The sequence below is a fragment of the Ruegeria sp. YTSA135 genome (assembly GCF_059610165.1).
In genome coordinates this window covers 1-56157 of record NZ_JBXWNC010000002.1, presented here as the reverse complement: position 1 = coordinate 56157, position 56157 = coordinate 1, and the positions used below count along the sequence as shown (strand labels likewise).

Annotated in this window: 52 protein-coding genes, 1 other RNA gene and 1 riboswitch (1 of these 54 only partly in view); of the genes, 35 read left to right on the top strand and 18 right to left on the bottom strand. The window is 57.4% G+C overall.

The window, feature by feature from the left end; genetic code table 11:
* Positions 1-263: the 5' portion of a hypothetical protein gene (locus AC2FIT_RS03260; protein ID WP_496826600.1), read on the bottom strand. The gene continues 130 nt to the left of window position 1, outside the view; the window shows 263 of its 393 coding nt (coding positions 1-263); its start codon is at positions 261-263; its stop codon lies beyond the left edge, outside the window.
* Between the two features lie 51 nt (positions 264-314).
* Positions 315-1076 carry a DUF1013 domain-containing protein gene (locus tag AC2FIT_RS03255; protein WP_068337200.1) on the bottom strand — a complete coding sequence of 254 codons (762 nt, stop codon included), beginning with the start codon at positions 1074-1076 and terminating at the stop codon, positions 315-317.
* Positions 1077-1206: 130 nt separating this feature from the next.
* On the opposite strand from AC2FIT_RS03255, the gene AC2FIT_RS03250 reads away from it, so the two are divergent.
* Entirely contained in the window at positions 1207-1848 is a 642-nt protein-coding gene (locus AC2FIT_RS03250; protein WP_496826598.1) for a ribonuclease T2 family protein, read from the top strand.
* Here AC2FIT_RS03250 and AC2FIT_RS03245 read toward each other — a convergent pair.
* Positions 1845-2333: a hypothetical protein gene (locus AC2FIT_RS03245; protein ID WP_496826596.1), complete on the bottom strand. Its 489-nt coding sequence runs from the start codon at positions 2331-2333 to the stop codon at positions 1845-1847. The two genes, AC2FIT_RS03250 and AC2FIT_RS03245, sit on opposite strands and share 4 nt — an antisense overlap.
* A gap of 104 nt (positions 2334-2437) precedes the next feature.
* Between AC2FIT_RS03245 and AC2FIT_RS03240 the strand changes: the two genes are divergently transcribed.
* Entirely contained in the window at positions 2438-2926 is a 489-nt protein-coding gene (locus tag AC2FIT_RS03240; RefSeq protein ID WP_496826594.1) for a hypothetical protein, read from the top strand.
* Between the two features lie 100 nt (positions 2927-3026).
* On the opposite strand, the gene recR is transcribed toward AC2FIT_RS03240, so the two are convergent.
* The 3 genes from recR to AC2FIT_RS03225 form a co-directional block, all read right to left on the bottom strand.
* Positions 3027-3620, bottom strand: a complete 594-nt coding sequence (gene recR / locus AC2FIT_RS03235; protein WP_496826592.1) for a recombination mediator RecR — start codon at positions 3618-3620, stop codon at positions 3027-3029.
* A gap of 63 nt (positions 3621-3683) precedes the next feature.
* A complete protein-coding gene (locus tag AC2FIT_RS03230; protein ID WP_496826590.1) occupies positions 3684-4028 on the bottom strand; it encodes a YbaB/EbfC family nucleoid-associated protein in 345 nt (114 codons plus the stop codon).
* A gap of 129 nt (positions 4029-4157) precedes the next feature.
* On the bottom strand, positions 4158-5918 hold the full coding sequence (locus AC2FIT_RS03225; RefSeq protein ID WP_496826588.1) for a DNA polymerase III subunit gamma/tau: 1761 nt from the start codon (positions 5916-5918) through the stop codon (positions 4158-4160).
* Positions 5919-6010: 92 nt separating this feature from the next.
* On the opposite strand from AC2FIT_RS03225, the gene AC2FIT_RS03220 reads away from it, so the two are divergent.
* Positions 6011-6547, top strand: coding sequence for a protein-tyrosine phosphatase family protein (locus tag AC2FIT_RS03220; RefSeq protein ID WP_496826586.1), 537 nt, complete (start codon positions 6011-6013; stop codon positions 6545-6547).
* Position 6548: 1 nt separating this feature from the next.
* On the opposite strand, the gene AC2FIT_RS03215 is transcribed toward AC2FIT_RS03220, so the two are convergent.
* On the bottom strand, positions 6549-6875 hold the full coding sequence (locus tag AC2FIT_RS03215) for a hypothetical protein (protein WP_496826584.1): 327 nt from the start codon (positions 6873-6875) through the stop codon (positions 6549-6551).
* Positions 6847-7080, bottom strand: a complete 234-nt coding sequence (locus tag AC2FIT_RS03210) for a hypothetical protein (RefSeq protein ID WP_496826582.1) — start codon at positions 7078-7080, stop codon at positions 6847-6849. Before AC2FIT_RS03210 ends, AC2FIT_RS03215 begins: the two co-directional genes overlap by 29 nt.
* Positions 7038-7257: riboswitch (cobalamin riboswitch) on the bottom strand. Its footprint overlaps the gene before it by 43 nt.
* Before the next feature lie 289 nt (positions 7258-7546).
* Between AC2FIT_RS03210 and AC2FIT_RS03205 the strand changes: the two genes are divergently transcribed.
* A complete protein-coding gene (locus tag AC2FIT_RS03205) occupies positions 7547-8119 on the top strand; it encodes an alpha/beta hydrolase family protein (protein WP_496826580.1) in 573 nt (190 codons plus the stop codon).
* Positions 8120-8150: 31 nt separating this feature from the next.
* On the opposite strand, the gene ffs is transcribed toward AC2FIT_RS03205, so the two are convergent.
* Positions 8151-8249: signal recognition particle sRNA small type (gene ffs, locus AC2FIT_RS03200), an RNA gene on the bottom strand.
* 39 nt (positions 8250-8288) lie between these two features.
* Positions 8289-10169 carry a 5'-nucleotidase C-terminal domain-containing protein gene (locus tag AC2FIT_RS03195; protein ID WP_496826578.1) on the bottom strand — a complete coding sequence of 627 codons (1881 nt, stop codon included), beginning with the start codon at positions 10167-10169 and terminating at the stop codon, positions 8289-8291.
* Between the two features lie 174 nt (positions 10170-10343).
* On the opposite strand from AC2FIT_RS03195, the gene nudC reads away from it, so the two are divergent.
* Positions 10344-11324, top strand: coding sequence for an NAD(+) diphosphatase (gene nudC / locus AC2FIT_RS03190; protein WP_496826576.1), 981 nt, complete (start codon positions 10344-10346; stop codon positions 11322-11324).
* 39 nt (positions 11325-11363) lie between these two features.
* Positions 11364-11831: an SRPBCC family protein gene (locus tag AC2FIT_RS03185; protein WP_496826574.1), complete on the top strand. Its 468-nt coding sequence runs from the start codon at positions 11364-11366 to the stop codon at positions 11829-11831.
* A 113-nt stretch (positions 11832-11944) separates the two neighbouring features.
* Here the strand turns inward: AC2FIT_RS03185 and AC2FIT_RS03180 are convergent, their stop codons facing one another.
* Positions 11945-12778 carry a prephenate dehydratase gene (locus AC2FIT_RS03180; protein WP_496826573.1) on the bottom strand — a complete coding sequence of 278 codons (834 nt, stop codon included), beginning with the start codon at positions 12776-12778 and terminating at the stop codon, positions 11945-11947.
* 119 nt (positions 12779-12897) lie between these two features.
* Between AC2FIT_RS03180 and AC2FIT_RS03175 the strand changes: the two genes are divergently transcribed.
* The 5 genes from AC2FIT_RS03175 (at position 12898) to AC2FIT_RS03155 (ending at position 19260) form a co-directional block, all read left to right on the top strand.
* Positions 12898-13407 carry a c-type cytochrome gene (locus tag AC2FIT_RS03175; RefSeq protein WP_496827153.1) on the top strand — a complete coding sequence of 170 codons (510 nt, stop codon included), beginning with the start codon at positions 12898-12900 and terminating at the stop codon, positions 13405-13407.
* A 172-nt stretch (positions 13408-13579) separates the two neighbouring features.
* Positions 13580-15484, top strand: coding sequence for an extracellular solute-binding protein (locus AC2FIT_RS03170; protein ID WP_496826571.1), 1905 nt, complete (start codon positions 13580-13582; stop codon positions 15482-15484).
* Between the two features lie 9 nt (positions 15485-15493).
* The gene (locus tag AC2FIT_RS03165) at positions 15494-16579 is read left to right on the top strand and encodes a microcin C ABC transporter permease YejB (protein ID WP_496826569.1); all 1086 of its coding nucleotides are present in this window, start codon (positions 15494-15496) and stop codon (positions 16577-16579) included.
* The gene (locus AC2FIT_RS03160) at positions 16580-17686 is read left to right on the top strand and encodes an ABC transporter permease (RefSeq protein WP_496826567.1); all 1107 of its coding nucleotides are present in this window, start codon (positions 16580-16582) and stop codon (positions 17684-17686) included. It begins immediately after the preceding gene.
* Positions 17683-19260 carry an ABC transporter ATP-binding protein gene (locus AC2FIT_RS03155; protein ID WP_224890922.1) on the top strand — a complete coding sequence of 526 codons (1578 nt, stop codon included), beginning with the start codon at positions 17683-17685 and terminating at the stop codon, positions 19258-19260. Before AC2FIT_RS03160 ends, AC2FIT_RS03155 begins: the two co-directional genes overlap by 4 nt.
* 20 nt (positions 19261-19280) lie before the next feature.
* On the opposite strand, the gene AC2FIT_RS03150 is transcribed toward AC2FIT_RS03155, so the two are convergent.
* Together AC2FIT_RS03150 and hemN are read right to left on the bottom strand one after the other, a co-directional pair.
* On the bottom strand, positions 19281-21209 hold the full coding sequence (locus AC2FIT_RS03150; protein WP_496826565.1) for an elongation factor G: 1929 nt from the start codon (positions 21207-21209) through the stop codon (positions 19281-19283).
* A 173-nt stretch (positions 21210-21382) separates the two neighbouring features.
* Complete coding sequence (gene hemN / locus AC2FIT_RS03145; protein WP_496826563.1) at positions 21383-22738, bottom strand: oxygen-independent coproporphyrinogen III oxidase; 1356 nt, start codon at positions 22736-22738, stop codon at positions 21383-21385.
* Positions 22739-22799: 61 nt separating this feature from the next.
* Here hemN and fnrL point away from each other — a divergent pair, with 61 nt between their 5' ends.
* Complete coding sequence (gene fnrL / locus AC2FIT_RS03140; protein ID WP_496826561.1) at positions 22800-23543, top strand: transcriptional regulator FnrL; 744 nt, start codon at positions 22800-22802, stop codon at positions 23541-23543.
* 74 nt (positions 23544-23617) lie between these two features.
* Positions 23618-23869 carry a GlsB/YeaQ/YmgE family stress response membrane protein gene (locus AC2FIT_RS03135; RefSeq protein WP_496826559.1) on the top strand — a complete coding sequence of 84 codons (252 nt, stop codon included), beginning with the start codon at positions 23618-23620 and terminating at the stop codon, positions 23867-23869.
* Positions 23870-23905: 36 nt separating this feature from the next.
* Here the strand turns inward: AC2FIT_RS03135 and AC2FIT_RS03130 are convergent, their stop codons facing one another.
* Positions 23906-24745, bottom strand: a complete 840-nt coding sequence (locus AC2FIT_RS03130) for a universal stress protein (protein WP_068337250.1) — start codon at positions 24743-24745, stop codon at positions 23906-23908.
* A gap of 196 nt (positions 24746-24941) precedes the next feature.
* Here AC2FIT_RS03130 and ccoN point away from each other — a divergent pair, with 196 nt between their 5' ends.
* From ccoN to nusG, 11 genes are all read left to right on the top strand, one after another.
* Positions 24942-26549 (top strand): cytochrome-c oxidase, cbb3-type subunit I, encoded by a 1608-nt coding sequence (gene ccoN / locus AC2FIT_RS03125; RefSeq protein WP_496826557.1) that lies wholly within the window; start codon positions 24942-24944, stop codon positions 26547-26549.
* Positions 26550-26563: 14 nt separating this feature from the next.
* Positions 26564-27292: a cytochrome-c oxidase, cbb3-type subunit II gene (ccoO, locus tag AC2FIT_RS03120; RefSeq protein WP_496826555.1), complete on the top strand. Its 729-nt coding sequence runs from the start codon at positions 26564-26566 to the stop codon at positions 27290-27292.
* A gap of 12 nt (positions 27293-27304) precedes the next feature.
* The gene (locus AC2FIT_RS03115) at positions 27305-27541 is read left to right on the top strand and encodes a CcoQ/FixQ family Cbb3-type cytochrome c oxidase assembly chaperone (protein WP_068337253.1); all 237 of its coding nucleotides are present in this window, start codon (positions 27305-27307) and stop codon (positions 27539-27541) included.
* On the top strand, positions 27538-28401 hold the full coding sequence (gene ccoP / locus AC2FIT_RS03110) for a cytochrome-c oxidase, cbb3-type subunit III (protein ID WP_224890917.1): 864 nt from the start codon (positions 27538-27540) through the stop codon (positions 28399-28401). Before AC2FIT_RS03115 ends, ccoP begins: the two co-directional genes overlap by 4 nt.
* 371 nt (positions 28402-28772) lie before the next feature.
* On the top strand, positions 28773-29648 hold the full coding sequence (locus AC2FIT_RS03105; protein ID WP_496826552.1) for a LysR family transcriptional regulator: 876 nt from the start codon (positions 28773-28775) through the stop codon (positions 29646-29648).
* Positions 29649-29748: 100 nt separating this feature from the next.
* On the top strand, positions 29749-31176 hold the full coding sequence (ccoG, locus tag AC2FIT_RS03100; protein ID WP_496826551.1) for a cytochrome c oxidase accessory protein CcoG: 1428 nt from the start codon (positions 29749-29751) through the stop codon (positions 31174-31176).
* 1 nt (position 31177) lies between these two features.
* On the top strand, positions 31178-31636 hold the full coding sequence (locus AC2FIT_RS03095; protein WP_496826549.1) for a FixH family protein: 459 nt from the start codon (positions 31178-31180) through the stop codon (positions 31634-31636).
* 4 nt (positions 31637-31640) lie between these two features.
* Positions 31641-33818 (top strand): heavy metal translocating P-type ATPase, encoded by a 2178-nt coding sequence (locus AC2FIT_RS03090; protein ID WP_496826547.1) that lies wholly within the window; start codon positions 31641-31643, stop codon positions 33816-33818.
* Positions 33819-33823: 5 nt separating this feature from the next.
* A complete protein-coding gene (ccoS, locus tag AC2FIT_RS03085) occupies positions 33824-33982 on the top strand; it encodes a cbb3-type cytochrome oxidase assembly protein CcoS (RefSeq protein WP_068337263.1) in 159 nt (52 codons plus the stop codon).
* Positions 33983-34050: 68 nt separating this feature from the next.
* The gene (gene secE, locus AC2FIT_RS03080) at positions 34051-34248 is read left to right on the top strand and encodes a preprotein translocase subunit SecE (protein ID WP_068337265.1); all 198 of its coding nucleotides are present in this window, start codon (positions 34051-34053) and stop codon (positions 34246-34248) included.
* A 198-nt stretch (positions 34249-34446) separates the two neighbouring features.
* Positions 34447-34980 carry a transcription termination/antitermination protein NusG gene (gene nusG, locus AC2FIT_RS03075; protein ID WP_496826544.1) on the top strand — a complete coding sequence of 178 codons (534 nt, stop codon included), beginning with the start codon at positions 34447-34449 and terminating at the stop codon, positions 34978-34980.
* 58 nt (positions 34981-35038) lie between these two features.
* On the opposite strand, the gene AC2FIT_RS03070 is transcribed toward nusG, so the two are convergent.
* On the bottom strand, positions 35039-36250 hold the full coding sequence (locus AC2FIT_RS03070; protein WP_496826542.1) for a peptidoglycan-binding domain-containing protein: 1212 nt from the start codon (positions 36248-36250) through the stop codon (positions 35039-35041).
* Positions 36251-36576: 326 nt separating this feature from the next.
* On the opposite strand from AC2FIT_RS03070, the gene rplK reads away from it, so the two are divergent.
* Together rplK and rplA are read left to right on the top strand one after the other, a co-directional pair.
* Positions 36577-37026, top strand: a complete 450-nt coding sequence (gene rplK, locus AC2FIT_RS03065; protein ID WP_037314971.1) for a 50S ribosomal protein L11 — start codon at positions 36577-36579, stop codon at positions 37024-37026.
* 1 nt (position 37027) lies between these two features.
* Positions 37028-37726, top strand: coding sequence for a 50S ribosomal protein L1 (gene rplA, locus AC2FIT_RS03060; protein ID WP_068337271.1), 699 nt, complete (start codon positions 37028-37030; stop codon positions 37724-37726).
* Positions 37727-37799: 73 nt separating this feature from the next.
* Here rplA and AC2FIT_RS03055 read toward each other — a convergent pair whose 3' ends face one another.
* Positions 37800-38825 carry a Hint domain-containing protein gene (locus tag AC2FIT_RS03055; RefSeq protein WP_496826540.1) on the bottom strand — a complete coding sequence of 342 codons (1026 nt, stop codon included), beginning with the start codon at positions 38823-38825 and terminating at the stop codon, positions 37800-37802.
* Positions 38826-38977: 152 nt separating this feature from the next.
* Entirely contained in the window at positions 38978-39943 is a 966-nt protein-coding gene (locus AC2FIT_RS03050) for an aminoglycoside phosphotransferase family protein (protein WP_496826538.1), read from the bottom strand.
* A 410-nt stretch (positions 39944-40353) separates the two neighbouring features.
* Here AC2FIT_RS03050 and rplJ point away from each other — a divergent pair, with 410 nt between their 5' ends.
* The 6 genes from rplJ (at position 40354) to AC2FIT_RS03020 (ending at position 51830) form a co-directional block, all read left to right on the top strand.
* Positions 40354-40872, top strand: coding sequence for a 50S ribosomal protein L10 (rplJ, locus tag AC2FIT_RS03045; RefSeq protein WP_068337277.1), 519 nt, complete (start codon positions 40354-40356; stop codon positions 40870-40872).
* Between the two features lie 79 nt (positions 40873-40951).
* The gene (gene rplL, locus AC2FIT_RS03040) at positions 40952-41329 is read left to right on the top strand and encodes a 50S ribosomal protein L7/L12 (RefSeq protein ID WP_224890909.1); all 378 of its coding nucleotides are present in this window, start codon (positions 40952-40954) and stop codon (positions 41327-41329) included.
* Positions 41330-41578: 249 nt separating this feature from the next.
* A complete protein-coding gene (rpoB, locus tag AC2FIT_RS03035) occupies positions 41579-45712 on the top strand; it encodes a DNA-directed RNA polymerase subunit beta (protein WP_496826535.1) in 4134 nt (1377 codons plus the stop codon).
* Between the two features lie 49 nt (positions 45713-45761).
* Entirely contained in the window at positions 45762-50003 is a 4242-nt protein-coding gene (rpoC, locus tag AC2FIT_RS03030; protein WP_496826533.1) for a DNA-directed RNA polymerase subunit beta', read from the top strand.
* Between the two features lie 273 nt (positions 50004-50276).
* The gene (locus AC2FIT_RS03025; protein ID WP_496826531.1) at positions 50277-50903 is read left to right on the top strand and encodes an NAD(P)H-dependent oxidoreductase; all 627 of its coding nucleotides are present in this window, start codon (positions 50277-50279) and stop codon (positions 50901-50903) included.
* Positions 50904-50960: 57 nt separating this feature from the next.
* Positions 50961-51830 (top strand): DMT family transporter, encoded by an 870-nt coding sequence (locus AC2FIT_RS03020; protein ID WP_496826529.1) that lies wholly within the window; start codon positions 50961-50963, stop codon positions 51828-51830.
* On the opposite strand, the gene AC2FIT_RS03015 is transcribed toward AC2FIT_RS03020, so the two are convergent.
* Positions 51815-52630, bottom strand: coding sequence for a putative rhamnosyl transferase (locus AC2FIT_RS03015; protein WP_496826527.1), 816 nt, complete (start codon positions 52628-52630; stop codon positions 51815-51817). The genes AC2FIT_RS03020 and AC2FIT_RS03015 overlap by 16 nt on opposite strands.
* Before the next feature lie 396 nt (positions 52631-53026).
* On the opposite strand from AC2FIT_RS03015, the gene rpsL reads away from it, so the two are divergent.
* From rpsL to fusA, 3 genes are read left to right on the top strand one after another with little or no spacing between them, the layout of a single operon-like run.
* A complete protein-coding gene (gene rpsL, locus AC2FIT_RS03010; protein ID WP_005980675.1) occupies positions 53027-53398 on the top strand; it encodes a 30S ribosomal protein S12 in 372 nt (123 codons plus the stop codon).
* 15 nt (positions 53399-53413) lie between these two features.
* Positions 53414-53884, top strand: a complete 471-nt coding sequence (gene rpsG, locus AC2FIT_RS03005) for a 30S ribosomal protein S7 (protein WP_039529242.1) — start codon at positions 53414-53416, stop codon at positions 53882-53884.
* Between the two features lie 18 nt (positions 53885-53902).
* Positions 53903-56020: an elongation factor G gene (fusA, locus tag AC2FIT_RS03000; RefSeq protein WP_496826524.1), complete on the top strand. Its 2118-nt coding sequence runs from the start codon at positions 53903-53905 to the stop codon at positions 56018-56020.
* The last annotated feature ends 137 nt before the right edge of the window (positions 56021-56157 follow it).

The window sequence follows — 56157 nt, the reverse complement described above, 5'->3', positions numbered from 1 at the left end:
ATCGAGATGGCCGAGCCATCTGGCAGCTGAACGGAAGCAATGACCCCGAATTTCAGATCCCCATTCACAGGCGTCGCTGAAAGAACCGGAACGGTCAGGTACGCCTCATGTTCATGCGTACCATCGTCATTCAGCACCAAAAGCGCCGTTGCGATCAAGATCGTACCGATGACCGCCACCACCAGTAAACCCCAGGTTTTCAGAAACGCATAGATTGATACAGCGCGGTGCGGGCCAAAGATCTTGGACAGGATGGTCAGCATGGGTTCCCCACGAAAACACCCCAGCCTTTACGGGCCGGGGCTATCTGAGCATCAGGCGCGCTGATCGTCTTCGTCTTCTTCCTCGGCTCCGCCTTTGGGCAGATTGAAGAAGCTGTCGGCGTCGAGGATCGGCTCGTCCTCTTTTTCTTCCGCAGGTTCGTCGGACAGCGAGAACGTTTCTAGCCCTTCGATGGCTGTCGGAATCTTCGGCGCGGCGTCCATTTCCAACGACTGCTCGGTCGAAACCAGCTTGCGGCGCTCGTCATCGCTCATGACGCCACCTTCGGCGGCCTTCTTGGCGGCGGCTTTTTGAACGATCGCATCCAGCTCGGACTGTTTGCACAGGCCCAATGCAACCGGGTCGATGGGTTGCATGTTGGCAATGTTCCAGTGCGTACGCTCACGGATCGACTGGATGGTCGGTTTGGTGGTGCCAACCAGTTTGGCGATCTGGCCGTCGCTGAGTTCGGGGTGAAACTTGACCAGCCACAGGATCGAGTTCGGGCGATCCTGACGCTTGGACAGCGGAGTATAGCGAGGACCGCGGCGCTTTTCCTCACCCGAGGCGGCCGGGTTGAACTTCAGCTTCAGCTTGTGCAGCGGATTGTTCTGCGCGGCGTCGATCTCATCCTGGGTCAGCTGGTTGTTGGCAATCGGGTCGAACCCTTTCACGCCAGCGGCCACATCGCCATCGGCGATGCCCTGCACTTCAAGCTCGTGCATTCCTACAAAATCCGCGATCTGCTTGAAGCTGATCGTTGTATTGTCCACCAGCCATACGGCTGTTGCCTTGGCCATAAGCGGTTTTGCCATCAGCCCGTCTCCTATAAATACATCTGTCCCGTCGCCGGAATTCGGCGGCCCCGTGATCTTGGGGCAGGTTTCCGTTGTCGGGGAACTTGGGGTCTATATAGTCGCGGCAGGGCAAGAAGGAAAGAGGCGAATGCGGAGGCGATTTCTAGGGTTGGTTCTGTGGGTCTTTGGCGCGACGGCTACGCTTGCCGAAGGCGAAGAGGCGGGAGAATTCGACTACTACGTTCTGTCGCTCAGCTGGTCGCCCAACTGGTGCGCGCGCGAAGGCGATGCACGCGGATCGGACCAATGCGATGCGCGCCACGACCACGGCTGGATTCTGCATGGTCTTTGGCCGCAATATCATCAGGGTTGGCCTGCCTTCTGCCGCACGCCCGAGGCGCCTCCGTCGCGTGCGATGACGCGCGAAATGGCGGATATTCAGGGCTCGCCGGGTCTTTCATGGCACCAGTGGAAGAAACATGGTACTTGTTCGGGCCTGTCCGCAGCGGATTATTTTGCGTTGTCGCGGCAGGCTTATGCGCAGGTCGAACGCCCTGAGGTATTCCGTCAGCTGGACTCGTCGGTCAAATTGCCTGCTTCGGTGGTGGAAGAGGCGTTTCTGAACGCCAATCCCACGTTGGAGCGCGACATGATCACCGTCACCTGCAAACAGGGTTACATCGAAGAGGTACGGCTGTGCTTGTCACTTGACCTTGAACCTGCGCCCTGTGGACGTGACGTGATCCGTGATTGTTCTGCCACAGACGCGCTGTTCGATCCGATTCGTTAAAGCGTCCGGTTCTGGCATTCGCGAGCGTAATTCAACGCCTTGGCGGTGCCCTTGAGGTCAATCGCCATCACCACGTCACCTGTGGAGTTGTAGACGGTCATCGTCCTGTTCTGCGCAATAACGTCGACGAAACGTCGGTCGGTGAAAAACACGGTCGCGCCGGGTACGCGGCCCTGATTGAACCCAATGGCAGTGGCGCCATAGCTCTTGCTGTCCAGTTCGAACCGGATCGGATAGCTTTCGCCGTGCTCGATATCGCCCCAAGCCTTGTTGTAAACGGCAAAATACCCGCGATTGTCCAGCGCGTCATAGCCGATACGCACCACCGAGAGGTCCTGATACACCGTCTGGATCAAACACCCATTGCCAAGCGCAGGATCCATCATGATGTTCCAGCCTTCGACAAAGCCCTTGTCGATGAGTTCTTGCGAAAGGGCGGCGGTTGCAGCGAAGGCGGCGAAGATGAGGGCGAGTAGGCGGGTCATGAGGTTGTCCCTTGGTTAAGTTTGGCTTTATATTTTTTTTGTGTTGAGCAGTCATCTGACTCATACTGTAGCGACTGTTTTCTTTATTTAGAACTGGTCGATACATGAGCATGAGAGTACTTTTCGTTTTTCTGGCTTGCGCATTAGTCTCAGGATCTGCCGTTGCACTTGTTTCTGAAAAATCAGCAACAATTGGAAAGTGGCAAGTGATTGCTGCGCAGACACCGAGGGATGGTTTGTCTTGCCAAGCGCTTTTGAAAAATTCCAAGGGATCGTTTCTTTTGTTCGGTTCTCAAGAACGAAATGACATAACGCCGCTAGTCGGGCTCGGAAATGACTATCCGAAAGGTTTGCGCGCAGTCGTCAGAATCGGCGAACAAGACTTTGAGTTTGAACAACCTAACCCACCGGGAGCGAACCGATTTCGCCCGAGTTCTGAACAAGACGACGCAGAAATCGTTCAGATTCTGAACACCAATCGGACAACAAAAATTACCGCCAAGGGAAAGTATGGGCAATTCACACTTAGAGCCAAAGACGTCGGAAAAGTGCTGAGTTTTTTCCATGAAAACTGTGGGATTTCCGTCAATTGAAAAAGTTTTTTGGTCGACGCCAAATTTCTAACCGGAGAGGCAGATAGCCCAACTTAATCAAAGGAAAGTTCGGTATCGTTCTTCAGGAAATGTGCATAATTCAAAGCTCTTTCCGCGCCCGCAGCGCGGCCGTAATCGTCCCGTCATCCAGATAATCCAACTCTCCCCCAATCGGCACACCCTGCGCCAGTGAGGTCAGGCGGACCTGCCCCTCTAACTGGTCGGCGATGTAGTGGGCGGTGGTTTGGCCATCGACGGTGGCGTTCAGGGCCAGGATGACTTCGGTGATACCCTCAGCCGTGACCCGATCCTTCAGGCGGGGGATGCGCAGATCGTCCGGGCCGACGCCGTCCAAGGCGGATAGTGTTCCGCCCAGAACGTGATAGCGGCCTTTGAACACGCCGGCGCGTTCCATCGCCCATAGGTCCGCTACGTCTTCGACCACACACAACTCTCCGGTCGCACGGGCCTCGTTGTCGCAGATGTCACAGATGTCTGTGGTGCCGATATTGCCGCAGTTCAGGCACTCACGCGCGGTGGCGGCGACCTGCTGCATCGCGTCGGACAGCGGGGTCAGCAGCAGGGCACGTTTGCGGATCAGGTGCAGCACCGCGCGACGGGCCGAGCGGGGGCCGAGGCCCGGCAGCTTGGCCATCAGGTCGATCAGGTTGTCGATGTCGCTGTTCGAACTCACTGCGCGTGCTCCTGCAAGTGGGCCGGGCAGGGTGCCCGGCCGATAATCCGTCAGGAGTGACTATCAGAACGGCAGCTTGATGTCTGCGGGCAGGCCCATGCTTTCGGTCAGCTTGGCCATTTCAGCCTGCGCGCGCTCAGCAGCTTTGGTCTGCGCGTCCTTGATGGCAGCAAGGATCAAGTCTTCGACAACCTCCTTTTCGTCGCCGTTAAAGATTGACGGATCAATGTCCAGACCTTTCAATTCACCTTTCGCGGTGGCTGTGGCCTTGACCAGCCCAGCACCGGATTCGCCGACAACCATGATGGTGTTCAGCTCTTCCTGCATGTCTGCCATCTTTGTCTGCAAATCCTGGGCGGATTTCATCATCTTGGCCATGTCGCCAAGACCGCCGAGTCCTTTGAGCATCGCTTTTCTCCTATAAATCGGTTTGTCGCTTAAATACGGGCGGTATTCGCGCCGCACAAGGGCACAGAGGCTCCCGCCCGTTGTCGCGGTCTTTTGCAAGACCTTTCTTCCCGTTGGCTCCGGTTTTGCCTAGTCTTCTTCAAACGGGTCCCACTCGTCTTCGACCTCGGGCAGCGCTTCGGTTTCGATCTTGGCTTCGCGCTGTTCCGGTGTTTCGATGCTTCTGATCCGCGCCTTGGGGAATTGGGCCAAAACAGCCTGCACCAAAGGATGCGCACGCGCTTCGGCTTTCAACGCCTCCTCTGCCGCGTTTTCCTTTTCGTAGATCGTTTCCCCACCGCCTTCGTTTACGACCGTGATCGCCCAGCGATTGCCTGTCCACCGTTGCAGGGCTGTCCCCAAACGCTGCGCCAATTGCGGAGAGGCACGTTCGGTCGGCTGGAATTCGATGCGTCCGGGCTGATAGGCGACCAGCCGCAGCGCGCGCTTTACCTCGTCCAGCAGTACACCATCGCGGTTGGCGCGGATCAGATCGACCACGTGATCAAAGGTCGGGTAACGTGCCAGTGCGGTTTGTGCGTCCTGCGCCAAAGCGGCGCTTGGTGCGCCGGCCCCTCCGCGCATGGGGCTTGTGTAGGACGATGCCACCGGCGTCCGAGCATGCGCGGCAGGTTGCGACGGCGCAGCCACTCCACCGCCGGGTCCGTTATTGGGCGGCGGAGGTGGCGCATCCTGCAAGCGCTTGATCAGTTCTTCGGGGCTGGGCAGGTCAGCCACATGGGTTAGACGGATCACGGCCATCTCAGCCGCCATCATGGCGTTTGGCGCAGCCGAGACCTCTTCGAGCGCCTTCAGCAGCATCTGCCACATCCGGGTCAGGACGCGCATTGGCAGTGCCTCGGCCATTTGTTGACCGCGCGCGCGTTCATCCGGTGAGACTGTCGGGTCTTCCGCCGCGTCCGGCGTGATCTTGACCACGGACACCCAGTGGGTGATTTCCGCAAGATCGCGCAGCACAGCCAGTGGGTCTGCGCCTTCGGCATATTGCGCCCCCAATTCGGTCAGCGCCCCTGCCGCATCACCACGCAGGATCATGTCCATCAGGTCCAGCACGCGTCCGCGATCGGCCAGGCCCAGCATAGCGCGCACCTGGTCAGCACTGGTTTCACCTGCCCCGTGTGAAATCGCCTGATCCAGCAACGAGGTCGCATCCCGAGCAGATCCTTCTGCAGCGCGCGTAATAAGGGCCAGGGCGTCATCCGCAATCTGAGCTTTTTCCGCCGCCGCGATCTTGCTGAGAAGGCCGATCATGTCTTCGGGCTCAATCCGGCGCAGATCAAATCGCTGGCAACGGGACAGAACCGTCACCGGCACCTTGCGAATTTCGGTCGTGGCGAAGATGAACTTCACATGTTCGGGCGGTTCCTCAAGCGTCTTGAGTAGCGCGTTGAATGCGCTGGTCGAAAGCATGTGAACTTCGTCGATGATATAGATCTTGTAGCGTGCGCTGGCGGCGCGATAGCGGACGCTGTCGATGATTTCGCGAATATCGTTCACGCCAGTTCGGCTGGCGGCGTCCATTTCCATCACGTCGACATGGCGGCCTTCCATGATGGCAACGCAATGCTCGCACTGACCACATGGTTCGGTTGTCGGCTTGCCTTGACCATCCGGACCGATGCAGTTCATGCCTTTCGCAATGATCCGCGCCGTGGTGGTTTTTCCGGTGCCGCGAATACCGGTCATGATAAAGGCTTGCGCGATCCGATCAGCCTCGAACGCGTTTTTCAGCGTGCGCACCATCGCGTCCTGACCCACAAGGTCAGCAAAAGTTTCCGGGCGGTATTTGCGGGCAAGAACCTGATAGGCGGGGCTGGGCGTGTCGTTCATATCTGCTCTGTCGGATTCGGTTCAGAACCGCAGCGTAGAGACCCCCGCGCCCCACGTCCACAGCCACCTAGGATGAAAATTCGTTTGCAAGAATGTTTGTTCACCTTAGAAGCACGCATGAAAGAGGGGACACGGTGGACAGGTTTGGCATTCACCCAGTTCACGTTGGAAACGGCATTGTTGCCTTGTCGCCGCTGCCCGGCTGCGGCGATGAATACGCACGGGATTTCGTTGCTATCCGCGATTGGCGGCCTGGTCTTGTGATCTCGGTAACTACGACGGATGAAATGCTGCAAGAAGGCGCGATCAGGTTGGGGGACGATCTGCGTGCAAATGGTGTCAGGTGGGTGCACTTGCCAATTGAGGATTTTGGCACTCCGACGCCGCCGGTTGATACTGCTTGGGCAGATATAGGCGCAACAGTGTCGCGTATCCTATCCTGTGGGGGGCGGGTGCTGGTGCATTGCCGCGGAGGCTGCGGCCGCTCTGGTATGATCGTTCTGCGCCTCATGGTCGAACACGGAGAGAGCCCGGACACCGCGTTAAAACGGTTGCGTGCTGTGCGCAAATGCGCCGTCGAAACCGATAGCCAGATGCAATGGGCGGCCCGGCCCGTGATAGGCCACTAGGTCAGAGCGCCATTTGCCGGTCCATCGTAACGACAGGGTCTGTCGCAAGGGTCGTGACTTCCAGCATCGCGCAGGGCGGAGTGGTCAGCATTCCGGCCGGACGCGTGGCCGTGTCCGGGCCAAACATCATGTCCGCAAATGTCTCCAGCACTTCGAGAGGCGCATCTTCGGTGGCCCCGCAGTAAATACGGATAAGGTTTTTTTGCGCTCTGAACCGTGCGACGCAGCCTTGCGGGCAATGGGAAAGCTCACTGTTGCCGGCAAATTCAAAATCAGGGGTCGTCGCCGGGACCGCGGTCTCAACCGCCCGCACGACCGAGCGCGCCATCTGCGCCAGTGCCGGACAGGTTTTGCCGGTTTTCTGACACACGGTGGCAGAGAATTGGTGTGTCTTTGTCTTCCAGATCATACCGCGCCCTCCGCGCATGGACCGGGGCATGGATCAGGTGTGTCATCGTACTGACGACCAGTCCGGGCACCCCGCCCGAGTTTCGATTTTGTTTCGATGGCAGGTCTCCTGACTTGCGGGTCATCGCGTTGCCGACCTTCCCAACCTTGCGGCCAGTGGCGTTTCGGCATTGCTCACCGCTTACAGTTGCGGGGGCAGTCTCGGCCTTGGTCCATTCCGATTTCACGGGCAGGACCGCACCGTGTTCCCTTTTCATCCCGCCCCGAGTGCCGGGGCAAGAACCATCTGCCCATCGCTAGCGGGTCAGTGTGGCTTGAGTCAAGCGACCTCTTGGTTTGGTGGGGGTACGTGGGGTCATGTTGAAACCCGATTGACTTGGCCCGGCAATCCATGCGGATACATCAGGTGAACTGATTGGTTCAGATAGAGGGTAGGATGCTGGATACCGAACAAGCCGTGCTGACCGAAGATATTCTGATTCCGTCAGGTACGACCCAATTGTCGGCTCGGCTATATTTCCCGATAGACACGCCCCGAACGGCCCGCTAAAGGCGGCGCGGGCCACGATGGCGGATTGGGCTTTGACAGATATGCCCGCAGCACGCGCCGAAATGCGAAAGCGGTTTCCCAATGCGCAGCAATGGAGCATTGGCCATTCCATCGGTGGAATGTTGGGGCCGATTCAATCCGATCTGGATCAGATTGATCGTATGATTTGTGTTTGTTCCGGGTTGGTCACAGTGTCGGATCACCCGTGGCCATACCGCGGCCTTGCCTTGCTGTTCTGGTACGGTCATGCCCCATTGGCCGTAAAAACACTGGGCTATTTGCCGGGCAAGGCGCTGGGTTTCGGGGCAGATTTGCCCGCGTCAGTGTACTGGCAGTGGCGCGGATGGAGTACCGCACCGCGCAACTATCTGCCTGAAATCGGGGTGACCTTGCCCGACGCTCGCGAAGCGCCGCCAGACACACCCGTGGACCTTTTTACATTCGACGATGACGATGTAGTGCCGCCAAAGGCGGTTTGGCGGCTGGCCGGTCTTTTCGGACCCAACGCGCGCCGGCATGTATTGTCGCCGGCTGAGCTTGGATTGCCCAAGGTAGGACATATCGGAGCCTTTGCCCGTCGTAACGCCGCAGTCTGGCCGCGATTGATTGCCTAGGCTAGGCGCATGCAGAAATTTGGTGAGGGTGAAGTGAGAGGTTGGACATCGACCCAAGCGGGGCTCGTTGTGGCTGCTTCCTTCCGGACCTGACCAGGTTGGCGAGGCGCTCGCCCGCGCCAACCTCTCACGCAGGGATATAGGCAAACTTCTTGCGAAACACAACCCGTCAGAGCGTCAATCGGATAAGCAAAAAGCCTTCATCATCTATTCCGATGACTTGAGGGTTAAAACTATCCAGTTCCGCGATATGAGCTTGCGCTTTTGGGCTTGTCCGAAGCAGGCTTGTCGCACCCTGCACGGGCACAAAGGTAAAGGGGTAGGGGGCTCCCTCAAGTGGGTCGCGCGGCAAAGATTCGGACAGATAATCCTGCAGAGCGCGTTGAACAAGCAATGGCGGCAGGGTTATGCGCTCTGCTGCTTCCATAAACCGGAAATGGCCGCCGCCATTGGCGCGATGATTGTTCGACGCAACCACAAACCGCTGTTCAGCGGTCAATGGTTGCCCCTTAAAACAAGTGTTTCGAATACGTCGGTGAGAGGGGGAAATCAGATGGCCTGCCAAGTCAAAACGTGCGGGCTGAGACAGGTCGATCTGATAGGTCAGACCCTGCAGAATGTCAAAATTGTACCCGGCCCGGTTTGTGTTGATCATATCGGCGTGCTGGCCGGGTTGAATGCGATTAAAAACACTCGCGGACATTTCCAACCAATCCGTGACCTGTCTTCCGTCAACCAATACGGCCCGCAATTCATTGGGAAAGATACATAGATCGTTCACGTGGCGCACACAGATCTGACCAGCCGGGATATCAGTGAAATATCGCGGACCGGCGCGTCCTCCGACCTTGGACGGCGCGGCTGCAGACAGAACCGGCAAACCTGCAAACGGTGTCGTCTGCAAATAGGGCCTGACCGCTGCCGCTTGTGCAGCTGCCGTCAGAACTAGACCTCTGTCCGGGGCGCAAAAGCTGAAATAGCTGTGCAGGTGATGATCGGTCTTACCGATATGTTGTGCTGTGCGCCGCCGGGTTTCCAAGTGACCGGGGGCGAAGAGTTGCCTCAATACCGGATCATTTGCGACGGGCGCGGGCGACGCGCCAGGTTTTGAAGGGCATACCGACCGCAATTCGACATGACTGTGCCGCAAGCGCCATTCTCTGCCCTCAAGCCTTTTCAATTCCAGATCAACCAACCCAAGATTTGCGCCGGCCGCTCCGGGCATCACGACCGGCTTTCCATGTACCTTCCCCCGTTTCGCATCGACATGCGTAAAGCCCTCATGTGTTTTGCCGGGCAGCGTCAGGTGCGAATGTCCTGCGATCAAGGCATCAATCCCATTGAGGGCGGCCAGCGGTATGATGGCATTTTCAAGATCGAAGTCCCCTTTCGTGGGGCCAATACCTGTATGCGCAAGGGCGATGATCAGATCACAGCCCAGACTTTTAAGATCCGCGACCTTTTCTGCGGCGCATGCCAAAATGCCGTCCATGACAACCATTTTCTCCAGCTTATGCGCTTCCCATTTCGCAGTCTGTGGCGGAAGAACTGAAAAAACACCGACTCTCAGCGAAACTGGCTGACCCTTGTACAGACCCGTTCTGGTGACGATGGTATGTTCCTGCCACGACGGGCTGGCATCTTGCCGGTGCGCATTGCTGCAAATCACCGGGCAGCTTGAGGCCGCGATCACTTGGTCAAGCGTATTCAAGCCGAAACTGAAGTCGTGGTTGCCCAGCCCAATGGCGTCATAACCAAGATCGCCAAACGCACGCATCAGGATATGAGGCGCGTTTTCCGGTTGCACTGCCCATTCCCCAAGCGGCGTACCCTGCAGCGAATCCCCGTTGTCAAACAGCAGCACCATGGCACCTTGCGCCTCGGCTTCTTGCCGGGCAGCACGGATCAGGTGTGCCGTGCGGGTGAAACCGATCGACGGGTCGGGTGTGTCTGAGTAATAGTCAAAGCCACACAGGTTCATGTGAAGATCGGAGGTTGCAAGAATCCGTATCTTCAGCGGCGCGTGCGACGGTCGGGGGGAGTAAGTCAAGCTTCTACTTCTGGATGTTGTATGTGCGCCATATTCTCCAAAAAGTATAATATGTGCAACTTGTAAGGCATGTCTGCAATCATGCGGCAGCCTGGGGTATTCCGGCGCAAGAATTGCCATTGCAACATGGGGTCAGCCGTGGCACCCCCGTGCCGACTACCCAAAGGACTTATTATGAAACACGCGGAACTTGTGACGTTTGGCAGTTCAGGCCTTGATCGCGCGGCGCAAATAAGGGTCGATGTTGACAAACTGGCGCAGGCCCAAGCCCATCCACAGGCGCGCTGCCTGCTGCTCTGGCGTGGCAAGCCGCTGGTTCAGGGTGAGGCGCTGGACCGTCTGGGCCTCGTGCCAATGCATCACGATTTGGTCAAGAATGGACCGGGTGGCAGTATTGAAAAGCCGGTGTTTCTAGGTCTTTCCGACGGTGATCCGGTCTTTGCACAGGATATATCGGCCTGGTCGCCCGAAGGGCTGGACATGTCGCAGGTTGGCGGCTTTGTCGATCCGTCAGAACAGCAACACCCGGATTTGCCCCAAGGCTATGTCTTTGCTGAACTGCGCCGGATTATGACCCGGCTGTCTGCCCGAGAGGCAGAATTGGCGGCAGCGGCCAAAGCGGTTATCGGCTGGCACGAGACGCATAGGTTCTGCGCGCGGTGTGGTGCGCCGAGCGAGGTAGCGCAGGCCGGATGGCAGCGCAGTTGCCCGGTCTGTGGCGCGCAGCATTTCCCGCGCACCGATCCGGTGGTCATCATGTTGATCACCCATGGGGATTCGGTTCTGATCGGGCGATCGCCGGGATGGCCCGAAGGGATGTATTCGCTGCTGGCGGGATTTGTCGAGCCCGGCGAAACGCTTGAGGCGGCAGTCCGGCGTGAGGTGATGGAAGAGGCAGGTGTGCCGGTCGGTGCGGTCAGCTACCTCTCCAGCCAGCCGTGGCCATTTCCCGCGTCTTTGATGTTTGGTTGTGCCGGCGAAGCACTATCGCGCGAGATCACCATTGATCCGGTGGAAATCGAAGACGCGATATGGGTAAGTAAGCCCGAGATGATGCAGGTCTTTGCTGGCGAACATCCGACGCTGCTGCCTGCGCGAAAAGGGGCCATTGCGCATTTCCTGTTGCAAAACTGGCTTGCGGATACGCTGGACTGACAAAATACTTAGTAAAGAGCGATATAAACACGAGCCGCCATGCAGTTTACAGCACGCGAAGACATCGAAGCCCCGATCAATGCCGTGTTCGAAATGGTCGCCGATTTCGAGCGGTTCGAACGCATGGCAATGCGCCGCGGGATCGAAGTGCGGCGTCTGACAGGGCATATGGGTGTCGTCCCGGGAACCCGGTGGGAGACGCAGTTTAAACTGCGTGGAAAGCCCCGTCATATTGCGATTGAAATGGACGAGTGCGACCCGCCGTCGCTGATGCGGTTCCAAGCGACAAGCAAGGGCATGAAGGGTATGACACTCGTCGAATTTCTGGCCCTGTCGCAGCGGCGCACCCGTCTGAGCGTTGAAATGTCGCTGGCTGCCAAGTCTTTGCCAGCGCGGCTGTTCCTTCAATCGCTGAAACTGGGGCAAGCCCGCTTTCGTCGCCGGTTCCAGATGCGGCTCAGCGAATTTGCACGTGAAATGGAAGAGCGTCATCTTCACGGGTCGTAAGCGCCGCAAAGTTGGAAGGGCGCAGGAAAGCGTAGGCATTTTTTTGCGACGGGAAGCCGAGATCACCGATGCTGTGTCGAAGAAATATTCACTGAAGTGACCCGTCGCGCGGGTCAGCCGCGCGGTTGCGCTGCGGGATATACACCCAGTACTTCGACATTGGTGGTGAAATGCTCCAGTTCTTCCATCGCCAATTGCACGTTTTGGTCATCGGGGTGGCCTACGATATCTGCGTAAAACTGTGTCGCGGTGAATGAGCCATCGACCATGTAGCTTTCCAGCTTGGTCATGTTGATGCCGTTGGTGGCAAACCCACCCAGCGCTTTATACAATGCGGCGGGGATGTTGCGCACCTGAAAGACAAAGCTGGTGATCATGCCATGTGGCCCACGCCGGGATAGGTCCGTTTCCCGTGACATGATCAGAAAACGGGTGGTGTTGTTGTCTTCGTCTTCGATGTGACGGGCCAATACGTTCAACCCATAGATTTCGCCCGCCAGTTCGCTGGCCAGCGCCGCCGAATGCAGGTCTCCCTGTTCCGAGACCTCACGCGCGGCACGGGCGTTATCGGGGCTGACGCGGCCGTGTATGTTGTGTTCTTTAAGAAAACCCGCGCATTGCGGTAGCAATACCAGATGCGAGTGTGCCTCGGTGATGTCAGCCAAGGTCGCTCCGGGCACTGCCAGCAGATTGATATGCACGCGGACGAACGCCTCATCGATAATGTGAAGCCCGCTATGCGGCAGCAAACGGTGAATGTCGGCCACCCGCCCGTAGGTGGTGTTTTCGACCGGCAGCATGGCAAGGTCCGCCTTGCCCGTCCGCACTGATTCGATCACATCTTCGAACGTGCGACAGGGCAGGGCCTCCATATCGGGGCGCGCGTTGCGGCAGGCCTCGTGGCTGTAGGCGCCGGGTTCTCCCTGAAATGCAATGCGTTTGGTCATGTGGTCGATTCCGTGCAAAAAGTTTTAGGGTTGGGCGTTTAGTCGCGGTGTCTATACCTTGCCTCTTGCAAGGGGAAGCCTTAGACACCCCAAAGACAGCTGAAATGGACAAGCGATCAATGTTCGACACGATGACAGTTACCAAGGCCGCAGCAGGCCTTTTTGGCACCTTCCTGGTCCTGCTTCTTTCAAAATGGGCAGCCGAAGTGCTTTACCATGCGGACGGCCATGGTGAGACGGCCTCTTACATCATCGAAACCGAAAGCGCAGGCGAAAGCGCCGATGCCGAAGAAGTCGTTTTCGAAGACCTGCTGGCCGCCGCTGATCCGGAAAAAGGCGCAAAGGTATTCCGTAAATGTACTGCCTGCCACAAGCTGGAAGATGGCGCGAATGGCACAGGCCCATATCTGTACGCGGTTGTGGACCGTCCTGTGGCATCTGCGAAAGGGTTCACCGGCTATTCGGCTGCGATGCAGGCACACGGTGGCAACTGGACGCCTGAAGCACTGGATGCTTTCCTGGAGCGTCCAAGCTCTTACATCTCGGGCACATCCATGAGCTTTGCTGGCCTGAAAAAACCTCAGGACCGCGCCGATCTGATTGCCTATTTGCAGACGATCGGCAACTGATCCGGTGATCAGGATGAACAAATTCAAAGCCGTTGCCCTGTGCAGCGGCTTTATTTTTGCCTCATAACATCTTCACAAAGTGTTCACGCAATCTAAACTTGAACCTGACAGCGCTGGTCATTTAGCTGGCGAGCATAAGTTATTGAAACAGGTGAAGCAGGGGATGAGCAACATGAAATCCAACAGAATTTCTGTTCAGGCACGTGCATTGGATTTCAGTCGCTGGACATATGCGTTGGTGGTCGGGTTCTGGATTCTTCTTCTAATGACCGTTCCGCTGCTTGCGGAAGAGAAGATCATAAAAAGCCACGGATTTTCGGAATTCGGTGATCTGAAATACCCCGAAGGCTTTGCGCATTTCGATTATGTGAACCCTGACGCTCCGAAGGGAGGCGAGCTGTCCTATGCCGCGCAGGGCACATTCGACAGTTTCAACCCGTTCACGCGGCAAGGCCGTGCTGGTGCGCGGTCGGCTGATCAGTACGAATCCCTGCTGGTCCCGTCATATGACGAGCCGGCGTCTTACTACGGGCTGTTGGCCGAAAGCCTGGAATATCCCGAAAGCCAGGAATGGGTCATTTTCAACATGCGCCCTGAGGCGCGGTTTTCTGACGGTACGCCGGTCACCGCCGACGACGTGGTTTTTTCTCATAACCTGCTGCTGGATCAGGGGCTTAAGTCATATGCAGATGCGGTTCGCAAGCGTATCCCCCGCGCCGAGGCGTTGGACGATCACCGGGTCAAATTCTATTTTGCCCCGGATATTCCACGCCGGGCACTGATCTCGCAGGTGGGTGGCACGCCGGTGTTTTCAAAAGCGTGGTTCGAAGCGGATCCGGAAAATCGGCGCTTGGACAAGTCGCGGCTCGAGCCGGGGATCGGATCGGCCCCATATCTGCTGGACAGCTACGACATCAACCGCCGCATCGTTTACAAGCGGAACCCGGACTATTGGGGTGACGACATCAACGTGAATGTCGGCCGCAACAATTATGACACGATCCGTATCGAGTATTTCAGCGACTCGATTGCCGCGATGGAGGGGTTCAAGGCGGGCACTTTCACCCTGCGGCAGGAAAATAACTCGAAAAGCTGGGCAACCGCGTATGATTTTCCTGCAATTACGAACGGGTCCGTCATTCGTGTCGAGCTTGAGGACGGCAACGTCCCCACGGCCTCCGGGTTCATCATGAACTTGGACCGTCCTCAATTTCAGAATCCACGTGTGCGTGAAGCGGTTCAGCTTGCCTATAACTTCGAATGGACCAATGAAAGCCTGCAATACGGGCTGTTTCAGCAACGCCATTCATTCTGGGAAGGCACGCATCTTGAGGCAAACGGACTACCTGAAGGACGCGAGCTTGAAGTACTGCAAAGCCTTGGCGATGCGGTGGACCCGGATGTTTTGACTGAAGAACCGGTGATGGCTCATGCCTCCAGACCCGCGCGCCAGAACGACCGCCGTAACCTGCGCACGGCCATGGCTCTGCTGGATGAGGCCGGTTGGGTTGTCGGCGGCGACGGCATTCGTCGGAATTCCGAGGGCAAGGTTCTGTCCATTGAGTTTCTGTCGGATCAGCCCACGTTGGACCGGATTATCCAGCCATTTGTCGACAATCTGCGCGCCATGGGGATTGATGCGGTCTATAACCGTGTGGACAACGCCCAGTTCACGCTGCGTCGTCGTGACCGGGACTTTGACATGATCGTTGGCGGATATCCAACATCGCTGCAACCTTCGACTGGACTTTATCAGCAATTCGGGACCGAGGCGGCCTCGTATTCCGTTTTCAACCCGTCAGGTGCGCATGGCCCGGATATTGAACCGTTGATCGACAATATCGTGGCTGCAACCGAAAGCGAAGAGTTGTACGCCAATGTCCGCGCCCTGGACCGTGTGTTGCGGGCCAAGCGCATCATGGTGCCAACCTGGTATCTGGGTAAATATTGGGTCGCTTATTGGGACATGTATGAATACCCCGAAAACCTGCCGCCTTATGCTTTGGGGGTCGAAGACCTGTGGTGGATCAACGCCGACAAAGAAGCCGAGTTGAAATCCTCGGGCGCGTTGAGGTAATCCGCCCCCATGGGAGCATATATTCTAAGACGTCTGTTGCTGGTCATTCCAACCCTGCTGGGGATCATGATCGTCAACTTCACGCTGGTTCAATTCGTCCCCGGCGGTCCGATTGAACAGATCATCGCCCAGATGGAAGGGGGCGGTGACGTGTTTGAAGGTATCGCGGGCGGCGGCAGTGATATCGAACAACAAACCGGTGGTGCGAACGATCGTTATGTCGGTGCGCGTGGACTGCCGCCAGAGTTCATCGAAGAACTTGAAAGGGAATTCGGGTTCGACAAGCCTCCGGTCGAGCGGTTCCTGGATATGATGGGCAATTACCTGACGCTGGATTTTGGTGAGAGCTATTTCCGCTCGATCAGCGTGATTGATCTGGTGCTCGAAAAGATGCCGGTGTCAATTTCGCTTGGTCTGTGGTCGACGCTGATCGCCTATCTGGTGTCGATCCCGCTGGGTATCCGCAAGGCGGTCAGGGACGGGTCGAGGTTCGACACATGGACCAGCGGAACAATCATCGTGGCTTACGCGATCCCGGGTTTCTTGTTTGCGATCCTGTTGCTGGTGCTGTTTGCCGGTGGGTCGTACTATCAAATCTTCCCTCTGCGCGGACTGACCTCGGACGATTGGGACAGCCTCAGCCTGTTTGGCAAGATCGTCGATTACTTCTGGCACATCACCCTGCCGGTGATTGCCTTGACGATTTCGGCCTTTGCAACGCTGACGCTGCTGACCAAGAACTCGTTTTTGGATGAAGTCAAAAAACAATATGTCATGACGGCCCGCGCTAAAGGCTTAAGCGAAAGCAAGGTTCTGTATGGCCATGTCTTTCGCAACGCCATGCTGATCGTGATTGCCGGGTTCCCGGCCGTGTTCATCGGGGTGTTCTTTAGCGGGTCGATCATAATCGAGACCATCTTTTCGCTCGACGGCCTGGGTCGTTTGGGCTTTGAGGCCGCGGTCGCGCGGGACTATCCGGTGATCTTTGGCACTCTGTTCATCTTTGGCCTGATGAGCCTTGTCGTCGGCATCATTAGCGACCTGATGTACGTGCTGGTCGATCCTCGCATCGATTTCGAAAAACGGGAGGGGTAGATGACACTTTCCCCGCTCAACCAGCGCCGTTGGCGCAACTTCCGCCGCAATGGCAGGGCGTTTTGGTCGCTGATCATCTTTTCAGTTCTGTTTGGCCTGTCGCTCTTTGCCGAGTTCATCGCAAACGACAAACCAATCCTGGTTAAATACCGGGGTGAGTTTTACACGCCTATATTCAATTTCTACGCGGAAACTGAATTCGGTGGCGATTTCCAGACCGAAGCGATCTATCGCGACCCCGAAGTGCAGTGCCTGATCGACAGCGGTGGTCTTGAGGAATGTTTCGACGACCCCGAAGGCATTATTGATGAGATCAAGGCCGGTACGTTCCAAGCCGAAGGGTTTGAACGCGGCTGGGCCATATGGCCACTGATCCCGTATTCCTTCAACACCAGTGTGGACCGTCCGGGCGCGGCACCATTGCCGCCCAACGGACAAAACCTGCTTGGGACGGATGATACAAAGCGTGATGTTCTGGCGCGGGTGATCTATGGCTTCCGCCTGTCGATCCTGTTCACGCTGATGGTCACAGGTGTCGCCAGCCTGATTGGTATATTCGCCGGGGCCATTCAGGGCTTTTTCGGCGGTTGGCTTGATCTGGTGTTCCAACGCATCATTGAAATCTGGTCGGCCACGCCTTCGCTCTACGTCATCATCATTATGTTTGCCATTTTGGGGCGAAGTTTCTGGCTGTTGGTGGCCTTGTTGATCCTGTTCAGTTGGACCGGGCTGGTGAGTGTTGTCAGGGCCGAGTTCCTACGCGCCCGCAATCTTGAATATGTCCGTGCTGCGCGGGCGCTGGGCGTTGGGAATATGACCATCATGTTCCGCCACATGCTGCCCAACGCGATGGTTGCAACGCTGACTTTCATGCCCTTCATCGTGACGGGCACCATCGGGGGTCTCGCCTCGCTGGACTTTCTGGGTTTTGGTCTACCGTCCTCGGCCCCGTCGTTGGGCGAACTGACTTTGCAGGCAAAACAGAACCTGCAAGCGCCCTGGCTGGCCTTCACGGCATTTTTCACCTTTGCCATCATGCTGTCGCTACTGGTCTTCATCTTCGAAGGTGTCCGCGATGCGTTTGATCCGAGAAAGACCTTTTCATGAGCCTGTTGGATGTCAAAAACCTCAACGTCTCGTTTCGGCAGGATGGGCAGGTAAGCGCGGCGGTGAAAGGTGTTTCGTTTACTGTCGACCGGGGTGAGACGGTTGCCCTTGTGGGGGAATCCGGGTCGGGTAAATCGGTTACAGCCCTGTCGACGGTTTCCCTTTTGGGTGACAGCGCCATCGTCGAAGGCTCGGCCACATATGACGGCCACGAGATGATCGGCGCGTCCGAAGACAAGCTGATGGAAGTGCGCGGCAACGATATCAGCTTTATCTTCCAAGAACCAATGACCTCGCTCAACCCGCTGCACACGATCCAAAAGCAGATGGCCGAGTCGCTGGCCCTGCACCAGGGTCTTACCGGTGACGCGGCACGCGAAAGAATCGTCGAGCTGCTGACCAAGGTCGGCATCCGTGACCCTCGGGAGCGTTTGGACAGCTATCCGCATCAGCTTTCGGGCGGGCAACGGCAGCGTGTGATGATTGCCATGGCGCTGGCCAATAAGCCTGATATTCTGATCGCTGATGAACCCACCACCGCGCTGGACGTGACGATTCAGGCGCAAATCCTGAACCTGCTGGCCGAGCTTCAAAAATCCGAAAACATGGGGATGCTGTTCATCACGCACGACCTGGGTATCGTGCGGCGTATCGCGGACCGGGTTTGCGTGATGAAAGATGGCGAGATTGTCGAAACCGGCGCGACGGCTGAGATTTTCAACAACCCGCAGCACCCTTACACTCGCAAACTGCTGGGTGCCGAACCCTCAGGTCATCCCGATCCCGTGGCATCGAACGCGGAAGAGATCGCCCGAACAGAAAACCTCAAGGTCTGGTTTCCGATCCAGCGTGGGTTTTTGAAACGGACTGTCGGTTACGTCAAAGCGGTAAATGATGCCACGCTAAGCGTGCGGGCGGGCGAGACGCTGGGTATTGTTGGGGAAAGCGGCTCTGGCAAGACAACTCTGGCGCTGGCGATCATGCGGCTGATCGCGTCTGAGGGCGGTATCACCTTCCGCGATCAAAACGTGCGTCGCTGGTCCACACGGGAACTGCGCCGATTGCGCAAGGATATGCAGATCGTGTTTCAGGACCCGTTCGGCAGCCTCAGCCCGCGTATGACGTGCCAGCAGATCATTGCCGAGGGGCTGGCAATCCACAATGTCGATCCTCATCGCGCCCCGCGTGAATTGGTGGCCGAGGTGATGACCGAGGTTGGCCTGGACCCGGCGGCGATGGACCGCTATCCGCATGAGTTCTCGGGCGGGCAGCGTCAGCGTATCGCTATCGCACGCGCCATGGTATTGCGGCCCAAGCTGTTGGTTCTGGATGAACCGACCAGCGCACTGGATATGACGGTACAAGTTCAGATTGTTGATCTGCTGCGCGATCTGCAACGGAAGTACGGTCTAGCCTATCTATTCATCAGCCACGATCTGAAGGTTGTGCGGGCCATGTCGCACAAGGTGATCGTCATGCGTAATGGCGACGTCATCGAAATGGGCGCGGCGGAGGATCTGTTTGAAAACGCCCAGACAGATTACACCCGCGAACTGATCGCGGCGGCGGGCTGAACCCAGCCCGCGCCATCCGGTCAGGCATTGGCGCTTTCACGCGTTGCGGCTTTTGGCACTGGCCCGCGCAGCTCTTCATAGTGATCAAAGCTCAGCTTGACCCAGCCGGTGCCGCGTGTGGCGCTGGCGAGGGTCCGGTGAAGCTCATCCTCGGCCACAGCAGGCAGTTGGGCATTAAATATCTCCCAGCCTGAAGCGTTGGGGTTGCCCTCAAATCCCAGCACCTGTCCTTGCAGCGAACTGATCGTTGGAACGAGATCCCCGACAAAATCCGAAGGCAGGTGGATTTCGGCGCTCAGAATCGGTTGCAAAACCACGGGTTTGGCTTGCGGTAAGGCTTCGCGTACGGCGTTCTTGCCAGCAGTACGGAAGGCATAGTCTGAGCTGTCCACATTGTGATGTTTACCGTCGCTGAGTGTCACCTTCACGTCGACCACGGGAAAGCCTTCTGGACCTTGCGCCAGCGCGTCTTTGGCGCCGTGTTCGACCGACGGGATGTAATTCTTAGGCACAGCGCCGCCCTTGACGATTTCTTCGAACTGAAACCCCGATCCGCGTGGCATCGGCGCGACCGAAATCACCACGTCGGCAAACTGCCCCGCGCCGCCGGATTGCTTGCGGTGGCGGTGGCGGTGTTCAACAGGCGCACGGATGGTTTCGCGATAGGCGGTTTCGACCGGATCGGCCAGTATCTCAATTCCGAAATCCTCGGCCAGCTTCGCGGTGACGCGGCGCATATGCTGCGGTCCTTGGGATCCCAATATGGCGTGTCCGCTCAGTTCATCCTGCGCCAAATGAAGTCCTGGGTCGATCTCGGCCAGACGTGTCAGCGCGTTGGACAGGCGCACGTCATCGCGTTCATGCGCTGGTGACACGATTTGCCGATGCGCGACAGGGTGCGAGGCAGCCCACTCCGGCAGCGGGGTCGAAGATGCGCTGTCATACAGGTTACCAGGGTTCAGGTGATCAGACTTGACCGCCAGACCGATTTGCCCGGCGGGCAGTTCGGCGATCTGCGTTTTGGCATCCAGAGTGGTCAGGTTGCCGACGGTCTCGCCCCCAAGGCTTTCATGCGCTTTCACACCCTCACCCAGTCCGCGCAGGACGACGATCTTGCCGATATGCTTTTTTACGTCTGCGAACCCGGCGATTGCACGGGCGTTTTCGGCGGCCTCGTCGCGCCCGGCCGCTATGTCGAATTCCGGGGCTTCGTGCCGCAGCGCTTTCATGAGCCGGGTCAAGCCATTTCCGTGGCTGGCCGCGCCCAAACAGGCAGGGATCAGTTGCTGGTTTTGCAAGACCTGCGCGGCCAGGTCATAGACTTCGGCGCTGGGGGGCCGCTTGTCTTCGATCAATTGCTCTAACAGGTGGTCGTCGAAATCCGACAGGGTCTCCAGCAACTCGGTGCGGGCCTCCTGTTCGCGGTCTTCAACCGATTGCGGAAGCTCAATCAGGGCCGAGGGTTGCCCTTCCTGATATTTCCATGCCCGTTCAGATATAAGATCGACCGCACCGATGATCGCGTCACCTTCGCGGATCGGAACTTGCCGCAGGGCAATGTGATGCGAACAGTAGGTTTGCAAGGCCGCGATGATGTCACGGATTCGCCCATTGGGGTTGTCCATTCGGTTGATGAACAGAAAGCAGGGGATGCCTGCCTCTTCAACCAGACGCAGGTATGGAGCGCACAGGACTGCGGCGTTTGGATCGGGCGGAACAACAACCACGGCCGCGTCTGAAATCGCCATGGCCGGTCCGACATAAGCCAGATTGTCGCCGCCGCCATCCACGTCAACGGCACACCAGGGCTCTCCCAAGTAAGAAAAACCGTGCAAATGCACGGTTCCGGATACGTCGAATGTGGTGGGTCGGTCATCTAGGCGGCTGATGGCCTCGACCAGGGTTGTTTTGCCCGATTGGCTGGGGCCGAGGACGGTGAAAACGCGCATGAGTGCTGTCCCTCTTTCAAATTGCAGTTCGACTGCACGAAAGGGATAGCCATGCACGGATGCACTGGCGCTTTGTCTGTTACTCGGCCTGCCTCAGCCGCGGGCGGGGTCCGCCCACACTGCAAGTGTGCGGATAACGGACCCACCGCGTCAAGCCCTGACATACTGTCGGGTCAAATGGCTGAGCTGTGACCAGCTTTGCTGAGATCGTAAGAGTCAAAGCTGCGGGCGATCATACGGGTCAGCGGGCGCGCCTCGGGCGGGATGAACAACCCGTCCTCGGTGATCCGCAGCAGCCCGTCAAAGGCTGCGTTGGCCTTCTGGTACATGTCCTGCAACTCGGTCTCGGTAATGTCGTGGTCGCGAAGAATCTCGCCGCTGTTGATCTGGAAGTCGCACATCAATGCCTCGATCAACCGGGCGCGCAGGATGTCTTGCCCTTTGAATACGTGCCCGCGCGAGGTCGAGAACCGTCCTTCGCGGATAGCCTTCGTGTGTACCGATGTCGCAGGTGCGTTCTGCGCATAGCCCTGCGGAAAGCGTGAGATTGAACTGGCCCCGACGCCGATCAGAACCTCGGAACGATCGTCGGTATAGCCTTGGAAGTTCCTTTTCAGCCGCCCCGCCTTAAGTGCATGGGTCAGGCCATCATCCTGCGTGGCAAAATGGTCGATTCCGATCTCGACATAGTTGTCCCACATAAACAGACGGCGGGCGGTGTCGAACAGGTCCAGCCGCTGTTCGGGTGTAGGCAGGGCATCTGACGGAATCAATTGCTGTCGTTTTGCCATCCATGGCACATGCGCATACCCGTACAACGCAACCCGGTCGGGGGTGAGGGATAACAGCTTCTGCACGCTTTCTGTCATGCGCGCCTTGGTCTGATGCGGCAAGCCGTACAAGATATCTGCGTTCAGGCTGGTGATCCCACGGGCGCGGATCATGTCAACAGCCTTGCGCGTGGTGTCATAGCTTTGGATGCGGCCGATGGTCTGTTGTATCTTATCGTCGAAGTCCTGCACCCCGATAGAGGCCCGGTTCATGCCGACCTCGGCCAACACATCTAGGCGGGATTCGTCGATCTCGTTCGGATCAATTTCGACAGAGAACTCGGCATTCGGTCCCAGCGGCACCACGTCAAGGATACGCGTCGCAAGATCGCGCATCAAATCGGGGTTCAGAAGGGTCGGTGTGCCGCCGCCCCAATGCAGCCGCGACAGCGCTGCGCCCTCTGGCAGGCGAGCGGCCAATAGATCAAGTTCGGCCTTAAGCACGTCCACATAGGCAATTACCGGGTTGTCCGTCTGGGTTCCCTGCGTCCGGCAGGCGCAGAACCAGCATAACCTGCGGCAAAACGGGATATGGATATACAGCGATACCTCGCTTCCCGGTTTGATCCCGGAAATCCAGTCGCCAAAAAGACCTGACCCCACGTCATTGTTGAAGTGGGGTGCGGTGGGATAGCTTGTATAACGCGGGACTTTCGCGTCAAATAGTCCAAGCTTTGCCAATTGTGGTTTCACTATCATGGCGATACGCTTAGGGGGTGGCTCGCCTGCGTGCTTTGACAGAGATCAAGTGGAAACGTTCATGACACCGATATTTAAGATCGACCATACGAATTGTCAGGACTGCCCCATCCGGCATCGTGCAGTGTGCGCGCATTGCGACGCGGATGAGTTGGAAGAGCTTGAAGAAATAAAATATTATCGAAGCTTCGAGGCCGGCCAGACGATCATCTGGTCAGGCGACCAAATGAATTTCGTGGGCTCTGTCGTTTCTGGAATCGCCTCTTTGACGCAGACGATGGAAGACGGGCGCACTCAGATGGTGGGTCTATTGCTGCCGAGTGATTTCGTCGGGAGACCGGGGCGCGAAATCGCGCCATATGACGTGCAGGCGACAACCGACTTGGTCATGTGCTGCTTTCGCAAAAAACCCTTTGAAGAACTGATGGGCACGACGCCGCATATCGCGCATCGCTTGTTGCAGATGACATTGGACGAGCTGGATGCAGCCCGCGAATGGATGTTGGTGCTGGGCCGCAAGACCGCACGTGAGAAAATCGCTAGCCTGCTGTCGATCATCGCGCGTCGCGATGCGTCTATCAGCAAAAAAGGCAACTCCGGCCCAATCGTGTTTGACTTGCCGCTTACGCGCGAAGCCATGGCGGATTATCTTGGCCTGACACTGGAAACGGTCAGCCGCCAGATATCGGCCCTGAAAAAAGATCAGGTTATTTCGCTGCAAGGTAAACGGCACGTCACGATCCCAGATATGGGACGTCTGATGGAAGAGGCTGGCGATGACTCGGACGGCGGGTTCCTGGTCTAAGGCGGTTGGGGCGTGACTGGGGCCGCCCGAAATGCTTAACTGGGGTTGAGTGAAGACCACCTCAGGAGCAGGTCATGCAATTCACAAGCATATTGGCGATGCTTGTCGTCGGTGCAGTCGCCGGTTGGCTGTCAGGCAAGATCATGGAAGGCCGAGGGTTCGGCCTGATCGGCAACATTATCGTTGGTGTAGTTGGCGCTTTTCTGGCCGGGCTGATTTTCCCCGCGCTGGGCTTCGCAGTCGGCGGTGGGGTTTTTTCATCCATATTTTTTGCCACCATAGGGGCGATCATTTTGCTTTTTTTGATCGGGCTGGTGAAGAAGTAAAACCGCCCACTTCGTGACGGTTTTACGCTGACTGAACTAGTGGGCCAAGAAAACCGGCACCGGGGATTGTTCCAGCATGTTTCGTGTTGCGCCGCCCAGAATGGCTTCGCGAAAGCGCGAATGCCCATAGGCACCCATTACGATCATGTCCGCCTCGGTGTCTGTCGCATGCCGGTTCAGGATGTCTGACACACGGGCCATAGTCTTGCTCAGTACGTCGATCTCGCATTTAACGCCGTGGCGGGCCAGCATCTGTGACAGCATTCCGCCCGGGTCCGACCGGTCAGGACCGTGACGCGGCGGGTCGATTACCACTATGCGCACCAGGTCAGCCTGGATCAGGAAAGGCAAAGCGCGACGGATGGCCCGCATCGCCTCGACGCTTTCGTTCCAGCCAAGCAGGATGGTTCCGGGGCGTTCAAACGGGGCCACGTCATCCGGAGTGACCAGCACAGGTGCGTGCCCTTCGAACATTGCGGCTTCGATAATGGATTCGGCCTCGGCGCCACGGTCTTCACCATAGGGTTGCGGCAATATGACAAGGTCTGAGAATCGTGCGCGATGCGCCACGTGGCGACCGATATCCGCAATCTGAGCAACGCCGCTTTCGGCGGACCAGCGGGCCCCGGTCTTGCCCAGATACTCCTTTGCGTAGGTTAGTATTTCCTCAGCCTCGGCGCTTGCGCGGCTAAGCGTTTCCTGCAAAATCAAAGCGTTTGCCCCAGCGTAGTAGTACCCCGTCTGGCTGCGGTCGACACCCAGACACAGAGCTTCGGCATGCGCATCCTGTGCGCCTGCCAAGGCCACCATCTGCGCCAGTGCCGATCCGCTTTGCTTTGCGTCTGTCATGACTGTGAGAAGAGATTTGTACGCCATTTTGACCTCGTGCCTTTAACGCGTGTCTTGCTGCGGCCCGATGCCTCAGCCGCTGGTCTACGATTGTCATAGAAATCAGAGTACTGTCTTGACACAGATCAAAGCAGCTCCGACGCCTGTCGGACAAAACAACAGCTAGTCAAAAAGCTCCTGCGACACATAATGAACCACGCGGGGCATGGCAAAGGGACGCAATATGTCAAATTACATCAAGCTGATCGTGCTTGGTCTGGTCGTGATTTTTGCCGCGATCGGATCCAACTACGCACGCGATTTGGCGTATCAGGTGCATGCAATTCTGGTGATGTTGATCGCCGGTGGTTTGTTCATCTGGACGCTTCGAAACACCGATGAGCCGGGTATTCTCGTAGACCGCTCGGGTGAGTATATGGATGACGTGGTCCGTTATGGCGTGATCGCAACCGCATTCTGGGGCGTGGTCGGGTTCCTTGCAGGGACCTTCATTGCGTTTCAGTTGGCCTTTCCTGTTTTGAACTTTGAATGGGCGCAGGGCTACCTAAATTTTGGCCGCCTGCGCCCGCTGCACACCTCGGCAGTGATCTTTGCCTTTGGCGGCAACGCTCTGATCGCAACCTCGTTTTACGTGGTGCAACGTACAAGCGCGGCGCGGCTGTGGGGTGGAAACCTGGCGTGGTTCGTATTCTGGGGTTACCAGTTGTTCATCGTATTGGCGGCAACGGGTTATGTTCTGGGCGGTACTCAGTCCAAGGAATATGCCGAGCCTGAATGGTATGTTGACCTTTGGCTTACCGTTGTCTGGGTCGCCTATCTGGCCGTATATCTCGGTACGATCATCAAGCGGAAAGAACCCCACATCTATGTGGCAAACTGGTTCTATCTAGCGTTCATTGTCACCGTCGCCATGCTGCATCTGGTCAACAATATGACCATCCCGGTCAGCATCTGGGGTTCCAAGTCGGTCATCGTCTGGTCGGGCGTACAGGATGCCATGATCCAGTGGTGGTATGGGCACAACGCCGTTGGCTTCTTCCTGACCGCGGGCTTTCTGGGCATGATGTATTACTTCATCCCGAAACAGGCCGAGCGTCCGGTTTTCTCATACAAGCTGTCGATCATCCACTTTTGGGCGCTGATCTTCCTGTATATCTGGGCTGGTCCGCACCATTTGCACTATACCGCGCTGCCCGACTGGGCCTCGACACTTGGCATGGTGTTCTCGATCGTGCTGTGGATGCCGTCCTGGGGTGGTATGATCAATGGTCTGATGACCTTGTCGGGCGCTTGGGACAAGCTGCGCACCGACCCCGTGATCCGGATGATGGTGATCTCGGTCGGCTTCTACGGCATGTCCACCTTCGAAGGTCCGATGATGTCGATCCGTGCGGTGAACAGCCTGTCCCACTATACCGACTGGACCATTGGGCACGTGCATTCGGGTGCGCTGGGCTGGAACGGTATGATCACCTTTGGTGCGCTGTACTTCCTCGTGCCTGTTCTGTGGAAGCGTGAGCGTCTGTATTCGCTGCAAATGGTCAGCTGGCACTTCTGGCTCGCCACTATCGGCATCGTGCTTTACGCCGCGTCGATGTGGGTCACCGGTATCATGGAAGGCCTGATGTGGCGTGAAGTGGATGCCAACGGTTTCCTTGTGAACTCGTTCGCCGACACCGTGGCTGCCAAGTTCCCGATGTACGTGGTGCGTGCTCTGGGTGGCGTCCTGTTCGTCGCTGGATCGCTGATCATGTGCTACAACCTGTGGATGACTGTGCGGAAAGCGCCGGCCAAAGAGGCCAGCCTGACCGTCGCGGTCCCGGCTGAATAAGGAGGGCCGGAGCAATGGCAATTCTCGACAAACACAAGATCCTCGAGACCAACGCGACCCTCCTGCTGATCTTCAGCTTTCTGGTCGTGACCATCGGTGGTATCGTGCAGATCACCCCGCTGTTCTACCTTGAGAACACCATCGAAGAAGTGGAGGGCATGCGCCCCTACACGCCTTTGGAAATGGCGGGCCGTGAAATCTATCTGCGCGAAGGCTGCTATGTCTGCCATAGCCAGATGATCCGCCCTATGCGGGACGAGGTTGAGCGTTATGGCCACTACTCGCTGGCGGCTGAGTCGATGTATGACCATCCGTTCCAGTGGGGGTCCAAGCGTACCGGGCCTGACCTGGCCCGAGTTGGCGGCCGTTACTCTGACGATTGGCATGTGCGGCACCTGCGGGATGCGCAGTCTGTTGTCCCGGAATCGGTTATGCCGAAATACGGTTTCCTCGAAACGCGAAAGCTGGAGGACAGGTATATCGGTGACGTCATGGCAGCAAATGCGATGGTCGGAACGCCTTATTCCGACGAGATGCTGGAAAATGCTGTGGCTGACCTGCGCGCTCAGGCTGATCCCGACAGTGACTACGATGGTCTGCTTGAGCGCTATGGCGAAAACGTCAACGTGCGAAACTTCGACGGTCAGTCAGACCTGACCGAAGCCGACGCGTTGATCGCCTATCTGCAAATGCTGGGCACGCTGGTTGACTTCTCGACCTTCACCCCGGACGCGAACCGCTGACAGGGGGGTGTGATGGAAGAATACACCCTTCTACGTCAATTCGCGGACAGCTGGATGTTGCTTGTTTTGTTTGTCTTCTTTGTTGGCATCGTCATCTGGGTTTTTCGCCCCGGTGCCAGCAAGGAATACAAGGACACGGCCAATATTCCGTTTCGTCATGCAGACGCGCCTGCTTCGCAGCAGGATCAAGATAAAGCCACGCCCCAAGAGGGCGACAAACCCGCCGAGTCCAAGGAGGCGAGGAAATGAGCAAGAAAGCTGAAAAACAGCCGGGTGACCCTAACACCACTGGTCATACCTGGGACGGTATCGAAGAGTTTGACAACCCGATGCCCCGTTGGTGGCTATGGACCTTCTACGCCACCATTATTTGGGGTGTGATCTACACGATCATGTATCCCGCGTGGCCATTGGTTCAGTCCGCAACGGCTGGTGTAACCGGCTGGTCGTCTCGTGCGGAAGTCCAGGAAGAACTGGTGGCCTTCCAGGAAGCCAACGCGCCGTGGAACGTGCGGCTGGTCGAGACCCCGCTCGAGGAAATCTCGGCCGATCCCGAATTGCAGCAATACGCAGTAAACGCGGGTAGTGCGGTATTCCGCACCTGGTGCGCACAATGCCACGGCTCGGGTGCCCAAGGTGCCACAGGGTTCCCGAACCTGCTGGACGACGCATGGCTGTGGGGCGGTACGCTGGAAGATATCGAGTATACAATCGCCTATGGTATCCGGAACGAGGAAAGCGACGACGCGCGCTATTCCGAAATGCCGGCTTTTGGCGAGATCCTCGAAAATGAAGAGATCACCCAGGTTGTTCAGTACGTGATGTCATTGTCCAATGCGCAAACTGATGACGCAGCGGCGCAGGCGGGTCAGGTTGTTTTTGAAGACAATTGTTCGGCCTGCCACGGCGAAGATGGTAAGGGCGACGTTTTCCAGGGCGCACCGAACCTGACCGACGCGATCTGGCTATATGGTGGCAGCGAAGAGGCACTGACCGAAACGGTCACGTATAGCCGCTTTGGCGTCATGCCTCCGTGGGAAAACCGCTTGACCGACGCGCAAATCCGCGCGGTCACTGCCTATGTACACCAGTTGGGTGGCGGCCAGTAACGGTAAAAGAAAACCTTCGGACGGTTCGCCGCCCGAAGGCCAAGGTACCGGCTGTTCTATCTGTTCGCGCGTTTCCTGAACAGCCGGTGCCACATGCACTAATAGCCTGTTCGGAACAGCGTTAGAAGCCTCGTTACGTGAAACGGGAAAATGTGACGCGCTTTGTCTTTTTCCAAAAATGATCCCTGGGTTTTTCTTTTCGGCTCTGGGGTGGATTATGCCCATCCGTTCGGGTGGCAATTCTGAACGAGTTCGCAAGGATCGATAGCATCCGATCTCTCCTGATCATGGTTTCGAATACCTTCAGGATTGATCCTTCGGTCAGAAAATGCGACTCAATTGCCATTCGATCATGTAACGGGAGCTTACATATGGATTGGATGAAGATGCCGCCGCTTGCGTCGCTGAAGGCCTTCCATGCTTTTGCGGAAACGGGAAATGTGGTGCAGGCGGGGGCATTGTTAAATGTCAGCCACGCTGCCATCAGTCAACAATTGCGCGCGTTGGAAAAACACCTTGGTGCCGCCCTGTTGGACCGAAGCGGAAAGTCTATGACGGTGACCGCCGATGGCGAGAAATTGGCCCGTGCCCTGCATCTTGGGTTTGGTGCCATCTCGGATGCAGTGGCCGATCTTTTGCATATAACCCTAGATCGACCGGTTCACGTTTCGCTCACCCCGTCTTTTGCCGCGTCGTGGCTGATGCCACGTCTTCCGGCGTTTCAGTCAGAATATCCCGATGTTCCGTTGGCGCTGGATCCTACACCCGCGCTTGTCAGCCTGCGCCCGGGTGGCGTTGATGTTGCAATTCGGTATGGAGAGGGCGATTGGCCGGGTTTGAATTCGGAACTACTGTTGCAAAGTCCAATGGTCATCGTCGCTGCACCCGCATTGCTGAAGGGGCGCACGTCAATGACGCCGGACGAGTTGAGCCAACTGCCCTGGCTTGAGGAACTTGGAACGACCGAAGCCACCACCTGGCTGGCACAACAGGGTGTCGAACATGGTCCTCGTGCGGGTCGCATCGCGCTGCCGGGCAATCTGATGCTTGAAGCCTTACGCGCCGGTCAGGGAGTGACTGTCACGGCGCGACATTTTGTCGAGGCCGATATCAAGGCCGGGCGGGTTGTTGAACTTTTTCACGAGCCCAGCCGGCGTGGATACCATATCGTCACTGCAGATGCGCCTTTGCGCCCAGCAGTTAAGGCGTTTGTCGGCTGGATCAGAAGGCAAGCCAGCCAGATGTGACAAAAGGTGTCTGTGCGATGCGCTTTTGACACATGTCAAAGTGAGTGCCTGTATGATCTGAGACAAGACGCAGAAATACAGCCACATCTGGAGCCAGCTCGTGAGCGATTCCGACCCCGCCCCCAGCCTTTATGCCGCTAGGGAGCCGATCTTCCCCCGACGTGTATCCGGGCCGTTTAGAAACCTTAAATGGATCATTCTAGCGGTTACACTGGGTATCTATTATGTAACGCCATGGATCAGGTGGGATCGTGGGCCAAGCTTGCCGGATCAGGCCGTGCTGCTGGATCTGGCAAACCGGCGTTTTTACTTTTTCTGGATCGAGATCTGGCCGCATGAATTCTACTTTGTTGCTGGCCTTCTGATTATGGCAGGCTTGGGCCTGTTCTTGTTCACCTCGGCGCTGGGTCGTGTGTGGTGCGGATATGCCTGCCCCCAGACGGTTTGGACAGATCTGTTTATTTTGGTCGAGCGCTGGATCGAAGGGGATCGCAACGCACGATTGCGTCTTCACCGACAGGAAAAGATGGATCTCCGCAAGGCGCGGCTTCGTATTACGAAATGGACAGCGTGGTTGTTGATCGGTTTGGCGACCGGTGGCGCCTGGGTGTTCTATTTTGCCGATGCGCCGACGCTGCTGCGAGATCTTGTTACCGGAAACGCGCATCCGGTTGCTTACACGACCATTCTGATCCTGACCGGTACAACCTTTCTGTTTGGTGGATTTGCCCGTGAACAGATTTGTATCTACGCGTGCCCTTGGCCGCGTATTCAGGCCGCGATGATGGACGAAGACACTCTGGTCGTCGGCTACCGAGAATGGCGCGGAGAGCCTCGGGGCAAGGGGAAGCGTACGGCCGATTCCGAATTGGGCGACTGTATTGATTGCATGGCTTGCGTGAATGTCTGCCCGGTGGGCATCGATATTCGTGATGGTCAACAGCTTGAGTGCATAACCTGCGCCCTTTGCATCGACGCTTGCGATGACATGATGGCCAAGATCGGCAAGCCACGCGGCCTTATCGATTACATGGCGCTGAGCGATGAGGGCCGTGAACGGGCAGGGCAGCCGCCAAAAAGTGTCTGGAGACACATCCTGCGGCCCCGTACGATCATGTACACGGCCCTTTGGTCAGCGGTAGGGTTTGCGTTGCTGTTTGCGCTGTTCATCCGCTCGGATATCGATCTGACTGTTGCGCCGGTGCGCAACCCGACCTTTGTTACGATGTCGGACGGTACCATCCGCAACACTTACGATGTGCGGCTGCGTAACAAGCATGGTGAGGATCGTCTGTTCAAATTGTCGCTGACCGGAGATCCGGCAATGCGGATAGTGATCGAAGGCACGGACCTTGATACAGTCAACGTTGCGGCAGATACGTCGCAGTTGCAACGTGTGTACATCATCGCCAGAAAAGACACCGATCCTGCTGCGGCAGACACGACTCCGGTGCGTATCTGGGTCGAAGATTTGCAAAGTGGAGAACGCGCCTACAAGGACACTTCTTTCAACGGACGAGGAAACTAGGATGGCTGAGCGGCAATTCACTGGAAAGCACGCCTTGGCGGTGTTTGTCGCCGCCTTTGGCGTAATCATTACCGTTAATCTTCTGCTGGCCTATAACGCGGTCAGAACCTTTCCGGGACTGGAGGTCAAGAACTCCTATGTCGCCAGTCAGGAATTCAACGAACGCCTGCAAGAGCACAAAGCACTGGGCTGGGAGATTCGTGCAGAATTATCTGGCGGTTTGTTGGTCCTGCACATCACCGACAAAGCGGGTGCTCCGGTCGAAGTTGCCGAGCTTCAGGCCGTGGTCGGGCGTGCCACCCACGTGAAAGACGATTTCTCCCCGGATTTCATCTTTGACGGCCAAGCTTATTCGACGCCAGCGTCTCTTGGGCGGGGCAACTGGAACATCCGTTTGGTCGCAAAAGACCATGATGGGGCTGAGTTCGCGCAGCGTGTGCCGCTGTTCGTGAAAGGGTGAATGGATGACCGCACAGGTGACCTCTGGTGCTGCGGCCTGTCCGGGCTGCATTGCAAGCCCGGCAGAGCCAGCCCGCCCGATACCGCAGGATGTGCAGATTGCTTTGTCGTTGCCGGGTATCCATTGCTCGGCTTGTATCTCCAAGGTCGAACGGGAATTGAACGCACATCCCGGTGTCGAGGATGCGCGGGTCAATCTGACGTTAAAGCGTGCCATGGTCAAAGCCGCGCCTGATCTGCAGGCCGCCGATCTGATCCCTGTGCTGGAAAATGCAGGGTATGAGGCGCACGAACTGGACCCCGGCGCCCTGTCCGCCACGCAAACAGACAAGGCCGGGCGTGATTTGTTGATGCGGCTGGCAGTGGCCGGGTTTGCCTCGATGAATGTGATGCTGCTGTCGGTATCGGTCTGGTCAGGGGCTGCGGACGCCACGCGCGACATGTTTCACTGGATTTCGGCGGCCATTGCACTGCCCGCGATTGCCTTTTCCGCCCAGCCCTTTTTTGTAAACGCCTGGAGCGCCCTGCGCGTCAGGCGCCTGAATATGGACGTGCCGATTGTTCTGGCGATCGTGTTGGCCTTGGTCACGTCGCTGTGGGAAACGGCGCTCAGCGGGAAGCATGCTTATTTCGATGCGGCCCTGACGCTGACGTTCTTTCTGTTGGCCGGTCGGTATCTGGATTACCGCACACGGGCTGCGGCCCGGTCTGCCGCCGAAGAACTGACGGCGCTTGAGGTCCCGCGCGCCACTCGGTTGGTTGATGGCGTCGAAGAGGAGGTCTCGGTTGCCTCGCTTGGAGTTGGTGATCTTGTCCTTGTCCGCCCCGGTGGCCGTATGCCGGTGGACGGTGAAATCGTCTCGGGTCAGTCAGAGCTTGACCGCTCGTTGCTAACCGGGGAAACGCTGCCCGTGTATGCCGAGGCGGGTCTGAACGTGAGCGCGGGCGAGGTCAACCTGACCGGCCCTCTGACCATTCGGGCGACTGCGGTTGGAGAGGATACCTCACTGCACCGTATGGCCGATCTGGTAGCAATCGCTGAATCGGGGCGGTCGCGCTATACCTCGCTGGCAGATAAGGCGGCCAAGCTTTACGCACCCGGCGTTCACATCCTGTCGGCGCTCAGCTTCGTGGGCTGGTATCTTTTTTCCGGTGACATTCGCACTGCATTAAATATCGCTGCTGCGGTGCTGATTATTACATGCCCTTGTGCGCTTGGTTTGGCGGTACCTGCGGTGACGACTGCCGCGTCAGGCCGTCTGTTCCGCAAGGGGATGCTGATCAAACATGCCACCGCACTGGAGCGTCTGGCCGAGGTCGATACGGTTGTGTTCGACAAGACCGGCACGCTGACGTCGGGCACCCCTGAATTGACCAATCTGGGCGATCACGCGCGTTCTGATCTTGAGATTGCCCTGGCACTGGCCGAGGCATCGTCACACCCGTTGTCGGTTTCGCTGGCCAAGTCGGCGCGGGATGCCGGTATCACGCCCGCGATCGTCAAGGACACTGCGGAGGTGCCGGGTTTTGGCACCGAGGGCCTCTTCCGCGGTCAGCGGGTGCGTTTGGGCCGGGCTGAATGGGCTGGCGCGCAGGATGGCGATCAAACCGCGGCGTGGTTGTCGGTAGCCGGGCGAACGCCTGTCGCCTTTTTGTTCTCGGACAGCCTGCGCGCCGGTGCGGCCGAGGCTGTCGAGGCGTTCCGGGAGGCCGGCAAAGATGTCATTCTCATCTCCGGCGACACGCAGGGCGCTGTTCAGGCGCTGGCCGGCAAACTGGGGATCGAGAACTGGATCGCGCAGGCGCTGCCGCAGGATAAGGCTGCCCGAGTGCAGGACCTGAGCAACAAGGGTCGTCGAGTTCTGATGGTCGGCGATGGGCTGAACGACACCGCTGCGCTGGCGGCGGCGCATGTGTCGATCTCGCCGGCTTCGGCACTTGATGCAGCGCGAGTGGCGTCGGATATCGTGTTGCTGGGCAACAACCTGTCCCCGATCGCCGATGCCTGCGACACTGCCGTAAAAGCGACAAAGCGGATCCGTGAGAACTTTCGCATTGCCACCGTTTATAATATCATAGCCGTGCCGTTGGCCGTGGCCGGTTTGGCCACGCCGCTGATTGCGGCTCTGGCGATGTCCACTTCGTCCATCACCGTGTCTCTGAACGCCCTGCGCCTGAGGTAGCTGATATGGAAGTTCTGGCTTATCTGATACCGATTTCCCTGTTTTTAGGCGGGGTTGGCCTTGTGGCTTTTGTCTACACGGTCCGCTCGAACCAGTATGATGATCCCGAAGGCGACGCGCAGCGTATCCTCAGCGATGAATGGGACGACAAGCCCAAGCCCTGACAACCCTTGAAATCGCCGCAATGCCCGGCTATGTCCAGCGCATCCGCTAGCAGAGAGAACCAAGCCAAATGGCCACCATGAATCCGATCCAGTTCATACAGCAAGTCCGTGCCGAAGTCGCAAAGGTCGTCTGGCCGACCCGGCGTGAAGTACTGCTGACCACGGTCATGGTGTTCATCATGGCGGCGCTGACGGCCGTGTTCTTTGCGCTGGTTGATTTGGGCATTCGTGGCGGGCTGCAATTGATCCTTGGTATATTCGGCTAGGACCGTTCGGGCGTAGCGGAAACGCCACTGCCCCCTTGCACAGCCAGCAATGTCAGAGTAGGTGACGGTACTATTCGGAATGGGCGTGCGGAGATTCGGGCTGCGCGCCGCTTTTTATTCCGGGTGACGTGATAGAATTTCAATGACGGTGCTTACGGCGATACCGACGCACCGAAGGCAAACAAGGACGACAGGTTCATGGCGAAACGGTGGTATTCGGTCAGCGTTCTTTCGAATTTCGAAAAGAAGATCGCAGAGCAAATCCGCACGTCCGTGGCCGAGCAGGGCCTTGAGGACGACATCGACGAAGTTCTGGTGCCCACCGAAGAGGTGATCGAAGTGCGCCGCGGCAAAAAGGTTGCGACCGAACGCCGCTTTATGCCTGGTTACGTACTGGTGCATATGGAAATGTCGGATCAGGGCTATCACCTGATCAACTCGATCAACCGCGTCACTGGCTTTCTTGGTCCGCAGGGCCGTCCGATGCCGATGCGCGATGCTGAGGTAAACCAGATCCTGAACCGCGTTCAGGAAGGTGAAGAAGCGCCCAAGCTGATGATCACCTTCGAAATCGGTGAAAAGGTCAAGGTCAATGACGGTCCGTTCGAGGATTTCGACGGCATGGTCGAAGGCGTGGACGACGAGAACCAGAAGCTGAAGGTTTCTGTTTCAATCTTCGGCCGCGAAACCCCGGTCGAGCTGGACTTCACCCAGGTTACCAAGCAGACCTAGCGGGATATTGCACCCGCAGGGGGCGTCGGTTCGCCTGCAGGTGCGGATATGCTTCGGCTTACTGCGCTGCTGTCATTGCTGTTCGCAAAAGTTGCGGTCGATCGGCTTGGGACGGCAAGAAGACAGCTTCTGACCCCGCGTCCAGTGCAGACAGGCTTGCATCATACCACTGCATCGCAAGATCACGGCGCTCCTGAACGCCAAATCCTTCACGCAAATGGTGTCCAATCAGCTCGCCATAGGCGGGTTCGCCCATTGCGACCAACATCAAAGCAGAACCAACTGCGGTATCCATGTTGTCCTGACGGTAGCCCATTGCAAGACAGACCTTACTTGTCGCTGCGAGATCTTCGGGGCTGAGTCCCGAGTCCAACGCAAGCTTGCGCATCTGTGTTTCCGCCTCGGTTTTTGTGTTCAGAGACAGCGAAACAACCTGCGGTTCCAGCATTTCGCCGAATGAGTCGCACTGGGTTGCTATCTGGTCCGGTGTCAGTCCTTGAATGTCCTGCATCAGATCTTCACCGCGTGCCATCGCATAGCTTCTGGCAAGGCAGAACTGTTCGCTAAGTGCGAAATCAGGATCTGACATGTTTGCCAGCGTTGTATAGCCGCCATTGGTCGACGTTTGCAGCATTACTGCGCTGCAACGATTGGCGAGGGAAGGACGCGCGGTGCCGCCAGAGAAGAGGGTTGGCAGTGAAGCGGACGTTGTCTCGCCAGCATCCGGCACTGGTTCGGGCTCTTGCGATGTTGGAACCGGAGCAGCCTCAGCTTGGGGCTGAGCTGCCGCCGCAAGGGCAGAACCGCTAAGCTGTTGTTGACGATACGCCATCAAAAGCGGCTGGCCCGTGAGCTGAGTTGTCGCCTGTCCACCGCTTGTGGCCCAGTAATACGCCTGCATCAGGAAGTCGTACTGATACGGCTGAAAGTCATAGCCATTTATGGGGTAACCCATCGACGCCTGATAGCGTTCGATGGCGGCTCGGGTCCCACTTCCGACCTGGCCATCGACCCGTCCGGCATTATAGCCGAAATAATTGAGGGCCGTCTGAGTCTGAGCTCCTTGCGTGGTCGACGGAATGCTGGGCCGGTAGGTCCGAGTTGTTCTTTGAGTTTTTTTCTTCTGTTGGTCCTTGCCAATCGCATAACCAACAACGCCACCCACAACAGCACCGCCGAGAAAGTCACCGGCGTCGGCCCGCGCGGTCTGAGGGGCGGTGACAGCGAAGGACAGCGCGATGCCAAGAGTTGTTATTAAACGCAGAATCATAACTTACCTCCAAAACAAAGGCCTTAATCTGACAAGTATAGCACATTCGCAGCGCAACGCGGACATGCACATTTCAGCTGGCGAAACACGCCATTGGCAATATGAGACGTTCCGAGTCTGCGAAAACCTCTTGGATATAGGGAAAAGCCAGATACGGCTTGGCTCCACTGGCTACTTGCCAACCTCTTTGTTCACCTGTAAACGCCGCTTCTATCGCCTTCGGGCGAGATTCTCTTGTGGGAGATTGCTGGGATCGCGATCCCGGATCGGACCACGCAACATAAACCGGGTGGGACGCGTTCTGCCTACGTTGAAAGGAAAACCAAATGGCCAAGAAGCTTGCTGGTACAATGAAGCTGCAGGTTCCTGCAGGTCAGGCGAACCCGTCACCGCCAGTTGGTCCGGCGCTGGGTCAGCGCGGCATCAACATCATGGAATTCTGCAAGGCGTTCAACGCCAAGACCGCAGACATGGAGCAAGGCGCTCCTTGCCCGACCGTGATCACCTATTATCAGGACAAGTCCTTCACCATGGACATCAAGACGCCGCCCGCGTCTTATTACCTGAAAAAAGCAGCTGGTCTGAAGCCGGTTGGCAAGCGTAACCGCCCCCGTGGTGCGGAAAACCCCGGTCGTGAGACCGTGGCAACCGTGACCTCGAAGCAGGTGCGCGAAATCGCCGAAGCCAAAATGAAAGATCTGAACGCCAACGACGTCGAAGGCGCAATGCAGATCATCCTGGGCTCGGCCCGCTCCATGGGCATCGAGGTGAAGTAAGATGGCAAAACTCGGTAAACGTACCCGCGCTGCGCGCGAAGCTGTCGCTGGCAAGGAAAACCTGTCGGTTGAAGAAGCTGTTGCCCTGGTCAAAGGCAACGCAACCTCGAAATTCGACGAGACCATCGAAATCGCGATGAACCTGGGCGTTGATACCCGTCACGCAGACCAGATGGTGCGCGGTGTTGTCGGCCTGCCGAACGGCACCGGTAAGGCAATGCGCGTTGCTGTGTTCGCTCGTGGCCCCAAGGCTGACGAAGCGAAAGAAGCAGGCGCGGATATCGTTGGCGCAGAAGACCTGATGGAAACCATTCAGGGCGGCACCATCGACTTCGATCGCTGCATTGCCACCCCGGACATGATGCCGATCGTCGGCCGTCTGGGTAAGGTTCTGGGCCCTCGTAACCTGATGCCGAACCCCAAGGTCGGCACTGTGACCATGGACGTGAAAGCGGCCGTCGAAGCAGCCAAGGGCGGTGAAGTTCAGTTCAAGGCGGAAAAAGGCGGCGTTGTGCATGCCGGCGTCGGCAAAGCGTCCTTCGACGAAGCCAAGCTGGTCGAAAACGTCCGTGCGTTTGTCTCGGCTGTTGCCAAGGCCAAGCCGTCGGGCGCCAAAGGCACCTACATGAAGAAAATCGCACTCAGCTCGACTATGGGCCCGGGTGTGACATTGGACGTCGCTGCTGCTGCAGGCGAATAAGCGGCGACCAAGCGCTGAAAACTACAACCCGGGGTGCTGACGCAGCCCGGGTTTTTTGCATCCCGAAAACCCGTCAGTAATAGGCGCGCAACACGCTGGCCTCACGTGCACTGATCGTTTTCGCGGCTGTGTGCCGGAAGGCATCACTCATACTGTTCATCGACGGGAAAAGAGCGAGGATTTCAGCCCTCTGCGGTGCTGACAAAGCCTGGTCTGCAATGTCCCCAAAATAATAGCTTTCGGTCAGCGCGCCGTTCGAACGGACAATGTGGTGCTGGTCGAACATGAAATGCGTATAAGTGATGCGCTCGGTCTCACGAATGGAAATACCCGGAATACCGCACAGGTGCTTTGCGGCGACGAAAACTTCGGATGAGCCGAACAGCATGTCGGTTGCAGGGGACTGAATCAGGATGCGGTGTTGTTGCGACACCACCAGTTTTTGCGTGTTCCCGATGATGCCGGTTTCAATGACGACCGGTGCAAATGGGCCGAAACCGTGAACCTCGGTTGATCCGATCCACAAGATCGGCTGCAGTCCGCTGTCACGCGTCCAGACACGCTGACCTTTTCTGAGGTTTTGCACCTCAACTGCGCCATGTTCCGTTTCGATCAGTGTTCCGGGTCCAAAGCAGGTAACGAAGCTAGAGTAGGCGGATGACCCGTCATTCGAGCCGCCAACCTTGATGTAAGACGTGCCGGAATCCAAAGGCGCAGATGTGCTGTATCCCCAAACATCCTGTGTGACTCCGTTCTTGGAAAACACATAGATGTCGATCTCGGGTCCAGTAGGGTTTCCGTCTCCATCCAGTGCACGCACCCGAATTATGGATTCGGATTCGACTTGTGTACCATTCGCGACAATCCCACCGCCATCCGTGATGACGTGGCGGGACTCCAGATCATCATTAAAGACATTTCGGCCACCTCTTGTGTCATTCAATGTCACGGTGGTTCCTGTCCCGGCAGAATAAGAAAACACGGTGCCGTTTGGTGTGTCTGAATTGTTTATGATCGGATTGTTGACAATGCTCCCGTTGGGGCTCGATGTTACGATCAGACTTGCGTTGTCCTGGGCGAAAAAGCTGCGAAGTGCCATCTGTGGCAAATTACCTTTTAGTAACGGATATTTTTGGATTTTTTATTTGACAACCATAGATCGGTTTTAGGCGCAACTAGAAATACAATTGCGGTTTCGCGTCAGTACTGGGCTTATATCTTTGTGCTGCTCAGGCAGAGCCGTCCCAAGGGTCAGTCCGTGCTGAACGCTGCCCTAAGCCGAAGGTGCAGCCGATGTCTTTTCCGATCTTCGAAAGGACTGCATGTAAAATCCGTTTGCCAAAGACGCAGCCAGTCTTTCAGAAGTCGGCCACGCAAGCAGCACTCGAGGATCTCGGGGTCTATCGGGTGTCGGTATTGACGAAAGAACATGTCCTTGTTCTTGCGCAGCATCCCACTTCGGTCGATCTCGGATGCGGGGCCGTCCCGAAAGACATCGGCTTTCAGAAGGTCAACGATATCGTAGACGGCCAGCTTGTCGCGCGCTTCTGTGAAATCAAGGCCAATGGCTGTACCCGAACCCATGATCAGGTTGTCGCCGTGAAAATCTCCGTGAGAGAGTACGCGAATGTCCGGCCGGTTCTTAAGCCGCTTTGCCTGTGACAAAAACACGTCAATCATGGGTTTGCTGGCTTCTTCGATATGGAAGGGTAGCGCGGTAGACAGGTCTTTGATGCTGTCTGTCATCCATCGTGGACGAAAGGCATACTCGGTTGGCGCCTTAAAGCTGTGTAGGGTATTCAGCCAGGATCCAGCGCGCCGATACACCTGGGCCACCTGGTCATCGTTCGAGCTGTTGTAGATGTAGTCCACAGCTGTTGGTCGGTCGATGAATTCCGTGACCATAAACGCGCCATGCGGGGCTAAATAGACCGGACGTACGACCCGATTGGTTTCGTTACCCTCGAAGTGGTCCGAAAGCCGGGTCAGGACGTCGAATTCCTTGCTCAGCCGCCCCGTCTCGGGCGAGAGGGTATCAATCTTCAAGGCAAAGGGCCGTCCCGATTTTTCGATTTTCCAAACCAGCCGGGAAGCTGGGAAAGCGTGCGATCGGTAGATGCAGGTAACGTCCTTTACCGAGTTGTTGAGTTGCGCCCGTGCGAATTCCTCGGCATAGGTGCTGGCCATGTCGTATTCATCAAGGGTTGGCGTCGGCATGGTCTGGTGGTTCAGCGTTTCAAAAACGGTTTGCGGAAACTGCAGCGCCAAACAGACAGGACGGGCTTTGACATGTCAATCACGCGATCCGGAAAGGATTTCGTGTAAAATTGCCCGCACTGTGCAAAGGGTCAATTTACCCCTTGGAAACCCCTGCCATCTGCCCTAAAGAGAGTTGCGAGATAAAGCGTGCGATTCGTCGTGCGCTTTATTTCGTTTCGTCCAAGACGGTGGGTGGGTCCAACCGGCCCCTTAATTCCCTGCCTGAGACGGGTAAGACCAAAGAATTCTGGGGGTCCCACCCTCGGGCGTGTTTTGGCCAATCCCGTAACAACGGACCTGAACGCCGGGGCGTGAGCCGCGGCAAATATGAGCCGGGGTGAGGTATCGCCCCTAACTTGGAGAGAACTGTGGATAGAGCCCAGAAAGAGAAAGTGGTCGAGGAACTCGGCCAGATCTTCGAAAGCTCTGGCGTCGTGGTGGTAGCACACTATGCCGGTCTGACAGTTGCCGAGATGCAGGACCTTCGCGCACGTGCTCGTGACGCTGGTGGCTCCGTGCGTGTTGCCAAGAACAGGCTCGCCAAAATCGCCCTTGAGGGTAAGCCGTGTGAAAGCATGGCCGACCTGCTGACAGGGATGACCGTTCTGACCTATTCCGAGGACCCCGTGGCAGCAGCCAAGGTGGCCGAGGACTTCGCCAAGGATAACAAGAAATTTGAAATCCTCGGCGGTGCAATGGGCGAGAACGCTCTGGACCGCAAAGGCGTCGAAACAGTTTCGAAAATGCCGTCCCGTGAAGAGCTTATTGCTTCGATCGTTGGCTGCATTGGCGCACCTGCTTCGAACATCGCCGGCGCGATTGGCGCACCTGCAAGCAACATCGCAAGCATCCTTTCCACCATCGAAGAGAAGGCGGAAGCTGCGTAAGCGGTTGGCACTGAATGATCTGCGTGGGGCATATGCCCTGACGTTGGAACACACACTGTAAACGGAAAGAGCTGATACAATGGCTGATCTGAAAGCACTCGCAGAAAGCATCGTGGGTCTGACCCTGCTGGAAGCACAAGAACTGAAAACCATCCTCAAAGACGAATATGGCATTGAGCCCGCAGCTGGCGGCGCCGTAATGGTCGCAGGTGCAGCTGGCGATGCCGGTGGCGCAGCCGAGGAAGAGAAAACAGAATTCGACGTCGTTCTGAAGAACGCTGGCGCTTCGAAAATCAACGTCATCAAAGAAGTTCGCGGCATCACCGGCCTGGGCCTGAAAGAAGCCAAGGAACTGGTCGAAGCTGGCGGCAAGATCAAAGAAGCTGTGTCGAAAGACGAAGCCGAAGAGATCAAAGGCAAGCTGGAAGCAGCTGGTGCCGAGGTCGAACTGGCCTAAATCTGTCCAGTGGCGCATCCCTGATGCGTCGGAAATTTGGCTGGGTCCGGAGAAATCCGGGTCCAGCCGAACCTGTCTTAGAAAGGGCCTCACAAGCTGGGGCGTTTTCTAAGACGCGGTTCGCGGATCGGGAGGCTGCCTTCGGGACGGTGGCCATGAATTGATCCGGACGTGTCGTCTCGAATGTGCAAGGCGCCGGGGCCCGACGGCGTTTTTGCCCGATGAGAACATCGAAAGGTGACATCTGACATGGCTCAAACGTTCCTTGGCCAGAAACGTCTTCGTAAATATTACGGCAAAATCCGCGAAGTGCTGGAAATGCCGAACCTCATTGAGGTCCAGAAATCTTCTTATGATCTTTTCCTGCGCTCTGGTGATGCGGATCAGCCGACCGAAGGCGAAGGCATCATGGGCGTGTTTCAGTCGGTTTTTCCGATCAAGGACTTCAATGAAACCTCCGTTCTGGAATTCGTGAAATACGATCTTGAAAAACCGAAATACGACGTTGAAGAATGTATGCAGCGCGACATGACCTACAGCGCGCCGCTGAAGGTTACTCTGCGCCTGATCGTTTTTGATGTTGATGAGGACACTGGCGCCAAATCCGTTAAAGACATCAAGGAACAGGACGTGTTCATGGGCGACATGCCCCTGATGACGCCGAACGGGACCTTCATCGTAAACGGGACCGAACGTGTGATCGTGTCCCAGATGCATCGTTCGCCCGGTGTGTTCTTTGACCATGACAAAGGCAAGACCCATTCTTCGGGCAAGCTGCTGTTTGCCTGCCGCATCATCCCGTATCGCGGCAGCTGGCTGGACTTTGAGTTCGACGCCAAGGACATTGTCTACGCACGTATCGACCGCCGCCGCAAGCTGCCTGTGACAACCCTGCTTTATGCGCTGGGTCTTGATCAGGAAGCGATCATGGACGCGTATTACGACACCGTGTCCTACCAGCTGGACAAGAAAAAGGGCTGGATTACGCCGTTCTTCCCCGCGCGTGTGCGCGGTACGCGCCCGACCTACGACCTTGTTGATGCGAAATCCGGCGAAGTGATTGCCGAAGCGGGTAAGAAAGTTACGCCGCGCGCGGTTAAAAAGCTGATCGACGAAGGCACTGTCACTGACCTGTTGGTTCCGTTCGACAACATTGTCGGCAAATTTGTTGCGAAGGACATCATCAACGAAGAAAACGGCGCGATCTATGTCGAAGCCGGTGATGAGCTGACCCTGGAATACGACAAGGACGGCGACCTGATCGGCGGCACTGTGAAAGAGCTGATGGATGCTGGCATCACCGACATCCCGGTTCTGGACATCGACAACATCAATGTCGGCCCCTACATGCGCAACACTATGGCGCAGGACAAGAACATGGGTCGCGAAAGCGCGCTGATGGACATCTACCGCGTCATGCGTCCGGGTGAACCGCCCACAGTCGAGGCTGCGTCGGCTCTGTTCGATACCTTGTTCTTCGACAGCGAGCGCTATGACCTGTCCGCAGTTGGCCGTGTGAAGATGAACATGCGCCTGGCTCTGGACGCGCCGGACACCCTGCGCACGCTGCGCCGCGAAGACATCGTGGCCTGCATCAAAGCGTTGGTGGAACTGCGTGACGGCAAAGGCGACGTGGACGATATCGACCACCTCGGCAACCGCCGTGTGCGTTCGGTCGGAGAACTGATGGAAAACCAGTACCGCGTTGGCCTGCTGCGCATGGAGCGCGCGATCAAAGAGCGTATGTCGTCGGTCGAAATCGACACCGTCATGCCGCAGGACCTGATCAACGCGAAACCGGCTGCGGCTGCTGTTCGCGAATTCTTCGGCTCGTCGCAGCTGTCGCAGTTCATGGACCAGACCAACCCGCTGTCGGAGGTTACCCACAAACGCCGTCTCTCGGCGCTTGGCCCCGGTGGTTTGACACGTGAGCGTGCGGGCTTTGAGGTTCGCGACGTGCACCCGACCCACTATGGCCGGATGTGCCCGATTGAAACGCCGGAAGGTCCGAACATCGGTCTGATCAACTCGCTGGCCACCTTTGCCCGTGTGAACAAGTATGGCTTCATCGAAACACCGTATCGCGTTGTCAAAGACGCCGAGGTGACCGATGAGGTTCACTACATGTCCGCGACCGAGGAAATGCGTCACACCGTGGCGCAGGCGAACGCGACGCTGGATGAAAACGGCAAGTTCATCAACGATCTGGTTTCGACCCGTCAGGCTGGTGACTACACTCTGGCTCCGCGTGAGAATGTGGACCTGATCGACGTGTCACCTAAACAGCTGGTCTCGGTCGCTGCATCGCTGATCCCGTTCCTTGAAAATGACGACGCCAACCGCGCTCTGATGGGCTCGAACATGCAACGTCAGGCGGTTCCGCTGCTGCGCGCCGAAGCGCCGCTGGTCGGTACCGGGATTGAGGAAAAGGTTGCGATCGACTCGGGCGCTGCGATCCAGGCGAAACGCGCCGGTATCATCGACCAGGTCGATGCCCAGCGTATCGTTATCCGCGCCACCGAGGATCTGGAACTGGGCGACGCGGGCGTTGACATCTATCGTCTGCGCAAATTCCAGCGTTCGAACCAGAACACCTGCATCAACCAGCGTCCGCTGATTAAGGTGGGTGACACCGTCCAGAAGGGCGAGGTCATTGCCGATGGTCCGTCGACCGATATGGGTGAGCTGGCCTTGGGTAAGAACGTGGTCGTCGCGTTCATGCCGTGGAACGGTTACAACTATGAAGACTCGATCCTGATCTCGGAACGTATCGCGCGTGATGACGTCTTTACCTCGGTCCATATCGAGGAGTTTGAAGTCGCTGCCCGTGACACCAAGCTGGGCCCGGAAGAGATCACCCGCGATATCCCGAATGTCGGTGAAGAAGCGCTGCGCAACCTCGACGAGGCTGGCATCGTTTACATCGGCGCGGATGTTGAGCCGGGCGATATTCTGGTTGGCAAGATCACTCCGAAGGGCGAAAGCCCGATGACGCCGGAAGAAAAGCTGCTGCGCGCCATCTTTGGTGAAAAAGCATCTGACGTGCGCGACACCTCGCTGCGCGTGAAGCCGGGCGACTACGGTACGGTTGTTGAGGTTCGCGTCTTCAACCGTCACGGCGTCGAGAAAGACGAGCGTGCGCTGCAGATCGAGCGTGAGGAAGTCGAACGCCTGGCCCGTGACCGGGACGACGAGCTGGCGATCCTTGACCGCAACATCTATGCGCGTCTGCAAAGCCTGATCCTTGGTAAAACCGCTGTCAAAGGCCCGAAAGGCGTCAAGGCGGGATCGGTGATCACCGAGGAGTTGCTGGATACCCTGACCCGTGGTCAGTGGTGGCAGCTGGCGCTGGAAGGTGAGCAGGACGCACAGATCGTAGAAGCTCTGAACGAGCAATACGAAGTGCAAAAGCGTGCTCTGGACGCCCGCTTCGAGGACAAGGTCGAGAAAGTCCGCCGTGGCGACGACCTGCCGCCGGGTGTGATGAAGATGGTCAAAGTCTTCATCGCCGTGAAGCGTAAGCTGCAGCCGGGCGACAAGATGGCCGGTCGTCACGGGAACAAAGGTGTGATTTCCAAGGTTGTTCCGATGGAAGACATGCCATTCCTGGCCGATGGTACGCCGGTTGACTTCTGTCTGAACCCGCTGGGTGTGCCTTCGCGTATGAACGTGGGTCAGATCCTTGAAACCCACATGGGTTGGGCCGCGCGCGGTCTGGGTCTGAACATCGACGACGCTCTGGGTGAATATCGCCGGTCTGGCGACCTGACCCCGGTGCGCGAAGCGATGAAGCTGGCCTATGGCGAAGATGTCTACGAAGAAGGCATCATCGGCATGGACGAGGATGGCTTGATCGAGGCTGCGGGCAACGTGACCCGTGGTGTTCCGATCGCGACCCCGGTTTTCGACGGTGCCAAAGAGGCTGACGTGAACGACGCGCTGGTGCGTGCGGGCTTCTCGGAAAGCGGTCAGTCGGTTCTGTTCGACGGTCGTACGGGTGAGCAATTCGCGCGTCCGGTGACCGTGGGCATCAAGTACCTGCTGAAACTGCACCATCTGGTTGACGACAAGATTCACGCGCGTTCGACCGGGCCGTACAGCCTGGTCACCCAGCAGCCGCTGGGCGGTAAGGCGCAGTTCGGTGGCCAGCGCTTTGGTGAGATGGAGGTCTGGGCTCTGGAAGCTTACGGCGCCGCCTACACCCTGCAGGAGATGCTCACCGTGAAATCGGATGACGTCGCCGGCCGGACCAAGGTCTATGAGTCGATCGTCAAGGGCGAGGATAACTTTGAAGCGGGCGTACCGGAATCGTTCAACGTTCTGGTTAAAGAAGTCCGTGGCCTCGGCCTGAATATGGAACTCCTGGATGCGGAGGAAGAGTAGGGGCGGCAACGCCCCGAACTCATCCCATCCCAATTTGTAAGGACGCAAAATGAACCAGGAAATCACCAACAACCCGTTCAACCCGCTGACGCCGCCGAAGGTTTTCGACGAGATCAAGGTCTCGTTGGCCAGCCCTGAACGGATTCTGTCTTGGTCCTATGGTGAGATCAAGAAACCCGAAACCATCAACTACCGGACGTTCAAGCCTGAACGTGACGGTCTGTTCTGCGCGCGTATCTTTGGCCCGATCAAAGATTACGAATGTCTGTGCGGCAAATATAAGCGGATGAAGTATCGTGGCGTTGTCTGCGAGAAATGCGGTGTGGAAGTCACCCTGCAGAAAGTCCGCCGTGAGCGTATGGGCCACATCGAACTGGCCGCGCCTGTTGCGCATATCTGGTTCCTGAAATCGCTGCCGTCCCGTATCGGTCTGATGCTGGACATGACGCTGCGCGATCTGGAACGCGTCCTGTACTTTGAAAACTATGTCGTCATCGAGCCCGGTCTAACCGACCTGACCTACGGCCAGATGCTGACCGAAGAAGAGTACATGGATGCCCAGGATGCCTATGGCATGGACGCGTTCACCGCCAATATCGGTGCCGAAGCCATCCGTGAGATGCTGGCCCAGATTGATCTGGAAGCCGAAGCCGAGCAGCTGCGCGCTGATCTGGCCGAAGCAACCGGCGAGCTGAAGCCCAAGAAGATCATCAAGCGTCTGAAGGTTGTTGAATCCTTCCTCGAGTCGGGCAACCGGCCCGAATGGATGGTGATGACCGTGATCCCGGTCATTCCGCCGGAACTGCGTCCGCTGGTTCCGCTGGATGGTGGCCGTTTCGCGACGTCGGATCTGAACGATCTGTATCGCCGCGTCATCAACCGGAACAACCGTCTGAAGCGTCTGATCGAGCTGCGCGCGCCTGACATCATCGTCCGTAACGAAAAGCGGATGCTGCAGGAATCGGTTGACGCTCTTTTCGACAACGGCCGTCGTGGCCGCGTGATCACCGGTGCCAACAAGCGTCCGCTGAAATCGCTGTCAGACATGCTGAAAGGTAAGCAGGGCCGCTTCCGTCAGAACCTTCTAGGTAAGCGCGTCGACTTCTCGGGCCGTTCGGTTATCGTGACCGGCCCCGAGTTGAAGCTGCACCAGTGTGGTCTGCCCAAGAAGATGGCGCTGGAGCTGTTCAAGCCGTTCATCTACTCGCGCCTTGAAGCCAAAGGTCTGTCTTCGACCGTGAAACAGGCGAAGAAACTGGTCGAGAAAGAGCGTCCCGAAGTGTGGGATATCCTCGACGAGGTGATCCGCGAACACCCTGTGATGCTGAACCGTGCGCCGACGCTGCACCGTCTTGGCATTCAGGCGTTCGAGCCGGTTCTGATCGAAGGTAAAGCCATCCAGCTGCACCCGCTGGTCTGTTCGGCCTTTAACGCCGACTTCGACGGGGACCAAATGGCCGTTCACGTCCCACTGAGCCTTGAGGCCCAGCTGGAAGCGCGTGTTCTGATGATGTCGACGAACAACGTTCTGTCGCCAGCAAACGGTGCGCCCATTATTGTCCCGTCGCAGGATATGATCCTGGGTCTCTACTATGTGACCCTGGAACGCGAAGGCATGCCGGGCGAAGGCAAGGTCTTTGGTTCGATCGACGAAGTTCAGCATGCGCTGGATTCCGGCGAAGTGCACCTGCACACCAAGATCACCGCCCGGATCACGCAGATCGACGACGAAGGCAACGAAGTTCAGAAGCGTTACGAGACCACTCCGGGCCGTTTGCGCCTGGGGGCTCTGCTGCCGATGAACAACAAGGCGCCGTTCGAGTTGGTCAACCGTCTGCTGCGTAAAAAAGAAGTGCAGCAGGTGATCGACACCGTCTATCGTTATTGCGGTCAGAAAGAGTCAGTCATCTTCTGTGACCAGATCATGTCGATGGGCTTCAAAGAAGCCTTCAAGGCTGGCATCTCGTTCGGTAAGGACGACATGGTCATCCCGGACGACAAGTGGGGCATCGTGGATGACACCCGCGGTCAGGTCAAGGACTTTGAACAGCAGTACATGGACGGCCTGATCACTCAGGGCGAAAAGTACAACAAAGTTGTTGATGCCTGGTCGAAGTGTAACGACCGCGTGACTGAAGCAATGATGAGCACCATCTCGGATGTCGCCAAGGCAGAAGACGGGTCGGACATGGAACCGAACTCGGTCTACATGATGGCCCACTCCGGTGCGCGTGGCTCGGTTACTCAGATGAAACAGCTGGGCGGCATGCGTGGCCTGATGGCCAAGCCGAACGGCGATATCATCGAGACGCCGATCATCTCGAACTTTAAAGAAGGCCTGACCGTTCTCGAGTACTTCAACTCGACCCACGGTGCCCGTAAGGGTCTGTCGGATACCGCTCTGAAAACGGCGAACTCGGGTTACCTGACCCGCCGTCTGGTGGACGTGGCACAGGACTGCATCGTTCGTGAGATCGACTGCGGAACCGAGCGAGCGATCACGGCTGAGGCAGCGGTGAACGACGGTGAGGTTGTTGCCTCGCTGGCCGAACGTGTATTGGGCCGTGTGGCCGCTGATGATATCCTGCGTCCGGGTACGGAAGAGGTGATCGTGGCTGCAGGGCAGTTGATCGATGAGCGTATGGCCGACAACATTGATGAGGCCGGTGTCCAATCGACCCGCATCCGTTCTCCTCTGACCTGTGAGTCCGAGGAAGGCGTCTGTGCCACCTGCTACGGTCGTGACCTTGCCCGCGGTACAATGGTGAATACAGGTGAAGCTGTCGGCATTATTGCTGCTCAGTCCATCGGTGAACCAGGTACACAGCTGACCATGCGGACCTTCCACATCGGTGGTGTTGCGCAAGGTGGTCAGCAGTCGTTCCAGGAAGCCAGCCAGGAAGGCGTTGTTTCGTTTGAAAACCCGCAGATTCTGGTGAATGCTGCAGGCGAAAGCCTGGTCATGGGCCGGAACATGAAGATGGTAATCAAGGACGAACATGGCGAAGAGCGTGCCAGCCACAAGCTGGGCTACGGCTCAAAGCTGTTCGTCAAGGACGGCACCAAGGTGGCCCGCGGCGACAAGTTGTTCGAATGGGATCCCTACACCCTGCCGATCATCGCCGAGAAAGCCGGTACTGCGAAATACGTTGATCTTGTTTCGGGCCTTGCTGTCCGCGATGAGACCGACGAAGCAACCGGCATGACCCAGAAGATCGTTGTCGACTGGCGCGCCGCCCCAAAAGGCAGCGACCTGAAGCCCGAGATCATTCTGGTCGGTGAAGATGGCGAACCGGTCCGCAATGATGCGGGCAACCCGGTCCACTATCCGATGTCGGTGGATGCGATCCTGTCGGTCGAAGACGGCCAGAAGATCGAAGCTGGTGACGTTGTTGCGCGTATCCCGCGTGAAGGCGCCAAGACCAAGGACATCACCGGTGGTCTGCCGCGTGTGGCCGAACTGTTCGAAGCGCGTCGTCCGAAAGATCACGCGATCATCGCAGAAGCCGATGGTTACGTGCGCTTTGGCCGCGACTACAAGAACAAGCGCCGCATCAGCATCGAACCGGCTGACGAGTCCATGGAGACCATCGAGTACATGGTACCCAAGGGCAAACACATCCCGGTCGCCGAAGGGGACTTCATCCAGAAGGGTGAATACCTGATGGACGGTAACCCGGCTCCGCATGACATCCTGTCTATCATGGGCGTCGAAGCGCTGGCGGATTACATGATCGACGAGGTGCAGGACGTTTATCGCTTGCAGGGCGTGAAGATCAACGACAAGCACATCGAGGTTATCGTGCGCCAGATGTTGCAGAAGTGGGAGATCCTGGATTCAGGCGACACCACCCTGCTGAAGGGCGAGCATGTCGACAAGCAGGAGTTCGACGCGGCCAACGAGAAGACCATCGCGCGCGGTGGTCGTCCGGCACAGGGCGAGCCGATCCTGCTGGGGATCACCAAAGCCTCGCTGCAGACGCGTTCGTTCATCTCGGCGGCCTCGTTCCAGGAAACCACCCGAGTGCTGACCGAAGCGTCGGTTCAGGGCAAAAAGGACAAACTGGTCGGCCTGAAAGAGAACGTTATCGTCGGACGTCTGATCCCCGCCGGCACTGGTGGGGCGACCCAGGCCGTGCGTCAGGTTGCGCAGTCCCGCGATAACGTCGTGATCGAAGCCCGCCGGGAAGAGGCGGAAGCCGCCGCCGCCCTGGCCGCTCCGACCATTGATGACGACATGGTTGGTGACGAGTTGGACGTTATGGTGGAAACCCCGGAAAGCCGCGAGTAACCTCCGACCGGAAGCAAAAAGAAAGGCCCTGCGAACGCGCGGGGCCTTTTTGCGTGCGGGCTCTGAAACTATCAGAAGTGTGTAGCCTTCCAGGATTTGTGACCGGGTTCGCGAAAAACCCTCTTGATCTCAACCTACCTTGAGATTCGATAGTGACGCGGAGCATGCGGATTGAGCTATACCGTTCAGCTTGCACCGTAGTGTGACGCCGCCAGCTTCTGCGGACGGTTGTGCAATTTGCTCACAATGACAATTCCAACCCGGAGCTTTCACATGCACGTCCTGACCGTCCTAGACCATCCTAACCCCGCCTCGTTTAGTTTTGCCGTGGCCCGGCATTTCATGGATGGCGCTACGGTGGCGGGGCATTCGGTTGAGCTTGCAGACCTGCACGCGGAAGGTTTCGACCCGCGCTGGTCGATGGCCGACATTGAGCCGGACGGTCACATGTCCGCACCGCCGGACGTGGTTGCGGAGCAGGACAGGATTGCCCGGGCGGACGCAATCTGTCTTGTGTTTCCGTTGTATTGGTGGGGCATGCCCGCGATGACCAAGGGCTGGGTTGACCGCGTTTGGAACTGGGGGTGGGCCTATGATCAGTTGGATGACCCCGAAAGATCGCTTCAACGGCCCCGATCCGGTGTTCTGTTGATCCCCGCTGGCGCGCGTTCAGATGAGATTGAGGGCGAAGGATACCTGGCTGCCATGGAAACAGCCTGGATGAAGGGAACATTCGGCTATTTTGGTTTCTCTCCCCGAAAACTCGAACTGCTTTGTGGTGCGACGGGCTCTGAAAAACGGCGGCAGGCGCTTCTTGAAAAAAGCTACCGGGCGGGTCTGGACCTGCAACCTCCGCGACAGGTTCGGCAGGGCGAAAAAAGTATCACGGTGCCTGGTTGACATCCTTACGGACGACGGGGCCAATGTCCCGAGAAATCCAGACCGGACCAGACCAAGATGACGCCAAACGTTATGGGTGCTTTGCTGATGATGGGCAGCATGGCCGCATTTACCATCAATGATACACTCGTCAAAGCGGCAGGTGCAGAAGTGCCCTTATTCCAGATGGTTGCAATGCGTGGCGTGTTGGCGACAATCCTAGTCTACCTTCTGGCGCGTCATCTGGGGGCGCTGCATCTGAATTTTCCGCGTCATGACAAATGGCTGGTTGCCGCGCGGTGCCTGGCCGAACTGTCGGCAACCTTTTTCTTTCTGACCGCATTGCTTCACATGCCTTTGGCGAATGTCACGGCGGTTTTGCAGGCCTTACCATTGACCGTGACACTGGGTGCCGTGCTGCTGTTTCACGAACAGATCGGGTGGCGCCGTGTCGTCGCGATTGCCTTGGGATTCGTCGGCATGCTGACGATCGTCAGGCCCGGACCGGACGGGTTCAGCATCTATGCGATTTACGCGTTGATCGCGGTGGCGTCGGTTACGGCGCGCGACCTGATCACACGGCGTATGTCTTCTCACGTGCCCTCGCTCGCGGTCACATTGGCGACCACCGTGACGATCACCTTGGCGGCGACTGTTGCTTCGTTTGGGACAGGTTGGCAGCCGGTTCCGGCTGGGGCTGGGATTATGATTGCATGCGCCGCTGTGTTCGTGCTGGCGGGGTATCTGTTCAGCGTCATGGTCATGCGTGCGGGCGATGTTGGTTTTGTTGCCCCATTCCGGTATTCCAGTCTGATCTGGGCCTTGGCGCTGGGGTGGCTGGTGTTCGGCGATTGGCCGGACACGCTTACGATGTTTGGGGCAACTCTGGTCGTTGGGGCAGGGCTGTTCACCTTTTTCCGCGAACGCCAGTCTTATGCAAAAGAATGAGCCCGCCGTACCGCGTTCTGGTCGATGGCAAAACGTGCGATGAACTCACCTTCTAGTTCAGGGCTTAGGGCAGGCAGATCTTTGGTACTGTTTCGCGCGCCCCAGGAGTCATTTGAACCGTTCAGAGTGCGCACCCACATGGGCGCGTCCGGGTAGCTGACGACAGGCATGAAACGACCGATGCGGTGATGTGTGAAGCTGATGATCGTCTGTTTGCTTCCACCAGAGACATACATGCCCAGTCCGACGCCAAGAAGTGATTTGAAGGTTTCTTCCGCCCTGATCCCGTTTGCATCCATTCGGGCAACGAAACCCTTGTTGAAATCTATGCCGATCGTGCGATTTCTGGCCATAAGCGGTTTGCAGTCCTCGACCGCTTCGCGCAGGCGTTCCACGAAATCGACGGAAACGGCGTCGTCGTCATCATGGCGAAACTGCAGGCAGGCTTGGTTGGGGTCTGTACGGGCCGCGTTCAGAATGTCTTTCATGATGTGGCGGTGCGATTTGTCGGTTTCGGCTGATTTTTGAAGTATCCTGATCTGCTTGATGTCGGCTGTCAGGTCGTTCAGCCGCTCAAACGCTGATCTGGGAAGGCAATCACCGACGACTATCAATAGCTGATAATCCTCATCCGTGTGTTCCCGAAAACACGGCAGGGTGGAGGTTTCGAAAAGCCGGAACCTCTCTTCCAGTCGCTTGGGGTTGTACAGATGCCGGCGCCGGTCTTCGAGTGTTTCATGTTCGATCTGAAAACTGCCCAAGGCGGGGAAGGAAAAGCGGCAAAGGCCAATTACTTGCATGGTGCATCCATCATCAGAATTCTGGGCCGACTATGCCGGGCCACGTCCTGGCCCGCAACGCAGGACAGGGCTGGATGTCCGTCCCGGACCCAAGTAACCGCACGATTCCCGGCCAGATTGGCGCAAGCAGGCTTGTGCTGTTGACACTTGCGCCGACTCCCCCTATTACGCGCGTCATCTCGGTGCCGGGGGCCGCCCCATAACCGATTTCAGTAATGAACTGGTCAAGACCCGGACAATTTTGTCGTTCGCGTCCTCTGATAACCAACCGCGACGTTCACCTCGGAATGGGAACGCTCGCGGGTTTTGCGCTTGTGGACGCATGAGTGCAGCGAATTTAACCGCACGCAACGCGCGTGCATGTCATGTGTGTTGCAAAACGGGGAAGAAACCGGAATGCCAACTATTCAACAGCTGATCCGCAAGCCGCGGCAGCCGAAAGTCAAACGCTCGAAGTCCATGCACCTGGAGCAGTGCCCGCAAAAACGCGGCGTCTGCACACGTGTTTATACAACCACGCCGAAAAAGCCGAACTCGGCTATGCGTAAGGTTGCCAAGGTACGCCTGACCAACGGGTACGAGGTCATCTCGTATATCCCCGGTGAAAGCCACAACCTGCAGGAACACTCGGTTGTTCTGATCCGTGGCGGCCGTGTAAAAGACCTTCCCGGTGTGCGTTACCACATCCTGCGCGGTGTTCTGGACACTCAGGGCGTCAAAGACCGTAAGCAGCGTCGTTCGAAATACGGCGCGAAGCGTCCCAAGTAAGAAGGAGAGGCTGATATGTCACGTCGTCACGCCGCCGAAAAACGCGAAGTCCTGCCTGACGCCAAGTTTGGCGATAAGGTTCTGACGAAATTCATGAACAACCTGATGATCGACGGCAAGAAGTCGGTCGCAGAGCGCATCGTTTACAACGCGTTTGACCGTGTTGAGAACAAGATCAAGCGCGCACCTGTCGAAGTGTTTCACGAAGCGCTCGACAACATTAAACCGTCGGTTGAGGTTCGCTCGCGCCGGGTTGGTGGTGCAACCTATCAGGTTCCGGTCGAAGTGCGCCCCGAGCGCCGCGAAGCACTGGCCATCCGCTGGTTGATCACCGCTGCGCGCGGACGCAACGAAAACACAATGGAAGAGCGCCTTGCCGGTGAGCTGCTGGACGCTGTTCAGTCCCGCGGTACCGCCGTTAAAAAGCGCGAAGACACCCACAAGATGGCTGAGGCGAACAAAGCCTTCAGCCATTACCGTTGGTAATCCCAGAGGTTTAGACACATGTCACGCGAATATCCTCTCGAACTGTACCGAAACTTCGGTATCATGGCGCATATCGACGCAGGTAAAACCACCTGTTCGGAACGTATCCTGTTTTACACTGGCAAATCCCACAACATCGGTGAGGTGCACGATGGTGCAGCCACCATGGATTGGATGGAGCAGGAGCAGGAACGCGGCATCACCATCACCTCGGCTGCGACCACCACCTTCTGGGAGCGCACCGAGGACGGTCAGACCGCCGATACGCCCAAGCACCGCCTGAACATCATCGACACCCCCGGCCACGTTGACTTCACCATCGAAGTCGAGCGCTCGCTGGCGGTTCTCGACGGTGCCGTCTGCGTTCTGGACGCAAACGCCGGTGTTGAGCCCCAGACCGAAACCGTGTGGCGTCAGGCTGACCGCTACAAGGTTCCGCGTATGGTCTTCGTCAACAAGATGGACAAGATCGGCGCTGATTTCTTCAACTGCGTTCGCATGATCGAAGACCGCACTGGCGCACGTGCTGTTCCGGTTGGTATCCCGATTGGTGCTGAATCGGAGCTGGAAGGTCTGATCGACCTCGTCACCATGGAAGAATGGCTGTGGCAGGGCGAAGATCTGGGCGCAAGCTGGATCAAAGCGCCAATCCGCGACAGCCTGAAGGACATGGCTGACGAGTGGCGCGGCAAGATGGTCGAAGCGGCTGTCGAGCAAGACGACGACGCCATGATGGAATACCTGGAAGGCAACGAGCCCGACGTCGCAACCCTGCGCGAACTGCTGCGCAAGGGAACCCTTGCGCTGGACTTCGTTCCTGTTCTGGGCGGTTCGGCGTTTAAGAACAAAGGCGTTCAGCCACTGTTGAATGCCGTGATCGACTATCTGCCCAGCCCGCTGGACGTTGTTGATTACATGGGCTTCAAACCCGGTGACGAAGAAGAAGTTCGTGACATTGCGCGTCGCGCCGACGACAACATGGCCTTCTCGGGCCTTGCGTTCAAAATCATGAACGACCCCTTCGTTGGCTCGCTGACGTTCACGCGCATCTACTCGGGCGTCATGAAGAAGGGCGACTCGATCCTGAACTCGACCAAAGGCAAGAAAGAGCGCATCGGTCGTATGATGATGATGCACTCGAACAACCGGGAAGAGATCGAAGAAGCGTTTGCAGGCGACATCATCGCGCTGGCGGGTCTGAAAGACACTACCACCGGTGACACCCTGTGTGACGCGAAGGATCCGGTGGTTCTTGAAACCATGACCTTCCCCGATCCGGTGATCGAGATCGCGGTTGAGCCCAAAACCAAGGGTGACCAGGAGAAGATGTCTCAGGGTCTGGCCCGTCTGGCCGCCGAAGACCCATCCTTCCGCGTGGAAACTGACCTGGAATCGGGTCAGACCATCATGAAGGGCATGGGCGAACTTCATCTGGACATCCTCGTGGACCGCCTGAAGCGTGAGTTCAAGGTTGAGGCGAATATCGGCGCCCCTCAGGTGGCATATCGCGAAACCATCTCGATGCCGGTTGAGCACACCTACACCCACAAGAAACAGTCGGGTGGTTCGGGTCAGTTCGCCGAAGTCAAGCTGGAGATCCAGCCGACCGAGCCGGGTGAAGGCTATTCGTTCGAAAGCCGCATCGTTGGTGGTGCCGTTCCGAAAGAATACATCCCTGGTGTTGAAAAAGGCATCAACTCGGTCATGGATAGCGGCCCGCTGGCTGGTTTCCCCGTGATCGACTTCAAGGTTGCCCTGCTGGACGGTAAGTTCCACGACGTTGACTCGAGCGTTCTGGCGTTTGAAATCGCGTCGCGGATGTGTATGCGTGAAGGCATGCGCAAAGCTGGCGCGAAACTGCTGGAACCGATCATGAAGGTCGAAGTGATCACCCCGGAAGAATATACCGGCGGTATCATCGGCGACCTGACCTCGCGTCGTGGCCAGGTGTCTGGTCAGGAACCGCGCGGCAACGCCATTGCGATCGACGCGTTTGTTCCGCTGGCGAACATGTTCGGCTACATCAACACCCTGCGTTCGATGTCGTCGGGCCGTGCCCAGTTCACCATGCAGTTCGACCACTACGATCCGGTTCCGCAGAACATCTCGGACGAGATCCAGGCGAAATACGCATAAGCAAAGATTTGAGGGAGCGCGGTTCACGGGCTCCCTTCATTACCGAAAAAGGAGGCCATCATGGCAAAGGAAAAGTTTGAGCGTACAAAACCGCACGTCAACATCGGCACGATTGGCCACGTTGACCACGGCAAGAC

Excerpts from the sequence above, each read along its gene's own strand:
- AC2FIT_RS03015 (WP_496826527.1), bottom strand. The coding sequence starts at position 52,630 with ATGCAAGTAATTGGCCTTTGCCGCTTTTCCTTCCCCGCCTTGGGCAGT.
- ccoP (WP_224890917.1), top strand. The coding sequence starts at position 27,538 with ATGAGCAAGAAAGCTGAAAAACAGCCGGGTGACCCTAACACCACTGGT.
- AC2FIT_RS03255 (WP_068337200.1), bottom strand. The coding sequence starts at position 1,076 with ATGGCAAAACCGCTTATGGCCAAGGCAACAGCCGTATGGCTGGTGGAC.
- AC2FIT_RS03115 (WP_068337253.1), top strand. The coding sequence starts at position 27,305 with ATGGAAGAATACACCCTTCTACGTCAATTCGCGGACAGCTGGATGTTG.
- AC2FIT_RS03130 (WP_068337250.1), bottom strand. The coding sequence starts at position 24,745 with ATGGCGTACAAATCTCTTCTCACAGTCATGACAGACGCAAAGCAAAGC.
- AC2FIT_RS03230 (WP_496826590.1), bottom strand. The coding sequence starts at position 4,028 with ATGCTCAAAGGACTCGGCGGTCTTGGCGACATGGCCAAGATGATGAAA.
- fnrL (WP_496826561.1), top strand. The coding sequence starts at position 22,800 with ATGACACCGATATTTAAGATCGACCATACGAATTGTCAGGACTGCCCC.
- AC2FIT_RS03215 (WP_496826584.1), bottom strand. The coding sequence starts at position 6,875 with ATGGCGCGCTCGGTCGTGCGGGCGGTTGAGACCGCGGTCCCGGCGACG.
- AC2FIT_RS03225 (WP_496826588.1), bottom strand. The coding sequence starts at position 5,918 with ATGAACGACACGCCCAGCCCCGCCTATCAGGTTCTTGCCCGCAAATAC.
- rpsG (WP_039529242.1), top strand. The coding sequence starts at position 53,414 with ATGTCACGTCGTCACGCCGCCGAAAAACGCGAAGTCCTGCCTGACGCC.
- AC2FIT_RS03020 (WP_496826529.1), top strand. The coding sequence starts at position 50,961 with ATGACGCCAAACGTTATGGGTGCTTTGCTGATGATGGGCAGCATGGCC.
- nudC (WP_496826576.1), top strand. The coding sequence starts at position 10,344 with ATGAAACACGCGGAACTTGTGACGTTTGGCAGTTCAGGCCTTGATCGC.
- AC2FIT_RS03095 (WP_496826549.1), top strand. The coding sequence starts at position 31,178 with ATGGCTGAGCGGCAATTCACTGGAAAGCACGCCTTGGCGGTGTTTGTC.
- AC2FIT_RS03220 (WP_496826586.1), top strand. The coding sequence starts at position 6,011 with ATGTTTGTTCACCTTAGAAGCACGCATGAAAGAGGGGACACGGTGGAC.
- ccoS (WP_068337263.1), top strand. The coding sequence starts at position 33,824 with ATGGAAGTTCTGGCTTATCTGATACCGATTTCCCTGTTTTTAGGCGGG.
- AC2FIT_RS03105 (WP_496826552.1), top strand. The coding sequence starts at position 28,773 with ATGGATTGGATGAAGATGCCGCCGCTTGCGTCGCTGAAGGCCTTCCAT.
- ccoN (WP_496826557.1), top strand. The coding sequence starts at position 24,942 with ATGTCAAATTACATCAAGCTGATCGTGCTTGGTCTGGTCGTGATTTTT.
- AC2FIT_RS03135 (WP_496826559.1), top strand. The coding sequence starts at position 23,618 with ATGCAATTCACAAGCATATTGGCGATGCTTGTCGTCGGTGCAGTCGCC.
- AC2FIT_RS03055 (WP_496826540.1), bottom strand. The coding sequence starts at position 38,825 with ATGGCACTTCGCAGCTTTTTCGCCCAGGACAACGCAAGTCTGATCGTA.
- AC2FIT_RS03150 (WP_496826565.1), bottom strand. The coding sequence starts at position 21,209 with ATGCGCGTTTTCACCGTCCTCGGCCCCAGCCAATCGGGCAAAACAACC.
- AC2FIT_RS03155 (WP_224890922.1), top strand. The coding sequence starts at position 17,683 with ATGAGCCTGTTGGATGTCAAAAACCTCAACGTCTCGTTTCGGCAGGAT.
- ccoO (WP_496826555.1), top strand. The coding sequence starts at position 26,564 with ATGGCAATTCTCGACAAACACAAGATCCTCGAGACCAACGCGACCCTC.
- rplL (WP_224890909.1), top strand. The coding sequence starts at position 40,952 with ATGGCTGATCTGAAAGCACTCGCAGAAAGCATCGTGGGTCTGACCCTG.
- AC2FIT_RS03175 (WP_496827153.1), top strand. The coding sequence starts at position 12,898 with ATGTTCGACACGATGACAGTTACCAAGGCCGCAGCAGGCCTTTTTGGC.
- hemN (WP_496826563.1), bottom strand. The coding sequence starts at position 22,738 with ATGATAGTGAAACCACAATTGGCAAAGCTTGGACTATTTGACGCGAAA.
- AC2FIT_RS03170 (WP_496826571.1), top strand. The coding sequence starts at position 13,580 with ATGAAATCCAACAGAATTTCTGTTCAGGCACGTGCATTGGATTTCAGT.
- AC2FIT_RS03245 (WP_496826596.1), bottom strand. The coding sequence starts at position 2,333 with ATGACCCGCCTACTCGCCCTCATCTTCGCCGCCTTCGCTGCAACCGCC.
- AC2FIT_RS03025 (WP_496826531.1), top strand. The coding sequence starts at position 50,277 with ATGCACGTCCTGACCGTCCTAGACCATCCTAACCCCGCCTCGTTTAGT.
- rpoB (WP_496826535.1), top strand. The coding sequence starts at position 41,579 with ATGGCTCAAACGTTCCTTGGCCAGAAACGTCTTCGTAAATATTACGGC.
- rpoC (WP_496826533.1), top strand. The coding sequence starts at position 45,762 with ATGAACCAGGAAATCACCAACAACCCGTTCAACCCGCTGACGCCGCCG.
- rplA (WP_068337271.1), top strand. The coding sequence starts at position 37,028 with ATGGCAAAACTCGGTAAACGTACCCGCGCTGCGCGCGAAGCTGTCGCT.
- AC2FIT_RS03205 (WP_496826580.1), top strand. The coding sequence starts at position 7,547 with ATGCCCGCAGCACGCGCCGAAATGCGAAAGCGGTTTCCCAATGCGCAG.
- AC2FIT_RS03240 (WP_496826594.1), top strand. The coding sequence starts at position 2,438 with ATGAGCATGAGAGTACTTTTCGTTTTTCTGGCTTGCGCATTAGTCTCA.
- nusG (WP_496826544.1), top strand. The coding sequence starts at position 34,447 with ATGGCGAAACGGTGGTATTCGGTCAGCGTTCTTTCGAATTTCGAAAAG.
- AC2FIT_RS03250 (WP_496826598.1), top strand. The coding sequence starts at position 1,207 with ATGCGGAGGCGATTTCTAGGGTTGGTTCTGTGGGTCTTTGGCGCGACG.
- secE (WP_068337265.1), top strand. The coding sequence starts at position 34,051 with ATGGCCACCATGAATCCGATCCAGTTCATACAGCAAGTCCGTGCCGAA.
- AC2FIT_RS03210 (WP_496826582.1), bottom strand. The coding sequence starts at position 7,080 with ATGACCCGCAAGTCAGGAGACCTGCCATCGAAACAAAATCGAAACTCG.
- AC2FIT_RS03185 (WP_496826574.1), top strand. The coding sequence starts at position 11,364 with ATGCAGTTTACAGCACGCGAAGACATCGAAGCCCCGATCAATGCCGTG.
- AC2FIT_RS03160 (WP_496826567.1), top strand. The coding sequence starts at position 16,580 with ATGACACTTTCCCCGCTCAACCAGCGCCGTTGGCGCAACTTCCGCCGC.
- rplK (WP_037314971.1), top strand. The coding sequence starts at position 36,577 with ATGGCCAAGAAGCTTGCTGGTACAATGAAGCTGCAGGTTCCTGCAGGT.
- AC2FIT_RS03050 (WP_496826538.1), bottom strand. The coding sequence starts at position 39,943 with ATGCCGACGCCAACCCTTGATGAATACGACATGGCCAGCACCTATGCC.
- AC2FIT_RS03165 (WP_496826569.1), top strand. The coding sequence starts at position 15,494 with ATGGGAGCATATATTCTAAGACGTCTGTTGCTGGTCATTCCAACCCTG.
- rpsL (WP_005980675.1), top strand. The coding sequence starts at position 53,027 with ATGCCAACTATTCAACAGCTGATCCGCAAGCCGCGGCAGCCGAAAGTC.
- AC2FIT_RS03070 (WP_496826542.1), bottom strand. The coding sequence starts at position 36,250 with ATGATTCTGCGTTTAATAACAACTCTTGGCATCGCGCTGTCCTTCGCT.
- fusA (WP_496826524.1), top strand. The coding sequence starts at position 53,903 with ATGTCACGCGAATATCCTCTCGAACTGTACCGAAACTTCGGTATCATG.
- AC2FIT_RS03180 (WP_496826573.1), bottom strand. The coding sequence starts at position 12,778 with ATGACCAAACGCATTGCATTTCAGGGAGAACCCGGCGCCTACAGCCAC.
- AC2FIT_RS03090 (WP_496826547.1), top strand. The coding sequence starts at position 31,641 with ATGACCGCACAGGTGACCTCTGGTGCTGCGGCCTGTCCGGGCTGCATT.